The organism is Streptomyces sp. VNUA24 (assembly GCF_029167005.1).
Lineage (GTDB): Bacteria > Actinomycetota > Actinomycetes > Streptomycetales > Streptomycetaceae > Streptomyces > Streptomyces scabiei.
In genome coordinates this window covers 517,973-575,400 of the sequence record NZ_CP119143.1, presented here as the reverse complement: position 1 = coordinate 575,400, position 57,428 = coordinate 517,973, and the positions used below count along the sequence as shown (strand labels likewise).

General features: G+C 72.2%; 48 protein-coding genes (2 of these 48 running past the window's edge). 26 read left to right on the top strand and 22 right to left on the bottom strand.

The features are described from left to right. From PYR72_RS02320 to PYR72_RS02305, 4 genes are all read left to right on the top strand, one after another. Positions 1–324: the 3' end of a phosphoketolase family protein gene (locus PYR72_RS02320; protein WP_275453598.1), read on the top strand. Its footprint begins 2,055 nt before the window's first position; the window shows 324 of its 2,379 coding nt (coding positions 2,056–2,379); its start codon lies beyond the left edge, outside the window; the stop codon is at positions 322–324. Positions 325–513: 189 nt separating this feature from the next. Beyond that, the gene (locus PYR72_RS02315) at positions 514–1,581 is read left to right on the top strand and encodes a zinc-dependent alcohol dehydrogenase family protein (protein WP_275453597.1); all 1,068 of its coding nucleotides are present in this window, start codon (positions 514–516) and stop codon (positions 1,579–1,581) included. Between the two features lie 138 nt (positions 1,582–1,719). Then, a complete protein-coding gene (locus PYR72_RS02310) occupies positions 1,720–2,412 on the top strand; it encodes a response regulator transcription factor (RefSeq protein ID WP_275453596.1) in 693 nt (230 codons plus the stop codon). A 78-nt stretch (positions 2,413–2,490) separates the two neighbouring features. After that, positions 2,491–4,251 carry a GAF domain-containing sensor histidine kinase gene (locus PYR72_RS02305; protein ID WP_275453595.1) on the top strand — a complete coding sequence of 587 codons (1,761 nt, stop codon included), beginning with the start codon at positions 2,491–2,493 and terminating at the stop codon, positions 4,249–4,251. 614 nt (positions 4,252–4,865) lie between these two features. On the opposite strand, the gene PYR72_RS02300 is transcribed toward PYR72_RS02305, so the two are convergent. Further along, positions 4,866–5,138, bottom strand: coding sequence for an SHOCT domain-containing protein (locus tag PYR72_RS02300; protein WP_275453594.1), 273 nt, complete (start codon positions 5,136–5,138; stop codon positions 4,866–4,868). 52 nt (positions 5,139–5,190) lie between these two features. Further along, positions 5,191–5,637 carry a DUF6325 family protein gene (locus tag PYR72_RS02295; protein WP_275453593.1) on the bottom strand — a complete coding sequence of 149 codons (447 nt, stop codon included), beginning with the start codon at positions 5,635–5,637 and terminating at the stop codon, positions 5,191–5,193. Between the two features lie 151 nt (positions 5,638–5,788). Between PYR72_RS02295 and PYR72_RS02290 the strand changes: the two genes are divergently transcribed. Further along, entirely contained in the window at positions 5,789–7,117 is a 1,329-nt protein-coding gene (locus PYR72_RS02290) for a hypothetical protein (RefSeq protein ID WP_275453592.1), read from the top strand. Here PYR72_RS02290 and PYR72_RS02285 read toward each other — a convergent pair. The 3 genes from PYR72_RS02285 to PYR72_RS02275 all read right to left on the bottom strand — a co-directional run bounded on the left by PYR72_RS02285 (position 7,104) and on the right by PYR72_RS02275 (position 10,617). Next, entirely contained in the window at positions 7,104–9,065 is a 1,962-nt protein-coding gene (locus tag PYR72_RS02285) for a PAS domain S-box protein (RefSeq protein WP_275453591.1), read from the bottom strand. The genes PYR72_RS02290 and PYR72_RS02285 overlap by 14 nt on opposite strands. Positions 9,066–9,203: 138 nt before the next feature. Continuing rightward, positions 9,204–9,665 carry a pyridoxamine 5'-phosphate oxidase family protein gene (locus PYR72_RS02280; RefSeq protein ID WP_275453590.1) on the bottom strand — a complete coding sequence of 154 codons (462 nt, stop codon included), beginning with the start codon at positions 9,663–9,665 and terminating at the stop codon, positions 9,204–9,206. A gap of 274 nt (positions 9,666–9,939) precedes the next feature. Continuing rightward, a complete protein-coding gene (locus PYR72_RS02275) occupies positions 9,940–10,617 on the bottom strand; it encodes a DUF4389 domain-containing protein (RefSeq protein WP_275453589.1) in 678 nt (225 codons plus the stop codon). Positions 10,618–10,895: 278 nt separating this feature from the next. Between PYR72_RS02275 and PYR72_RS02270 the strand changes: the two genes are divergently transcribed. Then, positions 10,896–11,633 (top strand): flavodoxin family protein, encoded by a 738-nt coding sequence (locus PYR72_RS02270; protein WP_275453588.1) that lies wholly within the window; start codon positions 10,896–10,898, stop codon positions 11,631–11,633. A 63-nt stretch (positions 11,634–11,696) separates the two neighbouring features. Here PYR72_RS02270 and PYR72_RS02265 read toward each other — a convergent pair whose 3' ends face one another. Then, positions 11,697–13,019, bottom strand: a complete 1,323-nt coding sequence (locus tag PYR72_RS02265) for a hypothetical protein (RefSeq protein WP_275453587.1) — start codon at positions 13,017–13,019, stop codon at positions 11,697–11,699. Positions 13,020–13,135: 116 nt separating this feature from the next. Between PYR72_RS02265 and PYR72_RS02260 the strand changes: the two genes are divergently transcribed. Next, the gene (locus tag PYR72_RS02260; protein WP_275453586.1) at positions 13,136–14,398 is read left to right on the top strand and encodes a molybdopterin-dependent oxidoreductase; all 1,263 of its coding nucleotides are present in this window, start codon (positions 13,136–13,138) and stop codon (positions 14,396–14,398) included. 349 nt (positions 14,399–14,747) lie between these two features. Here PYR72_RS02260 and PYR72_RS02255 read toward each other — a convergent pair whose 3' ends face one another. The 3 genes from PYR72_RS02255 to PYR72_RS02245 are packed head-to-tail and all read right to left on the bottom strand — an operon-like array spanning position 14,748 to position 16,842. Then, positions 14,748–15,518: a methyltransferase domain-containing protein gene (locus PYR72_RS02255; protein WP_275453585.1), complete on the bottom strand. Its 771-nt coding sequence runs from the start codon at positions 15,516–15,518 to the stop codon at positions 14,748–14,750. Further along, entirely contained in the window at positions 15,515–16,132 is a 618-nt protein-coding gene (locus tag PYR72_RS02250) for a DUF2064 domain-containing protein (RefSeq protein WP_275453584.1), read from the bottom strand. The genes PYR72_RS02255 and PYR72_RS02250 overlap by 4 nt, the downstream gene beginning before the upstream one ends. Next, positions 16,129–16,842 carry a glycosyltransferase family 2 protein gene (locus PYR72_RS02245; protein WP_275453583.1) on the bottom strand — a complete coding sequence of 238 codons (714 nt, stop codon included), beginning with the start codon at positions 16,840–16,842 and terminating at the stop codon, positions 16,129–16,131. The genes PYR72_RS02250 and PYR72_RS02245 overlap by 4 nt, the downstream gene beginning before the upstream one ends. 114 nt (positions 16,843–16,956) lie before the next feature. On the opposite strand from PYR72_RS02245, the gene PYR72_RS02240 reads away from it, so the two are divergent. Next, positions 16,957–17,712: a response regulator transcription factor gene (locus tag PYR72_RS02240; protein WP_275453582.1), complete on the top strand. Its 756-nt coding sequence runs from the start codon at positions 16,957–16,959 to the stop codon at positions 17,710–17,712. 3 nt (positions 17,713–17,715) lie between these two features. Next, positions 17,716–18,828 carry a HAMP domain-containing sensor histidine kinase gene (locus PYR72_RS02235; protein ID WP_275453581.1) on the top strand — a complete coding sequence of 371 codons (1,113 nt, stop codon included), beginning with the start codon at positions 17,716–17,718 and terminating at the stop codon, positions 18,826–18,828. Between the two features lie 27 nt (positions 18,829–18,855). Here PYR72_RS02235 and PYR72_RS02230 read toward each other — a convergent pair whose 3' ends face one another. Next, a complete protein-coding gene (locus PYR72_RS02230; RefSeq protein WP_275453580.1) occupies positions 18,856–19,857 on the bottom strand; it encodes an NAD-dependent epimerase/dehydratase family protein in 1,002 nt (333 codons plus the stop codon). A gap of 195 nt (positions 19,858–20,052) precedes the next feature. Between PYR72_RS02230 and PYR72_RS02225 the strand changes: the two genes are divergently transcribed. Then, positions 20,053–20,685: a DM13 domain-containing protein gene (locus PYR72_RS02225; protein WP_275453579.1), complete on the top strand. Its 633-nt coding sequence runs from the start codon at positions 20,053–20,055 to the stop codon at positions 20,683–20,685. Between the two features lie 166 nt (positions 20,686–20,851). Continuing rightward, complete coding sequence (locus tag PYR72_RS02220) at positions 20,852–21,721, top strand: universal stress protein (protein WP_275453578.1); 870 nt, start codon at positions 20,852–20,854, stop codon at positions 21,719–21,721. Positions 21,722–21,800: 79 nt separating this feature from the next. On the opposite strand, the gene PYR72_RS02215 is transcribed toward PYR72_RS02220, so the two are convergent. Beyond that, complete coding sequence (locus PYR72_RS02215) at positions 21,801–22,574, bottom strand: NAD(P)-binding domain-containing protein (protein ID WP_275453577.1); 774 nt, start codon at positions 22,572–22,574, stop codon at positions 21,801–21,803. A gap of 255 nt (positions 22,575–22,829) precedes the next feature. Here PYR72_RS02215 and PYR72_RS02210 point away from each other — a divergent pair, with 255 nt between their 5' ends. After that, positions 22,830–23,462: a TetR/AcrR family transcriptional regulator gene (locus PYR72_RS02210; protein ID WP_275453576.1), complete on the top strand. Its 633-nt coding sequence runs from the start codon at positions 22,830–22,832 to the stop codon at positions 23,460–23,462. A gap of 145 nt (positions 23,463–23,607) precedes the next feature. Here the strand turns inward: PYR72_RS02210 and PYR72_RS02205 are convergent, their stop codons facing one another. Further along, the gene (locus tag PYR72_RS02205) at positions 23,608–24,177 is read right to left on the bottom strand and encodes a dienelactone hydrolase family protein (protein WP_275453575.1); all 570 of its coding nucleotides are present in this window, start codon (positions 24,175–24,177) and stop codon (positions 23,608–23,610) included. Positions 24,178–24,229: 52 nt separating this feature from the next. Here PYR72_RS02205 and PYR72_RS02200 point away from each other — a divergent pair, with 52 nt between their 5' ends. Further along, a complete protein-coding gene (locus tag PYR72_RS02200) occupies positions 24,230–24,856 on the top strand; it encodes a winged helix-turn-helix domain-containing protein (RefSeq protein WP_275453574.1) in 627 nt (208 codons plus the stop codon). A 67-nt stretch (positions 24,857–24,923) separates the two neighbouring features. On the opposite strand, the gene PYR72_RS02195 is transcribed toward PYR72_RS02200, so the two are convergent. After that, on the bottom strand, positions 24,924–26,150 hold the full coding sequence (locus PYR72_RS02195) for an FAD-dependent oxidoreductase (RefSeq protein ID WP_275453573.1): 1,227 nt from the start codon (positions 26,148–26,150) through the stop codon (positions 24,924–24,926). Between the two features lie 157 nt (positions 26,151–26,307). Continuing rightward, complete coding sequence (locus PYR72_RS02190) at positions 26,308–27,252, bottom strand: RNA polymerase sigma-70 factor (protein ID WP_275453572.1); 945 nt, start codon at positions 27,250–27,252, stop codon at positions 26,308–26,310. 65 nt (positions 27,253–27,317) lie between these two features. On the opposite strand from PYR72_RS02190, the gene PYR72_RS02185 reads away from it, so the two are divergent. Both PYR72_RS02185 and PYR72_RS02180 read left to right on the top strand, forming a co-directional pair. Then, positions 27,318–28,430: a DUF5937 family protein gene (locus PYR72_RS02185; protein ID WP_275453571.1), complete on the top strand. Its 1,113-nt coding sequence runs from the start codon at positions 27,318–27,320 to the stop codon at positions 28,428–28,430. 52 nt (positions 28,431–28,482) lie between these two features. Beyond that, complete coding sequence (locus PYR72_RS02180; protein WP_275453570.1) at positions 28,483–29,730, top strand: MFS transporter; 1,248 nt, start codon at positions 28,483–28,485, stop codon at positions 29,728–29,730. 12 nt (positions 29,731–29,742) lie between these two features. Here the strand turns inward: PYR72_RS02180 and PYR72_RS02175 are convergent, their stop codons facing one another. The 3 genes from PYR72_RS02175 to PYR72_RS02165 all read right to left on the bottom strand — a co-directional run bounded on the left by PYR72_RS02175 (position 29,743) and on the right by PYR72_RS02165 (position 35,387). After that, the gene (locus tag PYR72_RS02175) at positions 29,743–31,389 is read right to left on the bottom strand and encodes a ricin-type beta-trefoil lectin domain protein (RefSeq protein ID WP_275453569.1); all 1,647 of its coding nucleotides are present in this window, start codon (positions 31,387–31,389) and stop codon (positions 29,743–29,745) included. Between the two features lie 86 nt (positions 31,390–31,475). Next, entirely contained in the window at positions 31,476–32,888 is a 1,413-nt protein-coding gene (locus PYR72_RS02170; protein WP_275453568.1) for a non-reducing end alpha-L-arabinofuranosidase family hydrolase, read from the bottom strand. 192 nt (positions 32,889–33,080) lie between these two features. Beyond that, entirely contained in the window at positions 33,081–35,387 is a 2,307-nt protein-coding gene (locus PYR72_RS02165; RefSeq protein WP_275453567.1) for a beta-L-arabinofuranosidase domain-containing protein, read from the bottom strand. A gap of 692 nt (positions 35,388–36,079) precedes the next feature. Here PYR72_RS02165 and PYR72_RS02160 point away from each other — a divergent pair. The 3 genes from PYR72_RS02160 to PYR72_RS02150 all read left to right on the top strand — a co-directional run bounded on the left by PYR72_RS02160 (position 36,080) and on the right by PYR72_RS02150 (position 40,684). Beyond that, entirely contained in the window at positions 36,080–38,032 is a 1,953-nt protein-coding gene (locus PYR72_RS02160) for an RICIN domain-containing protein (RefSeq protein WP_275453566.1), read from the top strand. A 149-nt stretch (positions 38,033–38,181) separates the two neighbouring features. Then, positions 38,182–39,261: a homoserine dehydrogenase gene (locus PYR72_RS02155; protein WP_275453565.1), complete on the top strand. Its 1,080-nt coding sequence runs from the start codon at positions 38,182–38,184 to the stop codon at positions 39,259–39,261. After that, on the top strand, positions 39,254–40,684 hold the full coding sequence (locus PYR72_RS02150) for an aldehyde dehydrogenase family protein (RefSeq protein ID WP_275453564.1): 1,431 nt from the start codon (positions 39,254–39,256) through the stop codon (positions 40,682–40,684). The genes PYR72_RS02155 and PYR72_RS02150 overlap by 8 nt, the downstream gene beginning before the upstream one ends. 82 nt (positions 40,685–40,766) lie before the next feature. On the opposite strand, the gene PYR72_RS02145 is transcribed toward PYR72_RS02150, so the two are convergent. Next, on the bottom strand, positions 40,767–41,720 hold the full coding sequence (locus PYR72_RS02145) for a LysR family transcriptional regulator (RefSeq protein ID WP_275453563.1): 954 nt from the start codon (positions 41,718–41,720) through the stop codon (positions 40,767–40,769). Between the two features lie 173 nt (positions 41,721–41,893). Here PYR72_RS02145 and PYR72_RS02140 point away from each other — a divergent pair, with 173 nt between their 5' ends. Together PYR72_RS02140 and PYR72_RS02135 are read left to right on the top strand one after the other, a co-directional pair. Next, entirely contained in the window at positions 41,894–43,012 is a 1,119-nt protein-coding gene (locus PYR72_RS02140; protein ID WP_275453562.1) for a PrpF domain-containing protein, read from the top strand. Positions 43,013–43,118: 106 nt separating this feature from the next. After that, positions 43,119–44,375, top strand: a complete 1,257-nt coding sequence (locus tag PYR72_RS02135; RefSeq protein ID WP_275453561.1) for an SLC13 family permease — start codon at positions 43,119–43,121, stop codon at positions 44,373–44,375. A 50-nt stretch (positions 44,376–44,425) separates the two neighbouring features. Here the strand turns inward: PYR72_RS02135 and PYR72_RS02130 are convergent, their stop codons facing one another. Together PYR72_RS02130 and PYR72_RS02125 are read right to left on the bottom strand one after the other, a co-directional pair. Continuing rightward, positions 44,426–47,425 carry an aminotransferase gene (locus PYR72_RS02130; protein WP_275453560.1) on the bottom strand — a complete coding sequence of 1,000 codons (3,000 nt, stop codon included), beginning with the start codon at positions 47,423–47,425 and terminating at the stop codon, positions 44,426–44,428. 65 nt (positions 47,426–47,490) lie between these two features. Continuing rightward, a complete protein-coding gene (locus tag PYR72_RS02125) occupies positions 47,491–47,931 on the bottom strand; it encodes an Lrp/AsnC family transcriptional regulator (RefSeq protein WP_012998326.1) in 441 nt (146 codons plus the stop codon). A gap of 384 nt (positions 47,932–48,315) precedes the next feature. Between PYR72_RS02125 and PYR72_RS02120 the strand changes: the two genes are divergently transcribed. The 6 genes from PYR72_RS02120 to PYR72_RS02095 all read left to right on the top strand — a co-directional run bounded on the left by PYR72_RS02120 (position 48,316) and on the right by PYR72_RS02095 (position 56,643). Continuing rightward, a complete protein-coding gene (locus PYR72_RS02120; protein ID WP_275453559.1) occupies positions 48,316–48,933 on the top strand; it encodes a TetR/AcrR family transcriptional regulator C-terminal domain-containing protein in 618 nt (205 codons plus the stop codon). Positions 48,934–49,818: 885 nt separating this feature from the next. Next, a complete protein-coding gene (locus PYR72_RS02115; protein ID WP_275453558.1) occupies positions 49,819–51,399 on the top strand; it encodes an ABC transporter substrate-binding protein in 1,581 nt (526 codons plus the stop codon). A 124-nt stretch (positions 51,400–51,523) separates the two neighbouring features. Further along, complete coding sequence (locus PYR72_RS02110; RefSeq protein WP_275453557.1) at positions 51,524–52,951, top strand: amidase; 1,428 nt, start codon at positions 51,524–51,526, stop codon at positions 52,949–52,951. After that, positions 52,948–53,979: an ABC transporter permease gene (locus tag PYR72_RS02105; RefSeq protein ID WP_275453556.1), complete on the top strand. Its 1,032-nt coding sequence runs from the start codon at positions 52,948–52,950 to the stop codon at positions 53,977–53,979. The genes PYR72_RS02110 and PYR72_RS02105 overlap by 4 nt, the downstream gene beginning before the upstream one ends. Then, positions 53,969–55,819 (top strand): dipeptide/oligopeptide/nickel ABC transporter permease/ATP-binding protein, encoded by a 1,851-nt coding sequence (locus tag PYR72_RS02100; RefSeq protein WP_275453555.1) that lies wholly within the window; start codon positions 53,969–53,971, stop codon positions 55,817–55,819. Before PYR72_RS02105 ends, PYR72_RS02100 begins: the two co-directional genes overlap by 11 nt. Continuing rightward, positions 55,819–56,643 carry an ABC transporter ATP-binding protein gene (locus tag PYR72_RS02095; RefSeq protein WP_275453554.1) on the top strand — a complete coding sequence of 275 codons (825 nt, stop codon included), beginning with the start codon at positions 55,819–55,821 and terminating at the stop codon, positions 56,641–56,643. Before PYR72_RS02100 ends, PYR72_RS02095 begins: the two co-directional genes overlap by 1 nt. A 94-nt stretch (positions 56,644–56,737) precedes the next feature. On the opposite strand, the gene PYR72_RS02090 is transcribed toward PYR72_RS02095, so the two are convergent. Then, the gene (locus PYR72_RS02090) at positions 56,738–57,097 is read right to left on the bottom strand and encodes a hypothetical protein (RefSeq protein ID WP_275453553.1); all 360 of its coding nucleotides are present in this window, start codon (positions 57,095–57,097) and stop codon (positions 56,738–56,740) included. Between the two features lie 73 nt (positions 57,098–57,170). Then, positions 57,171–57,428, bottom strand: the final stretch of a protein-coding gene (locus PYR72_RS02085) for a beta-galactosidase (protein WP_275453552.1). Its footprint extends 1,809 nt past the window's final position; the window shows 258 of its 2,067 coding nt (coding positions 1,810–2,067); its start codon lies off the right edge, out of view; its stop codon occupies positions 57,171–57,173.

The following is a 57,428-nucleotide window of genomic DNA, read 5'->3' as shown; positions in this document are numbered from 1 at the left end:
ACCACCGACAAGCCGGTGATCTTCGCTTACCACGGCTACCCGTGGCTCGTCCACCGCCTCGCCTACCGCCGCGCCGGCCACCCGAACCTGCACGTACGCGGCTACAAGGAGTCGGGCACGACGACCACGCCCTTCGACATGGTCGTCCGCAACGACCTCGACCGCTACCGCCTGGTCATGGACGTCGTCGACCGCGTCCCCGGCCTCGCCGTCCGGGCTGCCGCCGTACGCCAGCAGATGGCCGACACCCGCACCCGCCACCACGCCTGGATCCGCGAGCACGGCACCGATCTGCCGGAGGTCGCCGACTGGCACTGGGCCTGACACCGCCGTGCAGCGTCCCTCGGAACGGCGGCCCGCACCCGCCCGGCCCCGTGCGCGGTCCGGCCCGAAGGCACAAGCTGGATCTGTGGGGCGGGAAGGGCACCGCCCCGCGGCCGGACGGACCGGGCCCGCGCGTGGACCAGCCGGACCGCGCGGGACCCCGAGAGACACGGAAAGGCAGGGATCGCCATGAAGGGCTTCGTCTTCCACGGACCCGGACAGTCGTCCTGGCAGGACGTGCCCGACCCGGGCATCAAGGACCCCACCGACGCGATCGTCCGCGTCGACACCGTCACGATCTGCGGGACGGACCTGCACATCCTCAAGGGCGACGTGCCCGACGTCCGCCCCGGCACGGTCCTGGGGCACGAGGCCGTCGGTGAGGTCGTCGAGGTCGGCGGCGACGTACGCACCGTGCGGCCCGGCGACCGCGTGCTCGTCTCCTGCATCACCGCCTGCGGCCGCTGCCGCTTCTGCCGGGAGGGCGCGTACGGCCAGTGCCTGGGCGGCGGAGGCTGGGTCCTCGGGCACCTGATCGACGGCACCCAGGCCGAGTACGTCCGCGTCCCGTACGCGGACCTGTCCGTGCACCCGCTGCCCAGCACGCTGGACGGCGAGGAGGCAGTGCTGCTGGCGGACATCTTCCCCACCTCCTACGAGGTGGGCGTGGTTAACGGGCACGTGGGCCCCGGCGATACCGTCGCCGTCGTCGGCGCCGGCCCCATCGGCCTCGCCGCGATCGCCACCGCCCGCCTGTACTCGCCCGAGCGGATCGTCGCCGTCGACCTGGCCCCGGCCCGGCTGGAGGCCGCCAGACGGCTCGGGGCGGACGCCGTGGCCGACGCCCGGGAGGCGCCGGAGCAGCTCGTCTCCGACCTCACCGACGGGCTCGGCGCGGACGTCGTGATCGAGGCCGTCGGCGTCCCGGAGACCTTCGAACTCTGCACCCGCATGGTGCGCCCCGGCGGACACGTGGCCAACATCGGTGTGCACGGCGAACCGGCGACCCTGCACCTCGAAGACCTGTGGATCAAGAACGTGACCATCACCACGGGCCTGGTGGACACCCGCTCCACGCCCACCCTGCTGCGGATGGCCGCCGCCGGCCGGCTGCCGACCTCCTCCCTGGTCACGCACACCTTCCCGCTGGACGGGATGGAGGAGGCGTACGACGTCTTCTCCCGCGCGAACGACACCGGCGCGCTCAAGGTCGTGCTCGGCGGACCCCGCCACGACGTCCTCGCCGTTCCGGCGTGAGCAGCTCCCGGACCGCGTGCGAAACAGGGCCGACCGGCCCTGGCCGTCCGGCCCCGACAGGACGAGGATCGTCGGGTGGAGGCCGATACTGACCTCGGGGGCAGGACGGCGCGGAGTGCGGAACCGAGGAGTGGATCGATGCCGGTCAGCGAGCAGCCGGGCCCGGACGGCCCGATCCGTGTCTTCCTGCTGGACGACCACGAGGTCGTACGCCGGGGAGTGCGCGATCTGCTGAACGACGAGCCGGACATCTCGGTGACCGGCGAGGCCGCAACCGTGGAGCAGGCCCTCGTCCGCGTCCCGGCCCTGCGCCCGCAGGTGGCGGTGCTCGACGTCCGGCTGCCCGACGGCGACGGGATCACCGTGTGCCGGGAGCTGCGCTCGCGCATGCCGGAGCTGGCGTGCCTGATGCTGACCTCCTTCGACGACGAGGAGGCCCTGCTGGACTCGATCATGGCGGGTGCCTCGGGCTACGTCCTGAAGCAGATCCGTGGCTCGGACCTGGTGTCGGCGGTGCGCACGGTGGCCGCCGGCCAGTCCCTGCTCGACCCCAGCGCCACCGCCCGGCTGATGGCCCGGCTGCGCCAGGGTCCGCAGGAGGAGCGGGAGCCCGAGGCACTGCCGGGACTGACCGGACGGGAGCGGGAGATCCTCGCCCTCGTCGGTGAGGGCCTGACCAACCGCCAGATCGGTGAGAGGCTCTTCCTCGCCGAGAAGACGGTGAAGAACCACATCTCCCGCCTGCTCGCCAAACTCGGTGTGGAGCGCCGCGTCCAGGCCGCCGTCATCGCCACCCAGGCCCAGGACCGGCTGCGCCGGGACGGGCAGTAACAGGCGGCGTCCCCTGACGGACCGTTACCGTGGCTCACGACAACGGCGGAACGGGCGGCTGTCGGCAGCCTGCGGGACATGTGGAGGGGCGCACCGGTGGCGAGCGGCGAGAGGCCCGGGGAGGCTCGTGTACGGCTGCCGCAGCTGCGGCTGGACGAGTTGCTGGAGGAGCTGCAGGCCCGGCTGGACGCGGCGCGGGGGACGCGTGACCGGGTGCACAGCCTGCTGGAGGCGGTGCTGTCGGTCGGCCGGGAACTGGAGCTGGAGCAGGCGCTGCGCAGCATCGTGGAGGCCGCCGCGGTGCTGGTGGACGCGGAGTACGCGGCGCTGGGGGTGATCGGCCCGGACGGCAGGCGGCTGTCGGCCTTCCACACCGTGGGCGTGAGCGAGGAGCAGGTCGCGCGGATCGGCCCGTATCCGGAGGGGCACGGGATCCTGGGGGAGTTGATCAGACACCCGGAGCCGTTGCGGCTCGCGAGGCTGTCCGAGCATCCGGCGTCGTACGGCTTCCCGCCGAACCATCCGCCGATGAGCACGTTCCTGGGGGTGCCGATCCGAGTGCGTGAACAGGTGTTCGGCAACCTCTACCTCACGGAGAAGCGGGGCGGGGCGCAGTTCGACGAGGAGGACGAGTCGGTGCTGTCGACGCTGGCGGTGGCGGCCGGCGTGGCGATCGACAACGCGCGGCTGTACGAGGAGTCGCGGTTGCGGGAGCGGTGGCTGCGGGCCACCGCCGAGATCACGCACAGCCTGATGTCCGGCGACGGACCCGGCGAGGTCCTGCGGCTGATCGCGGAACGGGCCCGGGAGATCATGACCGCGGCGCTGGCCGTCGTCGCGGTGCCGATGGAGGGCACCGAGTCGCTCACGGTCGACCTGGCCATCGGAGAGGGCGCGCGGACGCACCGGGGGCTGGTGCTGTCCCGGACGGACCCGCTGATCGGCCGGGCCTTCACCTCCGCGTCCCCCGTCACCAGCGTGGACGTCTCCCAGGAGGAGCCCGGCACGACGGGCGCGCCGCGCTTCACCGGCCTGGGACCGGCCGTGGCGGTCCCCATCGGGTCGGGTGAGGGCACGCGGGGCATCCTGCTGCTGGCCCGCGCGGCGGGCCGCACCGAGTTCACCGAGCCGGAGATCGAGCGTCTGCAGGGTTTCGCCGCGCAGGCGGCGGTGGTCATGGAGCTGACGGAGCGCCGCCGGGACGCCGAACAGATCGCGCTGCTGGAGGACCGTGACCGGATCGCCCGGGACCTGCACGACCTCGCCATCCAACGCCTGTTCGCCACCGGGATGACGCTGCAGAGCGCCGGCCGCTTCATCGAGCATCCGGAGGCCTCCGAGCGGGTGCTGCGGGCCGTGGACGACCTCGACGAGACCATCAAGATCATCAGATCGACCATCTTCGGTCTGCGGTCACGCGAGGGTGCCGCCGGAGCCGGGCTGCGGGCCCGCGCGGTACGAGCGGTCGGTGAGGCGGCACAGGTCCTGGGGTTCGCTCCCAGTCTGCGGCTGGAGGGCCTGCTGGACACCGAGGTCTCCAAGGAACTGGCCGACCACGTGGTCGCCGTCCTCTCCGAGTCCCTGACGAACGTCGCCCGGCACGCTCACGCCTCCCGGGTCGACGTGGTCCTGGAGGCCGATGCCTCGCACCTGTGCCTCACGGTCTCCGACAACGGGGTGGGCATCCCCGCCGGTGGCCGCCGCAGCGGCCTGCGCAACATGGCCGACCGGGCCCGCGAGGCGGGCGGCGAACTGGAGACGAGCGCGCCGCCCGGCGGCGGGACGACCCTGGTGTGGCGGGTGCCGTCGACACACGGCCGGAAGCGACAGGACCCCTGACGGTCGAGTCGCCCTGGCGGGAGTGTCGGGTCGGGCAGGACTCGGGACGGTCGAGTTGTCCTGGCGGGAGTGTCGGGTCGGGCAGGACCCCTGACGGTCGAGTTGCCCTGGCGGGAGTGCCGGGTCGGGCAGGACTCCTGACGGGCGGTTTGCCCTGGCGGGAGTGCCGGGACGGGCAGGACCCCTGACGGTCGAGTTGCCCTGGCGGGAGTGCCGGGTCGGGCAGGACTCCTGACGGGCGGTTTGCCCTGGCGGGAGTGCCGGGACGGGCAGGACCCCTGACGGTCGAGTCGCCTTGGCGGAACCGCCGGGACGGGCAGGACTCGGGACGAGCGGCCTGCCCTGGCGGGAGGCCGGGTTGGGCAGGACTCGGGACGGTCGAGTTGTCCTGGCGGGAGTGTCGGGTCGGGCAGGACCCCCGACGGTCGAGTCGCCCCGGCGGGAGTGCCGGGACGGGCAGGAGTCCGGACGGGTGGCCCGCCGTGGCCGCCGCGCCGGTCGCGGGCGGACGCCGGCGGCACGCATCCGTCAGCCCGGCGGCGCTGCCGGCTGGTCGCCGCCGGGCAGGTACCGGCGCCGGTGCGCGGCTCTTCGGGAGCCGTGACCGCCGGTGGTCATGTCTCCAGGAGCCTGCGCTTCTGTTCCTCGAACTCGGTCTCGGTGAGCACGCCCTGTGCCTTGAGTTCCCCGAGCTGCTTCAGCTGTTCGATCCGGTCGCCCATGTCGGGGGCCGGCGTCGGCCGGGGCGCGGGCGCGGGCGCGTCGTAGGCGTACTGCTGCTGCGCGGCCCATCGTCCCTGCTGACGGCGAGTCACACGGTTCGACACCGCGGTCGCCGTTCCGGCGACGACGGCGGTGCGGGCGACCCCGCGGATGAGACCTGGCATGACCGTTCTCCTTCTGTCGGTCGACTTCTGTCGGTCGACCGTCCGGCCGCTCTCACCGAGTGGATTCGGTGGCGTCCAGGGCGGCGACGAGCGCGGGCACCGGGATGCGTCCGGACGCGACCAGTTCGGCACCGCCCCGGCGCAGCGCCGCGGCGAACGGCGCGGCCCACCGGTTCTCGTAGACCAGGATCCCGGCGGAACTGCCCGGCTGCAGGGCGACGGCCGCCTCCTCCACGTCGTCCTGACCCAGGAGCCCGGACGACGCGCCCTCGAAGACGGACAGGTCGAGTTCGCCGTCGCCGGTGAAGTCGGCGATCTCCAGGCCGGTCACGGAACCGTCGTCGTTCTTCCGGACGAACACGAGGTCCAGGATCCTGATGAGGCCGCGGTCCACGAGATCGACCAGGATGGGAAGGCCCTCGCCCGTCATCCGGCTGCCGGGGAACTCGACGACCAGGTAGTCGATCGGGCCCACTTCTTCTTCGAGTGCGTCGCTCATGGTGTCATCCCTGGTGCCGACGGCCACCCCCTGAGACGTCCCCCACGGACCCATTGCATCACCGGGCCACGACACGCGCACCCCGGCCGCCGTTCACCCGCTCGGCGCTCCCGGGTGGCGCACAGCCCGCCGCACGAATCTGCTGGTCACCATGAGTGACACAGGTGGTGAGGAGCTCTCCGCCCGGGAGCGCAGCGAACTGGACCAACTCCGGCACCGGGTGAGCGCTCTGGAGGGCACCCGGTCCGGGCGGCATCACCCGTTCCGGTCGTTCGGCGCGTTCCTGCTGATCCTGCTGGCCGCGATCCTCTCCCTGCTGTCCGTCGTCGCCGTGTGGGCGAACAGCATCATGCAGGACACGGACCGCTACGTCGCCACCGTCGGCCCCCTCGCCTCGAATCCCGATGTGCAGCGGGCCGTCACCAACCGGGTCACCGACGCCGTGCTGGACCGCGTCGACGTGGACGCGCTGGTCGCCCAGCTGACGGACGCGGCCTCGCAGCAGGGGGTGCCGCCGAAGGCCGCCGACCTGCTGAAGAATCTGGACGGTCCGATCGAGAGCGGGCTGCGGCAGCTGGTCAGCAGCACGGTGGAGCGGGTGGTGACCAGCAGCGCCTTCGAGAAGGTCTGGGTGCAGGCCAACCGCAGGGCGCACGCGGCCGTGGACGAGGCCCTGACCGGTGAGTCCGGCGGCACTGTCGCGCTGAAGGACAACCAGGTCGTCGTCGACGTCGGCCCCATCGTCCAGCAGGTCAAGGAAAAGCTGGTCGACGCCGGGTTCGCGCCCGCCGCGAAGATCCCGGACGTGAAGACGGACTTCGTGGTCTTCGCCTCGAAGGACATCGGCGAGATCAAGACCTACGTACGGGTGCTGGAGATCCTCGGCGGCTGGCTCCCGGCCATCGCGCTCCTCGTCGCCGCCGCCGGTGTGTACGTGGCCTTCAACCGCCGGCACGCCGTGATCGGCGCGGGCCTCGCGGTCTTCCTCGCCATGCTGGTCCTCGGCATCTCCCTGACCGTCTTCCGCGACATCTACCTCGACCGGCTGCCCCCGGGAACCTCCCAGGCGGCGGCCGGGGCCGTGTACGACGCCGTGGTCAAGTTCCTGCGGGCCGGTACGCGGGCCCTGGGCGCGACGGCCCTGTTCGTCGCCGCCGCGGCCTTCCTCGCCGGACCGTCCCGGCCCGCCGTGCTGGCGCGCACGGGCTGCCGCAGGAGCATCGGCGCGCTGCGCGACGTGGCCGCCTCGGCCGGGTTCCGCACGGGACCGGTCGGCCGGTTCGTCCATCGGTTCAAGCACTGGATCGGCGTCGCCATCCTGCTGATCGCGGCGGTGGTTCTCTTCACCTGGACCTATCCGACCACGGCCGTCGTGGTGTGGACCGCGGTGATCACGCTGGTGGGCTTCGCGATCCGTGAGTTCCTCGACGACTCCTCCGCACCGCAGGCCGGTCCGGAGGGCCCGGCTACGCCAGCTTGACGGTGAACCAGGTGGTCTTTCCGTCGTCCGTGGGGCGTACCCCCCAGCTGTCGGACAGCGCGCGGACCAGGTGCAGCCCACGCCCCGACTCCTCGTCCTCGGCCGCCAGACGGGGCTGGGGGAGCTGCGGACTGCTGTCGCTGACCTCGACCGTCAGGTCCGTGGCGGTACGGCACACCCGCAGGCCGACCGGGCCCTCGGCGTGCTGGACGGCGTTCGTCAGCGTCTCGGAGAGCAGCAGCAGCGCGTGGTCGGCCGGCTCGGCGACCTCCCAGGAGGCGAGCGCCTTGGTGAGGAACGCGCGGCCCTCGGGCACCGAGGAGGGCACGGCGGGCAGATCCGTGGTGACGGACGCGAGCGGAGCGGCCGGCAGCTGTGCGAGGAGCAGCGTGACGTCGTCGTTGTGACTCACGACATCGGGCAGCAGCCGGGCGAGGACATGGTCGGCGGCGGCCTCCAGACACGAGTCGCGGACGAAGAACCCGTCGAGACAGGAGACGAGTTCGCCGATGTGGTCGTCGATGTCGCTGCCGGGCGTCTCGACCAGCCCGTCCGTGTAGAGGACCAGCGTCGCTCCCGGCGGGATCTCCTCGCAGGACTGCTGGTAGAGGATGCCGCCGACCCCGAGGGGCGCGTTGACGGGGGTGGTGAGCCGGCGGACGCGGTCGCCGGGCGAGGCGATCAGCGTCGGCAGATGGCCGGCCGAACAGGCGGTCACGGTGCCCGTGTCCGGGGCGACGACCAGGTAGCAGCAGGTGACGAGCTGGTCGGGGACGTCGAGGTCGGCCACACAGGTGTCGAGGGCCTGCATCAACTGACGCGGCTGCATACCGGTCTTGGCGAGGGCGTGCGCGGCGGACCGTAACTGGCCCATCACGGCGGCCGCCTCCAGACCGCGGCCCATGACGTCACCGATCAGCACGCCGACCCGGCCCGCGCCCAGCGGAACGAGGTCGAACCAGTCGCCGCCGACGCCCGCGCCCTGGGTGGCGGGCCGGTAGCGGCTCGCCGTGGCCAGCCCCGCGATCGCGGGCGGGGTCCCCATCAGGCTGCGCTGCAGGGTGAGCGCGATGTGCCGCTGCTGCTCGTACAGGGCCGTGAGTTCGGCCTCCGCGCGCTTGCGGTCGCTGATGTCCCGCACGATGGCGCAGGCGCCGACGACCGTGCCGTCGGTGTCCCGGGTCGGCCACAGCGTGACGTCGACGTCCAGCAGCGCCCCGGCCCGGGTGACCCGGAGCGTCTCGAAGTGCTCGACCTTCTCACCCCGCCGCAGCCGCTCCATGAGCGCGTTGATCTCGTCCCTGCGGTCCGCCGGGGCGAGGAACGACATGTGGCGGCCGATGGCCTGCTCGGCCGTGTAGCCGTAGAGCCGGTGGGCGGCGGCGTTCCAGTAGGTGATGTGGCCGTCGAGGGTCTTGGCGAGGATCGCGTCCTGGGAGGACTCGACGAGCGCGGCGAGTTCGTTGATGCGCCGCTCGGCGGCCTTGCGGTCACTGACGTCGCGGACGGCGGCGGACACGAGCAGCCCGTCGGCGGTCTCCAGCGGACTGAGACTGATCTCGACCGGGAACTCGGTGCCGTCCTGGCGCAGGCCGTGCAGTTCGAGTCCGGCGCCCATCGGGCGCACCTGGCGGTTGGCGGCGTAGCCGACGCGGTGCCGGGTGTGGTGCTCACGGAACCGGTGCGGGATGAGCAACTCGACCGGCCGGCCCAGCAGTTCCTCGCGCCGATAGCCGAACAGGGCCTCCGTCTGCGCGTTGACCAGTCGGATGGTGCCGGTGTCGTCGACGATGACCATGGCGTCCGGCGCCGCCTCCAGCAGCCCCCGGAACCGCTCCTCGACGACGCTCGGTCCGCCCTCGTGATCCGTTCGCCCACCGCAGTGGCAGCACTCCCGGTCGATGGCCTCGACGCGCCGCGCCTGCGCCACCGGGACGAAGTTGTCCATGCCCGCCCCACCCGCCTTCCCTGACGATCGGGTCATCCCACTGCATCCAGGCGAGGCGGGCCGCTGTTTGTCGGCAACTGTCCTTCTATCGAGTGATTTTGAGAGATTCACACCACGTATGCCCGGTCCGGACTGTCGTCAGCCGCCCCTGTCGACGGTCATGAGGCGGATGCCGGTGACCAGGTCGGGGCGGATGCGGACCGCGTGGTCCATGGTGCCGCTCACCCAGGGCCGCAGCATCGCCCGGTAGCGGGCCAGTTCCTCGGGGTCGGTGACCGGGCGGGCGTAGCCGGTGACGACCACGCTCCAGCCGAGGTGGGTGTCGGGGTCGATGACATCGGCCTCGTACGCCACCACGACGCCCCGGCCGTCCGTCTCCTGGGCGTGGGCGGTCAGGGCCGTGCCCTCGTGGGTGCGGATGACGATCTCGCCCCGGTCCAGCACGTGGTTGACGGGGCGGACGGTCGGCAGCGCGTGCCGGGTGAAGACGATCCGACCGAACGACACGGTGCCGAGCAGCCGCAGGGCCTCGTCGCTGTCGAGGTCGACCGACCGCCGGGGCACGGCGGCTCCTTGGTGGTGGCTGCTGATCGGCATCATGGACTTCCGCGCGGGTGAGAGGGTGCTGTCGCACTGCGGTACGGACGTCCTCCCATGGAACGGCGGCCGGGCGGGCCGCGGTAGGGCCGATCGGCCCCGGTCCTCCGGGAGAACGGCCCCCCCGGGCTGCCACGGGGACCGAGACTGAGCCTCCGACCCACTCTCCACCTCCGGCGGCCACCCTTCCCCCGGCCGGTCGGCCCCGCCCGGGGACCTGCGGACCCACGGACGGGTCCGGGCCGGGCGGCCGCACATCACCGTGCCCGAGTCCGGTTCACGGGCGGGTCTTGGGTTCGCCGCCGCCCTGGTCGAGCCGGAAGGGCGGGTAGACGTCCGTGAGGAGGGCGGCGTACGCGGCCACCCGCAGCACCCACCGGTCGAGTCCGATCACCAGGTCGAAGATGCCGCGCGGGTAGACGCCCGTGAAGAGCAGGGCGACGCCGGCGAAGAACGTCAGGAGCGCGATCAGCCCTCCCGAGCTCCAGGTCACGTGGATGCCGCCCCCGATGATGCCCAGGACCAGGTAGTGGGGGATGGCCAGGAGCCACCACTTCACCAGGACCAGCCCGCGGGACAGCTGCTCGGGGTACGCCACGTCCAGATGGGCCGGGTAGTCCGGCACCTCGGCGAGGGTGAAGGGCGGGTAGCGGTCGGTGCCCAGGGCGCCGTACGAGTAGAAGGCCACCCGCCAGCTCCAGCGCAGGACCCCGGTGGTGAAGTCGAACAGGGGGCGCGGATAGCGGCCGGTGAACAGGATCGCGAAGAACGCCACCACGCCCACCACGGTGAACGCCACCCACAGGAAGGCCAGGACGACGTAGTGGGGGAGCGCGAGCAGCCACTTCACCAGCCACAGCCAGCGCGACAGCTGTGGATCACAGATGGCGGTCAGCCGGACCGGTTGTACCGGCCGTGGCGGGGTCATGTCCGGGGGGACTGTCTGCGAAGCCATGGTTCCAGCTCCCTTCCCGAGGTCGTCGGCCCCCGACAGCCCGGGACCGGGCGTGCACCGGGCCGGTGGGCCCCGCACGGAGGCGGGGCCGGCCCGGCCCGCGGGACCTCCCTCCCTCCAGTACACGCCTGTCACCGGCGGCCCCGCCTGCCGGGGGACAGGACCGCGGACATCGGCCGGTGCGTCGCAGCGGGACAGCGCCCGCACTCCGCGAGAAGCTGCGGTGCGGGCGCGCGGAGTGCCGCCCGCCCCTGCCCGCTCTCCCCCAGGAAGTCGCCATGGCCGAACCGTCCGCACCGTCCACCGGGAACAGCTACCGCTTCGACGACCTGCGCGCCCTGTTCATCAACTGCACGCTCAAGCCCTCGCCCCAGGTCAGCCACACCGAAGGGCTCGTGGCCAGGAGCAGGGCGATCATGGAGGCGCAGGGGGTGACCACGGACTTCGTCCGAGCGGTCGACGAGGACATCGCGCCGGGTGTGTACCCGGACATGACCGAGCACGGCTTCGCCACCGACGCCTGGCCCGCGCTGTACGAGCGGGTGATGGCCGCCGACATCCTGGTGCTGGCCGGGCCCATCTGGCTGGGTGACAACAGCTCCGTCACCAAGCAGGTCATCGAGCGCCTGTACAGCTGCTCCAGCCTGCTCAACCCCCAGGGCCAGTACGCCTACTACGGGCGGGCCGGCGGGTGCCTGATCACCGGAAACGAGGACGGGGTCAAGCACTGCGCCATGAACGTCCTCTACAGCCTGCAGCACCTCGGGTACGCGATCCCACCGCAGGCCGACGCGGGCTGGATCGGCGCGGCGGGACCCGGTCCCTCGTACCTCGATCCGGGGTCGGGCGGTCCGGAGAACGACTTCACCAACCGCAACACCGCCTTCATGACCTGGAACCTCATGCACCTGGCGGCCATGCTCAAGCGCGCCGGAGGCTTCCCCGCCCACGGCAACCAGCGTACGGAGTGGGACGCCGGCTGCCGGCCGGGCGCGGACAACCCCGAGCACCGCTGAACCGGGCCGGGGCCCGGTCGTCGCAGGACGGCCGGGAGCGCGGGACGGACCGACGCCGACCCCTCACCAGCCCGTCAGCAGCAGATGGTTGAGGAGCAGAGCCAGTGCCGCCTGGGAGACCAGCCAGACCCGGGGGCGGTCGAGGAAGGCGCCGGACGCGAGCAGCCACAGCGCGAACGGCAGCCAGATCCGTTCCGTCTCCGCCTTGCTCATCCCCGACAGGTCGGCGACGAGCAGCATGAGCAGGGCCGCGGACAGCAGCAGGCCCGTACGGCGCTCGGGGACGGGCGAGGCGTGCCACCGGCCGAGGAGGGCGCCCGTGCGGCGCAGTCCCGCGACCGTGGCCGGGCCCACGACGAGGACCGTGCAGGCGAGGTTGGCCCACACGAAGTAGGCGTACGGGCGGAAGCCGCCGGCGCCCTGGTGGTAGCGCTCGACCAGCAGGTGGTACGCCTCCCACCAGTCGAAGCCCGCCAGGGTGAACGCGAGCGGGACGACGGCGAGTCCGGCGAGCGCGAAGGGGAGGACCGTCGCCCTCCGGGAGCCGAGGAGCAGGACGGCGGCCGCCATCACGGCGAACAGGGTGAGGCCGTAGGACAGGTACAGGACCAGACCGAAGAGGAGTCCGGAGAGGAACGCGGTGGGCAGCGGCCGGTGTCCCGTCACCGCGAGGGCGAGGAACGCCACGGCCCAGGCGGCGACCGCCGCGAAGTAACCGTCCGCCGAGGTGCCCGTCCACACCGCCGCCGGGGCCAGGACGAGGAACGGGGCGGCCCGGCGGGCCAGTGCCTCGCTCGCCAGTGTCCGCACGGTGACGAGGACCGCGACCGTGCCGGCCGCCCCGACGGTGATGACGAAGGCGCCCGCCCAGCCTCCGCCGGCCAGGCCGATCCGGTCGAGGAGGACGAAGGTGAGCGTGGCCCCCGGAGGATGGCCGGCGACATGCGGGGGCCAGTGGTCGGCGGTCCCGAGCAGAATGTGGTCGGTGAAGCTCCGCAGGGTCGCGGGGATGTCGTCGAACCGGTCGATGACCTGCAGGTACTCGTACCGGGTCGTCAGCCTGCGGGCGATGCCCCGGTGCCACCCGTCGACGAGGGCGAGGGAGAACGTCCACGCCAGGGCGGCGGCCCACACGCTCCACAGGAGCGGGCGCCAGGGCAGCCGGGCGGCCAGCGGGGGGCCGTACGCGACGACGGCGACGGCCACGGCGATCGCGGCGGGGGTGCCGGGGCCGGTGTGGGGCAGCCAGACGGCGTACAGGGGCGGCCAACCGACGTGCAGGACGTCCTCGGAGCGTTTGACGGCGATGCCGACCGCCGCGGCCGTCACGACGAGCAGAGCGGCGGCGGCGACGGCGTACAGGTCGCGGCGGAGATCGCGGTTCACGCTGGGAGACGTTAGGCCGCAGGGGAGCCGGGGCCCGCCCGACAGGCGCGGACGTCAGCGTTTCGTCATGAGTCGCGCACCCTCTCACCGGGTGCCGCGGGCCTAGCGTCGGGGACATGCAACGGTCTCCTTCCTCGCCCGCCTTCTGGCGCAGCCCGCTGCGCGGTCCCTGGTTCACCTCGCTCCTCGGCCTGGTCCTGCTCGCCGGGATCACCGTGCTGTTCGTGACCGGGCTGCTGTCGTACGCCGCCTACAACCCGGATCTGTCCCCGGTGAACGACAAGACCCCGGACAAGGGGCTCCTCGGCCTCTATCTGTTCCCCTGGCCGACGGACCCCCACTGGCTGTACCGGCTGACCCAAGGCGTGCACGTCACGCTCGGGATCGCACTGGTCCCGGTCCTGCTGGCGAAACTCTGGTCGGTGGTGCCGCGGCTGTTCCAGCTGCCTCCGGCGCGGTCCGCCGCCCATGCCCTGGAGCGGATCTCATTGCTCCTGCTGGTCGGCGGTGTGCTGTTCGAGTTCGTCACCGGCGTGCTGAACGTGCAGCTCGACTACGTCTTCCCCGGCTCCTTCTACCCGCTGCACTTCTACGGGGCCTGGGTGTTCGTCGCGGCGTTCGTGGTCCATGTGGTGCTGCGCGGGCCGGCCGCCGTACGCAACCTGCGCCGGATGCGGGCGGGCGGAGCGGCCGAGGCACCGCCCGTGGAGCCCTCGCAGGAACCCTCGCTGGTCTCCCCGGACCCGGCCGAGCCCACGGTGTCGCGGCGTGGGGCCGTGTGGCTGGTCGGGGGCGGCTCGCTGCTGCTGCTCGGGACGACCGTGGGGCAGACCGTGGACGGCCCGCTGCGCCGCACGGCCCTCCTCGCCCCGCACGGCGGCCCCGAACCGGGCGGCGGGCCCAACGGCTTCCAGATCAACAAGACGGCCGCGTCCCGGGGGATCAGCCCGGCCGAGACGAGCGAGGAGGCGTGGCGGCTGGTCGTCACGGGACCTTCGGGCACCGTGCGGCTGAGCCGCGCCGAGCTGCTGGAGCTGCCCCTGCACAGTGCGGCGCTGCCGATCGCCTGTGTGGAGGGCTGGTCCACCTCCGACCAGTGGTGGCGGGGCGTGCGCCTGGCGGACCTCGCCGCGCTCGTCGGACACCCGGCGGGCACGGCCCCCGACGTCCTGGTGGAGTCCCTGCAGCGGCACGGCGCCTTCCGCCGGGCCGCCCTGCGCGCCAACCAGGTCCGTGACCCGCGCTCCCTGCTGGCCCTGGACGTCAACGGCGAGCGGTTGTCCCCCGACCACGGCCATCCGGCGCGGATCATCGTGCCGGCCGCGCCCGGTGTGCTCAACACCAAGTGGGTGGCCCGTATGACGTTCGGAGACCTGTGATGGGAAAGTACCGTCCACCGCTGGGCAGCCCCCTCCCTCTGCTGCTCCTGGCCTGCTCGTTCGCGCTCGCCGGGTACGCGGGCGTGCGGCTGCTCCAGGACGACTGGTTCGCCGTCGCGCTGTGGTTCGTGGGTGCCGCGGTGGTCCACGATCTGCTTCTGCTGCCGCTGTACGTGGCGGCGGACCGGGCGCTCGTCCGCGCGATGTCCGCCACCGCTCACCGGGTGGGGGTGCCGCCCCTGCCCTCGGCGGGCCAGGGCAGGGCCGCGTACGTCCGTGTGCCCGCGGCCCTGTCCGGACTCCTGCTGCTGGTGTGGTTCCCGCTGATCAGCGGGCGGGTGGCGGACCGCTACGAGTCCGCCACCGGGATGCCGGCGAGTGGCTTCCTCGGCCGCTGGCTGCTGATCACGGCCCTGCTCTTCGCGGGCTCGGCGCTGCTGCTGGCGGTGCGGGTGCGCAGGGCGACGAAGGAGCGTCCGCCGGCGGTCCACTGATCGGCGGCGCGCCAGCCGTGCGGGCGGGCGTGCCGCAGCAGTGCCGGCGTGCCGAGGCGGGCCCAGGGGAACGCGGCCTCGCCCTCCGCCTCGCCGACGACACCGCTCACGAGGCGGACCTCGGCCCGCTCGTCCACGTCCATCGGCACGGTCTCGACGATCAACAGCCCTTCCGCGTGCAGGAGTTGTGCCATCCGGTGCAGGAGGGCGGACGGGTCGCCGCCGATGCCGAGGTTGCCGTCGAGGAGCAGGACGGTGTCCCAGCGCCCCTCGCCCGGCAGCGGGTCGAACACCGAGCGGGTGAGGGCCTGGCCGCCGAGCCGCAGGGTGCGGGCGACGGCGGCCGGGCTGATGTCGACACCGAGCACGGGCCGCCCGCGGGCGGCGAGTTCGGCGACCAGCCTGCCCGGCCCGCACCCCACGTCGAGGACGGCACCCTCGCACCGCTCCAGCACCTGGAGGTCCACCGTGTCGGCGCGGGCGCACCACCGCTCCACCTCCAGCGGCAGCAGCCAGCCGTCGCCCCGACGCAGGAACAGCGGGCCCCGTCCGGAGCGCAGGGCGTCGGCGTAGGGGTCCGAGGACCAGTCCGGCCGCGCCACGGTGTCCTGCCCCGGCCCGCTCATCGGCCGCTGACCGCGCGCAGCCGGGACAGCTCCGCCGCGAACCGGCTGTGCGGCGCCACCGTGGCGACGGCTTCGGCGTCGGCGGCCGTGTCGACGTCTCTCAGGACCGGCAGGTCCCGGACCCGCAGGCCGGCGGAGACCAGCCGGGCGCGCTGGACCGCACCCGTGACGGGGGTCGACATGGGCACCCCGCGCAGGAGCGCGGGGTCCGGCCGGGCGAGCCCCAGAGCCCAGAATCCGCCGTCCTCGGCCGCACCGAAGTACGCGTCGCACCCGGCCGGTTCCACGGCCAGCAGCTCCGGCGTCACCTGCGGGGTGTCCATGCCGATGAGGAGGGCCGGGCCGTCGCAGACCGCGAAGGCCGCGGCGAGCCGCTCGTCGAGCCCGCCGTCCCCCTGCGGTACGACGTCGAAGCCGGGCGGCAGCCACGGGCCCGGCTTCCCGGCCAGTACCAGGACGCGCCGGTCCGCGGGGGCCGCCGCCACCGCGCACAGGGTGTCCACGAGGGCGGCCTCGGCCAGCGCCGCCGCCTCCCGCGGGGTGAAGGGCGGGGTGAGCCGGGTCTTCACCCGGCCCGGCCTCGGCTCCTTGGCGATGACGAGGAGCGTGGTCATCGGCGGACCCCCGCCCCTGCCGGCTCGGGCGCCTCGTTGAGGACACGGCTCATGTCCCGTACCGCCTGCCAGGTGCCACGCCAGGTCCCGGTCACCTTCGACGCCCCCTTCCGGGGCAGGTACGGCACGTCGTGCTCGGTGACGCGCCAGCCCGCGTCGGCGGCGCGCACCACCATCTGCAGGGGATAGCCGCTGCGGCGGTCGGTGAGTGCGAGGTCGACCAGCGCTTCCCGGCGCGCGGCCCGCAGCGGGCCCAGGTCGTGCAGACGCAGGCCCGTGCGGCGGCGCAGCATCCGGGCGAGCGCCAGGTTCCCGGCCCGGGCGTGGACCGGCCACACGCCCCGCTCCCGCGGACGCCGCCTGCCGAGCACCAGATCGGCGTGTCCATGGGCGACTTCGGTGACGAAGGGAACGAGGAGCGAGGGATCCAGGGAGGCGTCGCAGTCGCAGAAGCACACGATGTCGGCCGTGGCGGCGACCAGTCCCGCGTGGCAGGCGGCGCCGAAGCCGCGGCGCGGTTCGTGCACCACGGTCGCGCCCAGCTCACGGGCGAGGTCCGCGGAGCCGTCGGCCGAGCCGTTGTCCACGACCAAGGCGCGCCAGCCGGCCGGAATCCTGGACAGCACCCAGGGCAGGGCCTCCGCCTCGTCCAGGCAGGGGAGAACGACGTCGACGCCCGAAGGCGGGGGAGAGGTAGTCACGACTTTCACCCTACGAGGACGAAGTTCGCGTATCGGGCGCGGTGTCCTTACGAAACGCGGACGTCGGGGACCTGGGCACGGTCCGGACGGACTCGCCGCCGGGCGAGGTGCGAGGCTGACCGCATGGAAGAGCAACCGAGCAGACCGACGGCCGTGCGCGTGCTGGTGGTGGACGACGACCCCACGGTCGCGGAGGTCGTCACCGGCTACCTCGACCGGGCCGGATACACGGTGGACCGCGCGGGCGACGGCCCGGCCGCGCTGGCCCGCGCCGCCGCGCACCGGCCCGACCTGGTCGTGCTGGACCTGATGCTGCCGGGCATGGACGGCCTGGAGGTCTGCCGTCGGCTGAGGACGCGCGGCCCGGTCCCGGTCATCATGCTCACCGCCCGAGGCGACGAGGACGACCGCATCCTGGGGCTGGAGGTCGGCGCCGACGACTACGTCACCAAGCCGTTCAGCCCGCGCGAACTGGTCCTGCGCGTCGAGTCCGTACTGCGCCGCGCACGGCCCGCGTCCGACGCCCGCGCATTGACGGCGGCCGGTCTCCGCCTCGACCCGGCCGCCCGGCACGCCACCCGCCACGGCGCGGAACTCGCCCTGACCCTGCGGGAGTTCGACCTCCTCGCCTTCTTCCTGCGCAACCCGGGCCGCGCCCACAGCCGCGAGGACCTGATGCGCGAGGTCTGGGGCTGGGACTTCGGCGACCTGTCCACGGTCACCGTCCATGTCCGCAGGCTGCGCGGCAAGATCGAACACGACCCGGCGCAGCCCCGGCTGATCCGGACCGTCTGGGGCGTCGGTTACCGCTTCGAGCCCGCCGACACCCCGGCCGACGACGACGCGGAGCACGCCCCGACCGAAGACGGGAAGGACTGACCCATGGGCGACACCCTGCTCATCGCGCTGTACGCGTTCCTCGGCGCCGTCGCCGCCGGTCTGCTGGGCGCGCTCGCGCTGTGGCCGCTGCGCCGCCGCTCGCTCACCGCGTCGCTCACCGTCGTGGCCGCGGTCGCGGTGACCGCCATGCTCGCCGGCACCCTCGCCGTCGCCTGGGCCATGTTCCTCTCCCCGCACGACCTGAGCGTCGTCACCACGGTCGTCGCGATGGCCGCCGTCGTCTCCCTGGCCACCGCGCTGCTGCTCGGCCGCTGGGTCGTCGCCCGCAGCCGGGCCCTCCAGACCGCCGCGCGGTCCTTCGGCGACGGCGGCGACTTCACCGCCCCCGACGGACCGGTCACGGCCGAACTCGCCGCACTGGGGGAGGAATTGGCCGCCACGAGCGCCAAACTCGCCGCGTCCAGGGAACGCGAACGCGCCCTGGAGTCCTCCCGGCGTGAACTCGTCGCCTGGATCTCCCACGACCTGCGCACCCCCCTGGCCGGACTGCGCGCGATGGCCGAGGCCCTGGAGGACGGGGTCGCCGCCGACCCCCACCGCTACCTCCGGCAGATCCGTACCGAGGTCGAGAACCTCGACGGCATGGTCGGCGACCTCTTCGAACTCTCCCGCATCCACGCGGGCAGCCTGACCCTCACCCTCTCCCGGATGTCGCTGTACGACCTCGTCGGCGACGCCCTGGCCGGGGCCGACCCGCTCGCCCGCGAACACGGGGTGCGGCTCGTCGGCGCACGCGTCGAACCCGTACCGGTCGAGGTCGACGGCCGGGAGATGAGCCGTGTCCTCGCCAACCTGCTGGTCAACGCGATCCGCCGCACCCCGGCCGACGGCACGGTCGCGGTGGCGGCCGAGCGGTCCCCCCACGGCGTGGTGCTCTCCGTCACCGACGGCTGCGGCGGCATCGCCGAGGAGGACCTGCCCCGTGTCTTCGACACCGGCTGGCGCGGCACGCACGCCCGTACACCCCCGGCCGGCGCGGGCCTCGGCCTCGCCATCGTCCGCGGCATCGTGGAGGCCCACCGAGGGCACACCACCGTGCACAACATTCCCGGCGGCTGCCGCTTCGAGGTGGTGCTGCCCGCGGCCGCTTCCTGAACACGGACGGCACCACCGGCCCAGGGGCTACGACCCCCGCATCCCGGCCCGTGCGAACTCCCGCACCCCTTCCACGAATCCGACCTCGGGCTTCCACCCCAGCTCGGCCCGCAGCCGTGACGAGTCGGCGGTGATGTGCCGGACGTCCCCGAGCCGGTACTCCCCGGTGACCACCGGCTCGGGCCCGCCGCACGCGGCGGCCAGCGCCCTCGCCATCTCCCCGACGGTGTGCGGCTCGCCGCTCCCGGCGTTGTACGCGGTCAGCGCGCCCGGAGCGGCTGCCGCCTCCAGCGCCGCCACATTGGCCGCCGCCACGTCCCGGACATGGACGAAGTCCCGCCGCTGACGGCCGTCCTCGAAGACCCGGGGCGCCTCCCCGCGGGCGAGCGCCGAACGGAAGAAGGAGGCCACCCCGGCGTACGGCGTGTCCCGAGGCATCCGGGGCCCGTACACGTTGTGGTACCGCAGCGAGACCACGGTGCCGTCCGTCGCACGGGCCCAGGCCGCCGCCAGATGCTCCTGGGCGAGCTTCGTCGTCGCGTACACGTTGCGCGGGTCGACCGGCGCGTCCTCCCCGACCAGAGACGGCGACAACGCGTCCCCGCACCTCGGGCACAGCGGCTCGAAACGTCCGGCCTCCAGGTCGGCGACCTCCCGGGGCCCCGGCCGCACCACCCCGTGCCGCACGCACGCGTACCGCCCCTCCCCGTACACCACCATCGACCCCGCCAGCACGAGCCGTCGCACGCACGCCTCCGCCATGGCGGCGAGCAGCACGGCCGTTCCCAGGTCGTTGTGGGAGACGTACGCGGGGGCGTCGGCGAACCCGGTGCCGAGGCCGACCATCGCCGCCTGGTGACACACCGCGTCCACCCCGTCCAGCGCCCGGAGGACGGCGGCCCCGTCCCGCACGTCCGCGCCGGCGTCCACCGCGCTGTCGAACACGAGGGGTTCGTGACCGTGCTCCAGCAGCGCGTCGACGACATGGGACCCGATGAACCCGGCACCGCCGGTGACCAGTACTCGCATACGGGTCACGCTAGAGCCGCCCGCGGGCCGCTCCGCAGGGCCACGCCCGGCACGTCACGGTTCCGTAAGACGGCGACCGGGGCGGGTAGCGGACGTAAGGGTTTCGTCATCGGTGGAGCCGGGACGCGGGGACCGCGCTCCCCGTTGAATGGACGACGGCAGGGACGCGCGAAGCAGAGGTGAGGACGGATCGTCATGGGGCACACGCCGAGGAAGCGACTGATCACCGGTCTCGTGGTGGTGGCGGTCATGGGCGTGACCGCCGGGCTGTACTGGTTCCAGCCGTGGAAACTCTGGCAGGACCGGACGGTGACCGAATCCCTCCCGGGAACGGTCGTCGAGACCTCCCCGCTCCCCGAAGCGACGCCGGAGGCGAACGCGGGAGCGTCGGACCGAGGAGCGTCGGACCGAGGAGCGTCGGACCGAGGAGCGTCGAGCCGAGGAGCGTCACCCTCCCCGTCGGCGCCGAGCGGACCCGTGACCGTGGCGAGCGGCGGGCTGATCAGCCACGAGCACACGACGACGGGCTCGGCGCAACTCGTACGACTCGCCGACGGCACCCACGTGGTCCGCCTGGAGCACCTCGACACCAGCAACGGCCCCGACCTGCGGGTGTGGCTGACCGACGCCCCCGTCAAGGAGGGCCGGGCGGGCTGGCACGTCTTCGACGACGGCGCGTACGTCAGTCTCGGCAGGCTCAAGGGCAACAAGGGAAGCCAGAACTACCCGCTGCCCGACGACGTCGACCCCTCCTCCTACACCAGCGTCACCATCTGGTGCGACCGCTTCGACGTCTCCTTCGGCGCCGCCGAACTCACCGCCACCTGATCCGGAGCGGCTCCACATGCGAGGCCGCCGGGATTGCGGTAGTTGTCGAAGGAGGGGACACAGCACCCGCTCGGCATGTCGGCGAGGTCCGGGCCGGAGGGGCGGACGGACTCGTCGCCGTCGGCCACCGGCGTACCCGGCCTCGTCCGAGAAGGAGGCCGCCGCCATGGAACCAGTCGTCACCGTGGGCCTGGACGGTTCACCGGAGAGTCTCGCCGCCGCCCGCTGGGCCGCCGAGGAGGCCGAGAAACGCAGGCTCACCCTGCGCCTGATGCACGCGTGGCCGCTGCTGGCCCCGGAACCGGCCGGCGCTCCTGCCGAGGTCGACCAGAACTACTGGGCCAAGCGCCTGGTCCACACCGCGCAGGCGGAGTTGAGCACACGCCATCCCGGGCTGTCCGTCGTCGGCAGCCTGGTCGCCGACGACGCGCGGGAGGCGTTGCTGCGAGCCGCATCCGAGTCCGAGATGCTGGTGCTGGGCTCGCGGGGGCTGGGGTCGGCCGAGAGTTATCTCATGGGTGACGTGAGCCTGCCCGTCGTGGCGCGCGCGGGACGCCCTGTGATCCTGGTCCGCGCGGAGCCGGACGGCAATCAGCCCGCCCCCACCGCCGGCGACAAGGTCGTCGTGGCGATGGAGGCCCACGGGTCCCGGGACGAACTGCTCGACTTCGCCTTCCACAGCGCCGCGGCCCGGGACATCCCCCTCCTCGCCGTCCAGGGGCACAGCGTGCCGCTCCACGCGCGGATGCCCTGGGGTGCCGACCACGGCGTCACCGAGGAGCTGACCCGGAAGGCCCGGGAGGATCTGAGCAGGGCGCTGAAGCCCTGGCGCGAGAAGTATCCGCAGGTGGAGGCGGAGGACAGCATCCGCCTCACCAGCCACGCCAAGGCCGTCGTGCACGCCGCCGAGGGCGCCGCGCTGCTGGTCGTCGGACGGCGCATGCATCAGCACGGTGCCACGCACCATCTGGACCACGTGGCGCACGCGGCCATCCACCACGCACGCTGCCCCGTCGCGGTCGTCGCCCACGACTGAGGGACTGCCCGGCCGACGAGGACAGCCGCCCCGGGCGCGGCACGCCCCTGCTGCCCCTACGGCCGGCCGCCCGCGGAGGTCAGGCCACCGCGCGGTCGGCGGTGAGCTTGCGGGGCGTCCCGGCGAGCAGGGTGCGCAGCCGCGCTGCGGGCAGCGGAGCCCCCGTGTCGGAGGGCAGCGGCTGGGGCGCCCTGCCGGCGCGGATGTCCTCGCCGACCTGGATCATGTAGGTCCGCAGTGTGTCGGGATCGGCGAAGTACGGCGCCGCATAGGGGTCGGTCTCCGGCTCGAAGCGCCAGCTCTCGGTCAGGGGGCCGGCGTCGACGGTGTCGAAGCCGAGCCGGCCGATCAGGTCCGCGGCGCTCGCCTTGGCCTGCGGGTCGTCGCCGGCGATGGGCAGGGCGGTGCGGTCGGCCGCGCCCGCGGGGCGGGCGAGCGTGGTGATGTGGACGTCGCCGATGTTGTTGAACGCCTTGACGAGCTTCGCACCGGCCAGGTGTTCCTGGACGAGTTCGCTGGTGGTGACCCTGCCCGAGTCGAGCGCCTCGAAGTGCCCGTCGCGCATCGGGTAGTAGTTGATGGTGTCGAGCACGACCTTCCCCGCAAGCGCGGGGGCCGGCAGCGACCGGTAGGGGGCCAGAGGGATGCTCACCACCACCAGGTCGCCCGCGCGGGCCGCCTCTTCCGGGGTCGCGGCGCGGGCCCGGTCGCCGAGGTCCGCCACCGTGGCGGCCAGGGTCTCGGGGCCGCGGGAGTTGGACAGGACGACGTCGATGCCGGCCGCGATCGCGAGCCGGGCGAGGCTCGTGCCGATGCTGCCGCTGCCGATGAAGCCGAGTGTCGGTGTCGTCATGGGTTCTCTCCTCGTCGTCGCGCGGACCGTGTCGTCCGGCGGGGGTGCGGTAGGGAGCCGTGCTCGGTCGGTGGCCGTGGCCGTGGACCTGGCTCCGGCCGTGGTCGGACGTCGGCTCGTGCTCGGGCGTGAGCTGCCGGACACACACAGGCCGGAGCTCTCGCCGAAAAGGAAACGGAGCAGGTGCTCCTCTTGAACGTAGCACAAGCGGAGCGGGTGCTCCGAAAGGCGGGGAGTCCCTGTACCCTGAATGCCGTGACCACCGCCGACCAGCCCGCCCCCGTCTCCGCGCGGCCCGCCCCTCGCGGCCGCCGTGCCGACGCCGAGCGCAACCGCGCCGCGATCCTGGAGGCGGCCGGCGCCGTCTTCGCCGAGCTCGGCGGCACCGTCGACGTCCGTGAGATCGCCCGGCGCAGCGGCGTGGGCATGGGAACGCTCTACCGCCACTTCCCGACCAAGGACGACCTGCTCGTCACCGTCCTGGAGCAGCAGTTCACCTCCTGGCTCACGGAGGCCCACGAGCAGGCCACCGCCACCGAGGACCCCTGGCAGGCGCTGAGCGGATTCTTCGAACAGATGCTGACCACCCAGGCCCACAACCGCGCCGTCGTCGAGAGCTACGCCGCCAGAGGCGGCCCCACCAGCTCATGCGCCCAGCGCTGCTACTCCTTCGTCGACGAGCTGCGCACCCGGTGCATGAACGCCGGACTGCTGCGACCCGACGTCACCACCGATGACCTGGTCCTGCTCAGCGGCTCCCTGAGCCAGGCCGTCCTGACGGCAGGCGAGAGCCACCCGGGCCAGTGGCGGCGCCTGCTGCGTATCTCCCTCGACGGCCTCAGCAGCCGCAACACCGAACCCCTGCCCGAGCCGACGGTGTCCTCGTAGGTCGACCACCCGCTCGGACGCGGTCGGCGTCGGCGGCGACGTCCGCGGAGGCGCTCCACGAGGCGAGGAGCGCACAGCCCTTCGCCTCCGGCTTCGGGCCCCGCCACGCCGGACGGCCTTCACGCGTCCAGGACCCGCCCATGACCTACCGCGAGCCGAGGAACTCGATCGCCCGTCGGGTCAGGAGCTTGGCGGCGTCCGGGTCGTAGGACGGCAGCGAGTCGTCCGCGAACAGGTGCTGGTCGCCGGGATATAGGAACATCTCCGCGCCGGCGCACTCGGAGACGAGGGCGCGGGCGGCGTCGATGTCCTCGGCGAAGAACGGATCGGCTTCCATGGCGTGCACCTGAACCGGCACATCGGCGGGCCATACCGCACCGAACTCCGACACAGGGATGCAGGCGTGGAACAGGAGCGCGCCCCGCGCACCCGTCCGCGTCTGCGCCAGCTTCTGGGCCGGAACCACACCGAGTGAGAAGCCGACGTAGAAGGCGTCCCGCGGCAGCAGGTCGGCCGCGCGGACGCCGCGCTCGGTGATCTCCCCGAAGCCGACCTCCTTCACGTAGCCCATGCCCTCCTCGACGGAGCCGAACGTCCGCCCTTCGAAGAGATCGGGCGTGTGGACCGTGTGGCCGGCCGCGCGGAGTTCGTCGGCGAAAGCGGCGACTCCCGAGGTCAGCCCCTGCGAGTGATGGAACAGTACGACCTCTGTCATGCCCGAACCCCTTTGGGTAGCGAATGATCCGGAACTCTAGAATAATCGAGAGGTGTCGAACAATACCGGCCTCCCCGACTACGACCTTGCCGACGTCATGGAGGTGACCGCCCCCGCCCAGCTCCGCGCGCTGGCCAACCCGCTGCGCAACGCCATCCTCGAACTGCTCCTCGAACGCGCCGCGACGGTGAGCGAATTGGCTGCCGCACTCGGCCGCCCGAAGAGCACGGTCGCGCACCACGTGAGTGCCCTGGCGGACGCGCAGCTGCTGAAGGTCGTACGGACCCGCCGGGTGCGAGCCATCGAAGAGCGCTCCTACGGCCGCACCGCGCGCATCTTCCGCGTCGGCACGATCAGTCCGGCCGACGGGGACGCCACGCCGCACTGCACCAACGACCTCGCCACGGCCGCCGCCGAGTCGGCCCCCGCACACCGGGCGGATCAACTCTCCTCGATCGTGCGGCACGTACGGATCCCGCGGGAGCAGGCCCGTGAGTTCTGGCTGCGGGTCCTGGACCTGGCCAACGACTACACGCAACTCCCGCGCGGAGGCGATGTGGTGTACGGCTTCGCGGCCGGGCTCTATCCGACCGACCACCCGGCGCTGCCGGAGGCGGAGCCCCAGGACCAACCCGCGACGCCCCCGGACCACCCTGCGACGCCCCTGGGCTCGACATGACGACGGCCCTGCTCGGAGGCGGCCCGGACGACCCGGAGTACCGGGGGTCCGGGCCGTCGCGGCGGGGTCAGGCCGCGGCCTTCGCCGCCGACTCCGCCTGCCCCTCGGGGGCGTACACACCGGCCTGGTCCGCCGACCGTACCGTTCGCCGGCGGCGGACCGGCATGCCCACGGTCGGGTGGGCGACGCCCCAGGCCGCGCCCTTGCAGATGATCTCCTTGTAGAGGGCGGCGAGCCGGCCGGTGAGAGCCTTGGGGAGCGTGCGGTCGTCCGCGGTGACGAACTGGATCAGCCCTTCCTTGCGGCCGAGCGAGATGCACTGCTGGAAGTAGCGGATCGAGATCTTCGGCGGCTTCGCGCCGGTGAGGCGGGCCGCGACGGTGTCGGCGGCCAGCCATGCGCTGGGCACGCCCGAGGCGCACGACATCCGCAGCGGCTTGTCTCCGGGGCCCTGGACGAGGGCCGCGTCACCGATGGCGTACACCTCGGGGTGCGAGACCGAGCGCAGGTCCGCGTCGACCACGATCTGGCCCGTGCCGGAGACCTCCAGGGTGCTCGCCCCGGCGATCGGGTGGACGGCGAAGCCGGTGGCCCACACGGTGACGGCGGCCGGGAGCGACGTGCCGTCGGCCAGGACGTGGTCGGCCTCGACGGCGGTGACGGCGGTGTGCTCGTGCACGGTGATGCCGAGTCCGGCGAAGACCTTCCGCAGATGGGCTCGGCCCTTGTCGGAGAGCCAGTCGCCGAAGCCGCCGCGCGCCACCAGTGCCACGTCCAGGTCCGGGCGGGACTCGGCGATCTCGGTCGCGGCCTCCAGGCCGGTGAGTCCGCCGCCGACGATCACCACGGGCTGTCCCGCGTCCAGCCGGGCCAGCCGCTCACGCAGCCGCAGCGCTCCGGGGCGGCTGGAGATCTCATGGGCGTGCTCGGCGGTACCGGGGACGCCCTGGGGGTTCCAGCCGCTGCCGAGGGCGTAGACGAGGGTGTCGTACTCCAGTTCCCGCGGCTCGGCGCCGTGCGCGTCGGTCACGGTGACGGTCCTGCGGTCGGCGTCGACGCCGACGACCTCGGCGACCCTCACCTCGACACCGGTGCCCGCGAACATCTCCGCGAAGGGGCGGGACTTGAGCTCCTGACCGGCCGCGAGCTGGTGCATCCGCACGCGTTCGACGAAGTCGGGCTCGGAGTTGACGAGGGTGATGGCGACGTCGGCCCGGTGCAGCCGCTTGGCGAGGCGCCCGGCGGCGGAGGCTCCGGTGTAGCCGGCTCCGAGGACGATGATGCGGTGCTGCATGGTCTGCTCCTGTCTGCGCGGGTCTGGCGCTTGCCCTGCTCGGTTACGCCCCTTGAACCGGGCAGCCCGCGATTTCCTGACAGGATCGGGATGTGAAGCAGGTCACACTCCCCGACGGGGAGTGCGACCCGGTGCGCAGAACGGTGCCGTACGCGGCTCAGAAGGCGTGGAACAGGGGTTCTCCGTGCTCGCCGGCCGCCCACACCTCGGTCGCGCGTTCCAGCTTGTCGGGGTTGACCTGACTGCGAAGGGCGAGGATGCCGTCCGCGCCGATCTCCAGACAGGTGATCCCGACGACCCGGCCGTCGACGACCGCCAGGATCGCGGGACCGCCGTTGACCGTCGAGACGTGGATCTCGGGCGAGCCGCCGACCAGGGCCCGCTTGGCCGGAGCCGGTTTGAACAGGCCCCGCATGAACTTCGCGACCGCGATGGCACCCTCGACCGCCCGTGCGCGGGCGGGGACCTTGCCGCCGCCGTCGCCGACCGCGATGGCGTCCGCGGTCAGCAGCTTGACCAGCGGCTCGGTCTTCCCGCTGGTGGCCGCCGCGAGGAACTCCTCGACGATCAGCCGGGCGGCCGCCTCGTCGATCTCCGTACGGGCCTTGCCCGCCGCCACGTGCTTCTTCGCACGGTGGAAGATCTGCTGACTGGCGGCCTCGCTGATGTCGAGGATCTCCGCGACCTCCCGGTGCGGGTAGTCGAATGCCTCCTTCAGCACGTACACCGCCCGCTCGTTGGGGCTGAGGCGCTCCAGCAGGGTGAGGACCGCGTACGAGACGGACTCGCGCTGTTCGGCGGTGTCGGCGGGGCCCAGCATCGGGTCACCGGCGAGCAGCGGCTCGGGCAGCCACTGGCCCACGTACGTCTCCCGGCGTGCGCGGGCCGAGGTGAGCTGGTTGAGGCACAGGTTGGTGAGCACCTTCGTCAGCCACGCCTCGGGGATCTCGACGCGGGCGGTGTCGGCCGCCTGCCAGCGCAGGAACGTCTCCTGCACGGCGTCCTCCGCCTCGACCGCCGACCCCAGGAGGCGGTACGCGATCGCCTCCAGACGGGGTCGCGTCGCCTCGAACCGGTCCACGTCGTGCGTCGTCAGCGCCATGGTGCGGATCTTAGTACCGGGGCGGTCCAGGGCCGTCGCCCCCGTCGCACCGGGATGATGTCGCCGTGACCATCACCTTCCGGATCCCGGCGTCCGGCGCCGAACTCGTGGGGTTCTCGTACTCGCCGTCGATGGAGGCGGTACTGAGCCTGCACGTGCTCGTGGAACCCAAGCACCATCCCGTCCAGCATGCCTGGGTGCGGGCCATGCGCCGGCTGTCGCCCACGCTGAAACGCGAGATCGACGTGCTCTCCTTCGCGTTCCGGTCCTACTTCCCGGAGTTCTTCTTCCCCTCGCCCACGGGCGAACTGCTCGGGTTCGAGGACGAGGTGCGACGACTGCGCTCGCTCGACCCGGAGCTGGTGCGGCTGGAGTTCGCCGTCGCGCTGGGCGGTGAGCCCTTCGGGGGCGGGTCCGGCAGAAACCCCGCCGTACTCGACGAACCCGCGGTCCGCCGTCGACTGGACGAGCGAGCGGCGGCCGCAGGCGACCCAGGGCTGGCCGGCCTGCTGCTGGACGATCCCGCCGCACTGCTGGAACGGTTTCTGAGGATGCTGGAGCGCTACTGGGAGGAAGCGTTCTCGCACGAGTGGCGGCGCATCGAGCCGGATCTCGCCGAGGGCGTCGCCGAGGCCGGCCGTCGGATCGCCGAGCACGGGCTGTACGCCCTGTTCCGCGGCCTGTGGCCGGAAGTGCGCAGCGACCCCGGGGCCGGACGGGTCTGGCTGGAGCGACCGCACGACCACGACGTCGAGATCACGCCGGACCATCCGCTCGTCCTGGCGCCCAGCGCCTACGCCTGGCCGCACGTGCGCGTCAACTGTGACGGCCCCTGGCCGCTCGGGCTGGTGTTCCCCGTGTCCTCCATCGTCCGTGAGGCCCGCCCGCGGATTCCCCCGGCGCGGCTGACGGGCATCCTCCGGGCGCTGGCCGACGACACCCGCCTGCGGACCCTGCGGCTGATCAGCGAGCAGCCGCGCAGCACGCAGGAACTCGCCCCGCTCGTCGGGATCACCGAGGCCGGTCTCTCCAAACAGCTGCGGGTGCTGAGCGAGGCGGGTCTGGTCGAGCGCCGCCGCGAGGGCTACTACGTGCTGTACCGGACGGTCCCGGAGCAGGTGGCGGCCCTCGCCCCCAGTCTGGAGGCGTTCCTGCACGCGAGCGACCCGACTGATTAACGTCATTCTCAATCAGTTGATCGGATGCTTCGCTCGTTCCGACAGTGGGGGCATGACACTCCTGAAGGACCGGAACTTCCTGCTCCTGTTCGCCGGGCAGGGCATCTCGCGTTTCGGCGACGGCATGTTCACCGCCACCACCGCCTGGCTCGCCTGGTCGCTCACCCACGATCCGGCGGCGGTGGCGCTGGTCACCGTGGCCGCGTACGCTCCGGCCTTTCTGACGACCTTCGTCGCCGCTTCCTACGCCGACCGCTACGACCGGCGACGTCTGATGATCCTCACCGACGTGCTCCGGGCGGCGCTGGTGGCGGTCGCCGTGGGAATCTTCGCGTCCGGGGCGATGAACCTGACCGTGCTGGTGACGGCGACGGCCCTGCTGGCCCTGGTCGGTGCCCCGTTCGCCCCGGCCCGCAACGCCATCGTGCCGCAGATCGTGCCGCCCGCCCTTCTGCAGCAGGCCAACGGACTGCTCCAAGTGGCCTTCCGCGCTGCCTTCTTCGTGGGGCCGCTGGTGCTCGCGCCCGTGCTGGCCTTCGCCTCCCTGACCGTCGCCGTGGCGCTCAACGGCGTGACCTTTCTGCTCTCGGCGGCCGCGGTCGCCGCCCTCCGGGTCCGCGCTCCCGACCGCCGCGACCGGCCGACCGGGCTCCGCTCCGACCTGGTGGCGGGCCTCAGAGCGGTCCGGTCCGAGCCCGACGTCCTGCTGGTGATCCTGACCTTCGTCGTCGCCCTCACGCTCACCAGCGGTTTCCTGACGGTCGGCCTGGTGGCTCTGGTGGGGCAGGGCGGTCAGTACGGTCTGCTGCTGGGCATCGCCGGGCTGGCGGAGGTCGCCGGAGCCCTCCTCCTCGCCCGGATCCCGATCCGCAGGCTCGCCCTGGTCGCCCTCCTCGCCTGGGCCCTGCTGGGCGTCTTCCGGCTTCCGCTGGGCCTGGCCACCTCTCCCGTCGTGGCGGCCGCCCTGCTCGCGCTGACCGGGCTCGCCTCGGCGCTGACCGACATCCCGCTGATCGCCCTGGTGCAACGACGCATCCCGGACAGCCACCTCGCCAAGGCCCTCGGCCTGTGGGAGGCCGGTATCGCCGGCGCCCTCGCCGTCTCCCCCTTCATCGCGTCGACGGTCATCTCCCTGGTCGGAGTGCGGGCCGCCTTCGTGCTGTCGGGTGCCGCGCTGGTGACCCTCGCCCTGGTGGCCTCCACGATCCTCGCCGCGACCACCGGAAAACTCCCCCGACCGGCCCGGAGGGGGTACTCCGGGGCCGGAGGGGACGTCAAGGCGGCGGAGCCTCTCGGATGAGGCAGGGGTGGGTCACCGGAGCGTGGTCCACCTCTGGTTGTTCTGGCCGTTGCAGGTCCACAGGACGGCCGGGGTCCCGTTGGCGGTCGCCCCCTGCTGGGCGTCCAGGCACAGACCGGCGTGGACGTTGCGGATCGACCCGTCGGCCTGCGGGGTCCACTTCTGGTTGTTCTGGCCGTTGCACGGCCAGATGATGACCCGGGTGCCGTTCGCGGTGCCCTGGTTGTACGCGTCCAGGCACTTGTCGCCGTAGACACGGATCTCGCCGCCCGCCCAGGTCGTCCACTGCTGGTCGGCGCTGGTCCGGCAGTCCCAGATCACCGCCGCCGACCCGGCCGCGGTGGAGGACCGGTCCACGGCCAGGCAGCGGCCGGATCCGGTACCGCGCAGGCGGGCGGTGGTGGAGGCCACCGGGCTGCCGCCGGTCACCCTGAACACGGCGACACCGTGCGCCGGTACGCTCGCGGAGATCTGGCCGGAGGTGCTCGACGTGCCGCCGGTCCACAGATCGGTGAGGGTGAACGGCCCCCCGCTGAGGCCGACCTGCGCGGCCGTGGCGGTGACGGTCGTGGCGCTCCCTCCCCGGTTGAGCAGCCCCACGGCGACCGAACCGTCGGACAGGGGCTTGGCGAAGACCTCGGTGTCCCCGTCGTCGCGCACCCTGCGTCCGCCCGCGCCGAGGGAGTCCTGGTTCACCGCGAGCAGACGGGGGTTGCGCAGGATCGCGCTCACGTCGGCGGACATGGTGCGGATGTCGTTGCCGGCCATGAGGGGGGCCGAGAGCAGCGACCACAGGGCGAAGTGGGAGCGGGACTCGGTCAGCGACAGCCCGGGACGGCCGACGACCAGCATGTCGGGGTCGTTCCAGTGGCCCGGGCCCGACTGGGCGGCCAACGGCGCGGTGATGTCCAGGACGTTGCCGACGCCCATCGGATAACTGTTGGTGTTCCCGTTCTGCCAGATGTCGAGCAGGTCCTCGGTCGTCCGCCACAGGTCGGCGACCTGGCCCCAGTCGTAGGTGTGGCCGGTCGGGGCGTGGAAGCTGTTGGGATTGATGCTGTAGACGATCGGCCGCCCGGTGGCGCGCAGCGCGTCGCGCATGACGGTGAACTGCGCGATCTGCTGATCGAGGGTGCCGCTGCCGGAGCACCAGTCGTACTTGAGGTAGTCGACGCCCCAGGAGGCGAAGGTCGCGGCGTCCTGGGCCTCGTGGCCCTTGCTGCCGGTGGAGCCGGGGTAGGTGCCCACGCCTTGGGCGCACGTCTTCTCGTTGGGCGCCTGGTAGATGCCGAACTTCAGGCCCTTGCCGTGGATGTAGTCCCCGAGCGCCTTCATCCCGCCGGGGAACTTGGTCGGGTTGGCCCGGAGGTTGCCGGCCGCGTCGCGCTGCGGATCGAACCAGCAGTCGTCGACCACCACGTACCGGTAGCCGGCTTCCCGCATCCCCGAGGACACCATCGCGTCGGCGGCCTGGCGGACCTGGGCCTCGGTGATCCCGCACCCGAAGCTGTTCCAGCTGTTCCAGCCCAGCGGCGGGGTGAGGGCGGGGCTGCCCGGCGCGGCCTCGGCGGTCGTGCCGGCGGAGGCGGTGACGCAGGCGGCGAATGTCAGTGCGGTGGCCGTGAAGAGACGCAGCAGTCGCTTGTGCAGGGGAACCATGGAGGATCCTTCCTGGCCCGCACGGCGGAAGCCGTCCGTGCGGGCCTCGGGGGCACGGTCACGAGCTGGTGATCAGGTGCGTACGGTCAGCGCTGCAGGGTGAGCAGGCCCGGCCTGTACGGCAGTTGCTGGTACGGGGTGTTCGACGGTGTGCCGGGGGACAGGCCCTGGTAGAGGAGCCGCAGGTTGCAGGGGTCGACGGTCATGGTCTGGTCGGGGTTGTCGCGGACCAGGTCACCGTGGCTGATGTCGTTGGTCCAGGTGGCGCCGCTGTTGGCCTTCCCGGCGAAGGGGTTGCTCTCGGTGGCGGCCTGCGGGGTCCACGTGCCGTTCAGACCGGAGGCCGTGAACGAGCGGAAGAACCGCTGCTCGCTCGCGCCCCGAGCCTCGACGATCATCAGGTACTGGTTCTGGCCCTGCACCTTGTAGACCTGCGGCGCCTCGAACAGGTTTTTCACGGTGTCGCTCATGATCGTCGTGTACGACGAGCCGAAGCTCGCCGGGAAGTTCCCGATCGGCATGGCCGACCGGTAGATCTGGCCGTTGTCACCGGCGAAGAACATGTACATGTTCTGGCCGTCGGCGATCAGGGTCGGGTCGATCGCGGTGCCGTTGGGGACGCTGCCCGTGAACAGCGGCTGCCCCGCGGACCAGCCGCCCGGGTTGGTGGGGTCGCTCGACGTGCGGTAGACGAAGGGCCATTGGGTCCCCCACCCGTTCGAGGTCAGCACCCAGATGTTCTTGGGCGCGAAGTAGAACAGCGTGGGAGCCACCGCGCCCTGGTTCATCTGGGTCTGGGGGGCCGAGGCCATGTCGGACCAGTTCGTGAACGGGCTGAACATCATCGAGTGCCAACCCGACCCCGAGGCGTTCGTCGCGTAGACCAGGTGCTTGCCGTTGTACGTCACGGTGGTGAAGTCCTTCAGCGAGTACCACCCGTTCGACGGCTGCGCCAACGGCCCTGTCGAGCTCCACCGGTACGTCGACGGGAGCGTGCACGCGCTGCCCGACCCGGACAGGCCGGTCCACTTCTGGCTGCCGGAGCCGTTGCAGGTCGCGAGCTGCACCGCCGTGCCGTTGGCCGTGGCGCCGCCCGCCACGTCCAGGCACAGCCCGGACTCCACGCCGACGACCGTGCCGTCGGCGTTCACCCGCCACTCCTGGTTCGTGCCGCCGTTGCAGGCCCAGATCACCGGTCGCGTCCCGGGTGTGGTGGCGTGACCCGGGACGTCCAGGCACTTGGTGCCGTACACGGTCAGCCGGTTGTCGTCCGTCAGCGTCCACTGCTGGTTGGTCCCGTTCCAGCAGTCCCAGATCTGCACGTTCGTGCCGTCGGTCTGGTTGGCGCCCGGGACATCGAGACACCGGCCGGAACCGGTGCCCCGAAGGGCGCCGGTGGTGGCCGCCTGGGCGGGGTCGGCGACGAGGGTGGCCGCCGAGGCGACCAAGGCCGCGAGCAGCACGGAAAGGTGTCTACGGCGGAAGGTACGGCGGAGCACGGGGACCTCATCTCTTCGGGGGAGCGGTGTTCCGATCGGTCCGGCACGGAAGGGCCCGGACCGAGGGCTGCGAGCGGATGCCGATGTTCGGTCATTCGAACGGCGATCGGGTGATCGGGCAGTCCTGAGGCGTGGTTGTGGGGCGGCTGCGGGTCGGCTGCGGGTCGGCTGTGGGGTGGTCGTGGGGTGGTGTCAGTTCTTCACGATGCGCCAGCGGTTGTCGGCGGTGCCGTCGTCCGGGGCCTGGACCGCAAACGCGCCGACAGCGGTGGAATTGCTCGCGATGGCGAGGAGCTTGCCGCTGTGCGCGTTGCGGATCTTGTAGGTTCCGTCTCCCTGGTCGAGCAGCGTCCACCGGTGGTCGGCGGTGCCGGTGTCCGACCACTGCAGGACCGTCGCGTTGTCGGCCGTGGACATGTCCTGGACGCCGAGCACCTTGCCGCTGTGGGCGTTGCGGAGCCGGACCGCGCTTCCGTCGGTGATCATCTGCCAGTCGTGGTCGGCGGTGCCCGAGTCGTTCCACTGCAGGGCCCGGCCACCGTCGGCCGTGGACATGTTCTGGATGCCCAGCACGAGCCCGCTGCCGACGTTGGTCAGACGGACGGTGTCGCCGGTGTTCCAGTAGACCGTGTAGTTGTGGCCGTGGGCGTCGTGGAACGGGCCCAGCCTGACGGTGGAGCCGTTGGCGGTGGCGGTGAAGGCGAGCGGACCGGTGCCGGTCCGGGTGATCGACGACGTCGTCAGCGACGGCGGGGAGCTGAGCGCCGAGTCGCCGTAGTCGCCGGACAGGACGACCGGGCCGTAGGTGATCGCGGCGATGTTCGCGTTGTCGTTGGCCGCCCGCATGACGATCCGCATGGGCAGCCGGACGGTGACGGTGTCGCCGGAGGTCCAGGAGCGGGTGAGGGTGGCGTAACTGCCGGGGGTGGTGGCGATGTTCTGCGGTGTGCCGTTGACACTGATCGTGGCCCCGGAGGTCCAGCCCGGGATGCGCAGGCGCATCGCCCAGGTTCCCCCGACGCTGCCGGTGACCCGCAGGGTCGTGGTGTCGCCGGCCGGAAAGTCCGTGGTCTGGGTGACCGTGATGCCGCGCTCCGACCAGGTGAGCACCGAGGGCACGAACAGGTTCACGATCAGGGTGGTGTCACTGCGGTAGTACACGGAGTCCATCAGCCTGGTGTGCATCTCCAGGCCCGTTCCCTGGCAGCACCAGAAGGTGCCGTAGTCGGTGCTCCAGGTGCCGCCGCCCCACGCCGGGCCCACACCGCGCCGCCCGCCCGGCTTGAGCGGGGTGAAGTAGGTGACGTGCCCGTGGTCGTCGGCCGGGTTCTGCTGGCCGATCATCTGGTTGAGCCAGGCCCGCTCGTAGTAGTCGAACAGCGCGGCCCGGTTCGGGTCCAGCGCGAACAGTTCCCGGGTGAGGACGAGCATGTTGAAGGTGTTGCAGCTTTCGCAGGTGTCCTGGTTCAGGTAGCCGGCGATGGCGTTCGGGGCGCGGAAGTGCTCCGCCTGGCTGTTGCCGCCGATGGCATAGGTGTGCGCGTCGACGCAGATGTTCCAGGCGTTGGTGGCGATGTCCCGGTACCGGGTGGTGCCGGTGGCCTTGTACTCCCGGGCGGCCCCGATCCACTTGGGTACCTGGGTGTTGGCGTGCAGCCCGCTCAGCCGGTCCTGGTTGGACGCCAGCGGGTCGAACACCGCGGCGTGGTCGAACCGCCGGGCGGCGGTGAGCCACCGCACGTCGCCGGTCTGCTGGTGGAGATCGGTGAGCACGGCGTTCATGCCGCCGAACTCGGTCTGCAGCATGGCCTGCATCTGCTGGCCGCTCAGCCGCCCGGTACGCCAGTCGACCCAGCCCGCCAGAGCCAGGAGCACGTCACGGGCCTGGGTGCTGCCGATGTGGCGCCAGACGTCGAGCAGCCCCACGAGGGTCTTGTGGATGGTGTAGTACGGCACGTTGCCGTTGCTCAGGGTCCGTTGCTCCAGAGCGGTGAAGTCGGACTCCGGATAACCGGAGAGGTACCCGGCGTTGAAACCGGCGGCGCCGTTGTTGGCCTGGCACTTGGCCAGTTCCGCGACCATGCGGGTCGCCTTGTCCCGGCAGGTGGTGTCCCCGGTCACCGCGTAGAGCTGGGCCCACGCCGTGAGGAAGTGCCCCTGGACGTGGGTGCGGAAGGGGAACGTCGGCGCGTCCCAGCCGCCGGTGGCGGCGGCGCCGGCGGTCGACAGCCGGTGATTGGCACGGAAGTTGTACAGCAGCCGGTCGACATCGACGAACCGCAGGTAGTTCCGCGTACGGTCCTGGTTGTCCAGCCACCGGCCGGCGGTGAGCCGGACCTGGTCGAGTCCGAAGGGGTGCGCGAGGACCCCGATGTCGGCGCGTACGGGCGGGACGGCCGCGGAAGCGGCGGACGAGCCGATGAGGGATCCGGCGGCAGAGGTGGCCGCGGCGGCCCCGGCGGCCTGCAGGAGGCGCCGTCTGCTGACGGGGGAGGCCATCTGGGACCTTTCGGTGAGGGGAGAGCGACAGCCCGGTCGGCTGTGGCGGTGACTCACGGATCCGGCAGTCGGGTGCGGCACGAACACGGGCATCGGCATCGCGGCGGGGGCATGGGCATCGCGGCGGGGGCCTCGGCGGCGGCCGTCGTCCCGAGCGCCGGACCCGAGCCCTCGGAGGGCCCTGCCCGTCGTGTCCGTTCCATTGATACATGGGATGGATTAAGGGACAAGAACGTGTCCGTGTCTAGTCATGCGACAGGAAATGCTCCCCCGTTTCGGGGAGATGTGTCCGACCGGCGTTCCGGGGGCGATCCAGACATTGGATGTGCGGAGGGAGAGTGCGGCAAGCGCAAGAGCCGAATGTGGTCATCGTGCTCCGTCGACCGCGTCCCGCTTCCCGCTTCCCGACCGCCTCCCCGGGCGCCCCGGAGAGTGGCCGACGCTCCCTCCAGACATGGCATGTCTGGGGTGAGATGGCAGGGCGCACACTCAGATGAACCTGGTCAATTCGCATTCTTCGAAGGCACTTTCATCCGCTTAACCGTTGACACGGGGCAGTCGCGTCATCGAACTTCATGCCGTAACACCCGGCGCTGTGGAACCGGCCACCACTCCCGGCTCGCCGGCCGGCCGCCTGTCCCACCCCACACCCTGCCCACCCATTCGAGTCACCCTCATCAGGGAGTACGCCCATGTCTTCAGGAAGACTGTCCCGTCGGGCACTGCTGGGTGCCGCGGGCGCCGCCGCGGCCGCGACCGCGCTGCCCGTGGTCCCCGCGCTCTCGCCCCTGCTCGCGAAGGCGGCCGCAGCGGACCCCCAGACCAACCTGGAGAAGCTGGCCGATATGCGGTTCGGCATGTTCAACCACTTCAGCCTGGGCACGTTCACCAACCAGGAGTGGGCCGAGCCGAACCAGAACCCGGCCCTGTTCGCCCCCACGGCCGTGGACTGCGCGCAGTGGGCGGACGCCGCCGCTGCGGCGAAGATGAGCTACGGCATCCTGACCACCAAGCACCACGACGGCTTCGCCCTGTGGCCGAGCGCCTACGGAACCCAGAACGTCGCCAACAGCTCCTACAAGCATGACGTGGTGAAGGCGTACTGCGACGCCTTCCGGGCCAAGGGGCTCAGGGTCGCGTTCTACTACTCGATATGGGACCGCACGTTCGGCGTCGAGGCGTGGGAGAGCCGGCACAAGGTGTCCGGCCTGGAGATCACGGACGCCGTCCAGCCCGCCGACATGACCTTCATCCTCGGCCAGATCACCGAACTGCTCACCCACTACGGCACCATCGACATGTTCATCACCGACGGCTACGCATGGCAGATGGGCCAGCAGGCCGTCTCCTACCAGCGCATCCGCGAGCACGTGAAGTCGCTCCAGCCGGACATCGTCATGATCGACCACGGTGCGCTGTCGGTGCCGTGGCTCGGCGACGCCATCTACTTCGAGGAGCCGCTGGGCGTCACCGCACCCGCCGGAAACACCTACGCCGCCACGCAGGGGCAGACGATCAGCAACGGCTGGTTCTGGCATCCGTCCACGCCGACCGAGGGCCTGATGAGCAAGGACGCGATCCTGTCCCACCTGGCGGACCTGGAGCCGAAGTACACCTCCTTCATCCTCAACTGCCCGCCCAACCGCAACGGCAGGCTGGACACCAACATCGTCAACCGGCTCGCCGAGGTCGGCGCGGCCTGGAGCCCCGACACCTCCCGCCCGCCCCTGCCGACACAGCCCCTGCGCGCCGAGCACCCCGTGACACCCGTCAACGCCTACGCGACCGCGTTCCGCACGGGTGAGGGGCCGCTCCGCGTCATCGACGGGCTGAGCGACAGGGGCTACGAGACCTGCTGGTCGACCTGGGGCCTGTCCCCGGCCCTACCCCACTCGGTCACGATCGACCTGGGCGGGGTGTGGAGTGACGTCTCCACCCTGGAGTACCTGCCCAAGCAGTGGGGCCGCACCAACACCACCGACGGCGACATCACCTCGTACACCATCTCCACCAGCACCGACGGCACGAACTTCACCCAGGTCGCCACCGGCACCTGGGCCGGCAACCGTGCCCCCAAGGTGGTCGAGTGGCCCGCCCGGAACGTGGGCTTCGTGCGGATCCAGGCCACCGCGGCCACCGGCGGCTACGCCAACATGGGCGGCGTCCACATCGGCGGCCGGACGGCCGAGCCGGCCCTGGTGTCGAGGGTCCTGCCGGGCGACGGCACGGTCTACCGCATCGTCAACCGCAAGAGCGGCAAGGTCGTCGACGTGTTCAACTTCGGCACCGCCAACGGCAGCAACATCCAGCAGTGGCCGTGGCTGAACAACACCGCCCAGAAGTGGACCTTCGCCTCCACCGGCGACGGCTACTACGAGATCAAGAACGTCAACAGCGGCAAGCTGATGGAAGTGGCCGGACTCTCCCGGGAAGAGGGCGGAAACGTCGCCATCTACGCGGACGACAACGTGCCCCAACAGCACTGGGCGGTCACGCCCACCGGCGACGGCCACTACTACTTCACCAACCGGTACAGCGGACTGGCGCTCAACGTCGACGCAGGCTCGACCGCCGACGGCGCCAACATCTGCCAACTCACCTACCGCCGTGGCCCCGAGCAGCAGTGGCAGATCATCGCCCTGTGACGGCACGGCCCGGGGACGGGCGGATCGCCGCCGGACAGGGCAGATCGGCATGCGCCGTGGCCGTTGTGACAGGGGGCGGGTGACAGGCGCACGAGCGAGGCTCTGAGCAGCCGCACCGTCAAGGCGGCGGACTGCGAAGGAGCGATCTCATGGGCCGATACGATCTCGCCCTCATCGGCTTCGGCGGCGTCAACCGCGCGCTCGCCGAACTCATAGCCCACAGCGGAGAACGCCTGGCGAAGGAACTGGGCTTCGCCCTGCGGGTGGTGGCGATCACCGACCTGAGGGCCGGTTCCCTGGTGGACACCGACGGCATCGATCTGGTGCCGCTGCTGGCCGCCGAGCCCGGAGAGCTGAGCTTCGCGGACCTCGCCGGCGGCAGCGCCGAGCCGCGCAACGAGTGGGTGATCCGCGAGGTCCCGGCCGACATCGTCGTGGAGGCGACCTTCACCAATCCCACCGACGGCGAGCCCGCGCTGTCCCACGTGCGCTGGGCGCTGGAATCGGGCAAACACGTGACCACCACCAACAAGGGGCCCGTCGCGCTCGCCGGCCGCACGCTGAAGGGCCTCGCCGCCGAACGCGGCCTCAGCTTCGAGTACGAGGGCTCGGTGCTCAGCGGCACCCCCGTCCTGCGCACCGCCGAGCGCATGTTCGGCGGCCTGCGGATCACCGGCGTCGAGGGCATCATGAACGGCACCTCGAACTACATCCTCGGCCGCCTCGAAGAAGGCGTCGACCTGGCGGCGGCCATCACCGAGGCCCAGGCGCACGGATACGCCGAAGCCGACCCCACCGCCGACGTCGAGGGCCACGACGTCCAGCTCAAAGTCATGATCCTCGCCAACGAGGTCCTCGGCGCGAACCTGCGCCGGGAGGACGTCTTCTGTGAGGGCATCCGCGCCATCACCCCCGACGAGGTGCGCGACGCCGCCTCGAAGGGGCTGCGCTGGAAGCTGGTCGGCTCCGCCACCCGCCACGAGGACGGCAGCGTCGACGCCCGCGTCGCCCCGGTCGCCCTGCCCGCCCACCACCCGCTCGCCGGGATCTCCGGCCCGGCCAACGCGGTCGCCTTCCACACCGACCTCCTCGGCACCGTCACGGTCTCCGGGCCCGGCGCCGGCCGCGTGGAGACCGCCTACGCCCTGCTGTCGGACATCATCGCCATCCACCAGCGCCACGCCGACGACGACGCGCGCCCCGCTCTCCAGGAGACCCACCGTGTCTGACACCGCCGCGCCCGCCGCCATCGAACTCGACACCGACACCACGCCCGTGCACAACCCCTACACCGGCGAGGTCATCGCCTCGGTGCCCACCGTCGACGAGGGCGCCGTCGGCGGCATCCTCCAGCAGGCCAGGTGCGGACGCCGCACGGCCGCCGCGCTGTCCCGGGCCTCCCGGGCCGCGATCCTGGAACGCGCCGCCCACCTGATCGAGCGGCGTACCGAGTCCTTCGCCCGACTGATCGTCAGCGAGGCCGGCAAGACCATCACCCAGGCCCGCAAGGAAGTCGCCCGCGCGGTCAACACGCTGTCCCTGTCCGCCGCCGAGGCCCGGCGCAACGCCGGAGAGGTCATCCCCTTCGACTCCTTCGAGGGCTCGGAGAAACGACAGGGCTGGTTCACCCGCGAACCGCTGGGCATCATCGCCGCCATCACCCCGTTCAACGACCCCCTCAACCTGGTCGCCCACAAGCTCGGCCCGGCCGTCGCCGGAGGCAACGCGGTCATCCTGAAACCGTCCGCGCTGACGCCGCTGTCCGCGCTGCGCCTGGTCGACACCCTCATCGAGGCCGGCCTGCCCGAGGAGATCGTCACCGTCGTCAACGGCGACGCCGCGACCGGCGCCGCGATCGTGGCCGCCCCCGACGTGCGCATGGTGTCCTTCACCGGCGGATTCGCCACCGGCGAGGCCATCTCCCGCACCGCCGGCCTCAAGAAGCTCGCCATGGACCTGGGCGGCAACGCACCGGTCATCGTCATGGACGACGCGGACCTGGACGAGGCCGTGGCCTCCTGCGTCTCCGGCGCGTTCTGGGCGGCGGGCCAGAACTGCATCGGCACCCAGCGCATCCTGATCGCCGCCGAGGTCTACGAACGCTTCCGCGACGCCTTCGTGGCCCGCACCGGACTGCTGCGCACCGGCGACCCGCTCGACGAGCGCACCGACGTCGGCCCCATGATCACCCCTCGGGCGGCGGCCGCCACCCGGGCCAAGGTCGACGCGGCGGTGGCCGAGGGCGCGGTGCTGCTGTGCGGCAACGAGGTCATCGGCGCCCTGTACACGCCGACCGTCCTGGAGGACGTCCCGGCGGCCTGCTCGATCTGGCAGGAGGAGGTGTTCGCCCCGGTCGTCGTACTGCAGCCGTTCACCTCCTTCGAGGACGCCGTCGAGCAGGCCAACGCCATCGACTACAGCCTCCACGCGGGCATCTTCACCTCGCGCCTGGACCACGCCCTGAACGCGGCCCGGCTGCTGCAGGCCGGCGGAGTCATGATCAACGACTCGTCCGACTACCGCTTCGACGCGATGCCGTTCGGCGGGTTCAAGTACGGCAGCATGGGCCGCGAGGGAGTGCGTTTCGCCTTCGAGGAGATGACCCAGCCCAAGGTTGTCTGCGTCAACCACATCGGCGAGGCGGCGCGATGACAGCCGTCCGTACCCGACTCGCGTAAGGGAGCGCCTGGCCCGTGGGCAGCCACCGATGTGTGCGGTGGCTGCCCACGGGCCGTCAGCCCCGCCGGACCGCGCCGAGCTGGGTCCGGTGCAGATCCGCGGCGGTGAAGCGCTGCGCCACCGTGCGCAGGACACGGGCCATGGCCTGGGCGGGCGGAGTGGCCGGGCGGGCCGCGGCGCGCGCCAGGAGGATGCGGCGGGTGGGGGCCGGGACGTCCGAGGCGAACGGCAGCAGACGTACGTCACTGCGTCGGCTGGTGAGAGCCAGGCGGGGGGCCAGCGCGATGCCCAGACCGGCGGCGACCATGGCCTGCGCCTCCTGGTAGTCGTGCGACGAGTAGGCGATACGCGGCTCGAAGCCCGCCTGGCGGCAGCTTCGGCGCAGCACGTCGGCGACGGGATGGTTGTCGGCGCGGATGATCCACTCCTGGTCGGCGAGGTCGCCGAGACGCACGGCGGGGTGCGTGCGCAGGGGCGAGTCGGCGGGGACGACCAGCACGGTGGGGTCGTCCAGCAGATGGGTGAGGGCGAGCGCCGGGTCGTCGAGGCGGTTCCACTCGTAGTCCCAGAGCAGTCCCTGCTCCACCTCACCGGTGTGCAGCATCTCCCTCAGCTCCGCGAGGACTCCGGCGCGCACCTCGATGCGGATGCCCGCGTGCCGACGCCGGAACCGGGTGAGCGCCAGCGGCAGCAGGGACGCGCTCGCGGTGGGGAAGGAACCGAGCCGCAAGGTGCCCTGGTCGAGGGCGGTGAAGGAGTCCAGGTCGGCCTGGGCGGCATGCAGTTCCCGGCGGATGGTCCGCCCGCGCTCCGCCAGCGCGGCGCCCGCCGGGGTGGGACGGATACCGCGGGGCAGCCGCTCGATGAGCGGCTGCCCCGCCTCCTGTTCCAGCAGGGACATCTGCTGGGAGGCGGCGGAGGTCGTCATGGAGAGGGCTTCCGCCGCGGCGGTGAGCGAGCCGCGTTCGGTGGCCTCGGTGAGCAGCAGCAGACGGCGCACGTTGAGCATGCCGACGACTTTAGCTGAGCTTAACCCTGGTGAAGCGAACTGCCATTGTTCCCAAGTCGTGGCTCTGCGAAGGTCTCCGCAGCCACCGAGCGGTTCACCGGCCCGCAACGCGTCCGTAACCGTTCGTCGGCTCCTCCCCTCTCCCCTCCGCTGCCCGAGAAAGAGCCTCAGACGTGCACATTCCCGCGACCCTGGTACGAGGCGGCACGAGCAAGTGCTGGCTGTTCAACCAGGTCGACGTCCCCGCCGACCGCGGCCACCTCGAAAGGCTGCTGGTCGCCGCGTACGGCGCCACCGATCCCGTGGAACTGGACGGGGTGGGCGGGGCGACCCCCACCACCTCCAAGGCGGCCGTGGTCAGCGCCTCCTCCCGGCCCGACACCGACGTCGACTACCTGTTCGCGCAGGTCGGCATAGGGACGGGCTCGGTGGAGTGGACGAGCAACTGCGGCAACTGCGCCACCGGCGTCGCCCTGTACGCGGTGAGCAAGGGGCTGGTGCCGGTCACCGGCGACCTCACCCGTGTGGTGATGCGCAACCTCAACACCGGAGCCGTCCTCGAAGGAACCGTGGACACCCGCGGCGGAGTGGTGCACCACTTCGGCCGCCAGACGGTACCGGGCACCCGTGCTGGCGGGGTCGCGGTCGGCCTCACCTTCCGCGACCCCGCCGGCAGCGCCGCCTTACTGCTGCCCACCGGCCTGCCCGCCCAGGACCTGCGGGTCGGCGACGCGGAGCCGGTACGCGTGAGCATGGTGACGGCCGGGGCGCCGGTCGTCCTCGTCGAAGCCGCCGGTGCCGGACGTACGGGCGCCGAGTCGCTGGAACGGATCGGCGCGGACGTCCCCTGGCTGCGCACCGTCCGCCATACCGCCGCGCCGCTGATGGGGCTCGTCCGGCCGGGAGAGGAACCGGGTGACGCGGTGCCCAAGGTCGGCTTCGTCGGCCCCCCGGTCCCGTACGTCACCACCCTGGACGAACCCGTCGCCGCCGAGGACTACGACGTGTCGGTGCGCATGCTCAGCATGAACGCCCCGCACCCCGCGATCGGCCTGACCTCCGCCGTGGCCGTCGCCGCGGCCGGACTGGTGCGGGGCTCGGTCGTCTCCCGGATCACGGGCGGCCCGACCGACGAATGGCTGCGACTGGGCACGCCCGCCGGTGTCGTCGCGGTCCGTGCCACCGATGTGCGCGACGGCCTGCCGCACCGGGTCACCGTGCAGCGCGCGGCCCGGCTGCTCGCCGACGCCCGTATCTACGTACCGGAATCCGGCCACACCCAGGCCGCCTGATCCGCGACGAACATCACCTCGGCCGGGCGGGTTCTGTGCCGTCCGCACCGGGATAACCTCGCGCCCTCGGGGCGCGCCACCCGTCCCCACCGCACCAAGGACAAAGATGTCTGCTGAAGTGATCTCCATAGGCGCCCTGCTGGTGATGTTCGTGGTCGGCACCGTACTGCCGATCAATCTGGGCATCCTGGCCTTCGTCGCCACCTTCGCCGTCGGCACCGCCTCGCTCGGCCTCACCGAGGAGGAGATCTTCGAAGGGTTCCCGGCCAAACTCTTCGTCACCATCGTCGGTGTCACCTATCTGTTCTCCGTCGCCCGCCGCAACGGCACCATCGACTGGCTCGTGGCGGCCGGGGTGAGACTCGTCCGCGGCAGGGTCGAACTCATCCCGTGGGTGCTGTTCCTGGTGGCCGCGCTGCTGACGGCCTTCGGCACGTTCACCCCCGCCGCCGTCGCGATCCTCGCGCCGATCGGCATGAACTTCGCCTACCGCTACAAGCTCAACCCGCTGGTCGTCGGCATGATGGTGATCAGCGGCGGGCACGCGGGGGCGTTCTCCCCGCTGGCCGTCTCCGGCGCCCTGGTGCTCGGCCTCGTCGACAAGACCGATCTGCACGTCTCCGCCGTGGCGCTGTTCAGCGCCAGCTTCGTGATCAACCTGGTCCTCTCGATCCTCACCTACGCCCTGCTCGCCAAGCGTCCTGCCCCGCTGGCCGAGGAAGGTTCCGTGGAGACGACCGACGACGAGGACCTCACCGTCTCCGGCAGGCCCGACTGGCGGCAGTGGCTCACCCTCGGCTGTCTGGTCGCGCTGGTCGTCGGCGCGCTCGGCTTCCACCTGGAGATCGGCTTCCTCGCCCTGGCGGCCGGCGCGCTGCTGGCCCTGGTCGACATGAAGCGGCAGGAGAAGGCCGTGGACGGCGTCAGCTGGTCCACCCTGCTCCTGGTCGCGGGCATGATGACGTACATCGCGATGCTGGAGAAGGCCGGCATCATCGAGGAGATCTCCGAACACGCCGCCAACCTGGGCGCCCCGCTCGTCGTCGCCCTGCTGCTGTGCTTCACCGTGGCCATCACCTCGGCCTTCGCCTCCTCCACCGCGATCCTCACGGCGATCATCCCCATCGCCGTACCGCTGCTGCTCTCCAGCCACCTCAGCGCCGCCGGACTGATCGCCGCACTCGCCGTCTCCACGACGATCGTCGACACCTCTCCCTTCTCGACCAACGGGGCACTCGTCCTCAGCAACGCCCGAGGGGTGGACGGCCGCCGCTTCTACCGCCAGGTCATCGGCTACACCGGCGGAATCGTCGCCCTCGGCCCCATCGTCGCCTGGGGCGCTCTGGTCCTGCCCTGGTCGTAGCGGAAGGGGGCGGCGGGCCCGCGCCGATGCGCGGGCCCGCCGCCTCGCTGTCAGTGGGAGTGGCCGAGTTGGGTGAGGGCCAGGTCGAGCATGTCGGCGAAGAAGTCGGCCGCGGCGGTGTCGAGGCACAGCGGCGGCTTGATCTTCAGGATGTTGAGGTGGTCCCCGGTGGGCTGGACGATCACGCCGAGGTCGAGCATGCGGTCGCACAGCTCGGCGGTTTCCTCCGTGGCGGGTTCCAGGGAGGCGCGGTCCCGGACCAGTTCGAGGCCGAGGTAGAGGCCCGAGCCGTGCACGGCGCCGATGATGCCGTGCCGGCCGGCCAGTGCCTGGAGCCTGCCCTTCAGATGGCCGCCGACCCGCGCCGCGTTGCCCTGGAGGTCCTCGTCGCGCAGGGTGTCCAGCACGGTGAGGCCCACGACGCTGGAGACGGGGCTGCCGCCGGTGGACGAGAAGAAGTAGCCCTGGTCGCGGTACCGGTCCGCGACCTCCCGGGACGTGATGACGGCGCCGAGGGGATGTCCGTTGCCCATGGCCTTGGCGACGCAGACGATGTCGGGGACGACCCGCTGCTGCTCGAAGCCCCAGAACCAGTGTCCCAGGCGGCCGTATCCGACCTGGACCTCGTCGGCGACGGCCAGGCCGCCGTGGCGTCGTACGGCCGCGTACACCTGGGCGAGATAGCCGTCGGGCAGGGCGACTCCGCCGGCGTTGCCGTAGAAGGTCTCGCCGATGAACGCGCCCGGCGGGCGGCCGGTGGCGGCCAGTTCGTCGATCACCCGGGCGGCCTCGGGCGCGTACCGCACGGCGTCCGCCCCGCGGTGGCGGCCGCGGTACGCGTTGGGCGAGTCCACCGTGTGCACCCAACTGGGTCGGGTGGCAAGGGCGTTGGGGTTGTCCTGAAGGGAGGTGGAGATCGCGTCGGAGGCGTACGTCCAGCCGTGGTACGCCTCGCGCAGCGCGACGACGTCGTGCCGGCCGGAGGCGCCCATGGCCAGGCGCAGGCCCAGATCGACCGCCTCCGAACCGGAGTTGACGAGGAACACCGTGTCCAGGGGGTCGGGGAGCAGGGCGGCGAGGCGCTCGGTGAACTCCACCACGGCGGCGTAGTGGAAGCGCGAGTTGGTGTTGAGCCGTCGCAACTGCCGGGTGACCGCCTCCTCGACGCGAGGGTGGGCGTGGCCCAGGGGGGTGACGTTGTTGACGATGTCGAGGTACGACCGGCCGTCGGTGGAGAGCAGATGGTGGCGCCAACCCCGTTCGATGCGCGGGGGGTCGGCGTAGTAGTGCCCCTGCACGGTGGCGAACGCGGCGTCACGCCGGTCGAGCAGGCCCTCCTCGTCCGTACGGTCGCGGGTGGTGGCCGGGAGGCCGAGGAGCGGGGCGGGGTCGGCGGTGAGCGCGAGCCAGCCGGCCGCGTACTCGGGGCGGACCAGATGGGGCACGGCGGGGCCGTCGGTGTCGCGCAGCGCGAGGTGGACGCGGGCGCCGGAGCCGAGACGGGCGATGTCGTCGCCGGCCTGCACCGTCGTACCGGTGGTGACCAGCGGCTGGACCGCGTCGGGGAGGGCCACGGACAAGGTCCGTCTGCCGTAGGCGAGTTCCACGTGACCCGGTGCCGCCGTGAGGACCCTCCCCGGGGCGGGCGCCTGGACCACGGCGTCCCGGCCGAGCCGGACGTCGACTCCGGTGGGCACCGTGGCGGGGGAGACCGGCGACAGCGTCGATGTCCGGGTCAGCCGCGGGTCGGCGTACCGGGTGGCCACGGCGGCGGCTCCGGCGGCGAGGGCGGAGGCCGCGAGCCGGTCCTCGGTGCCGGGGTCCGTCCAGGCTCCGCGGTCCAGGGAACCGGCGTCGGTGGACAGGTCGAGAAGGGCGATGTCTTCGGGTGCCAGGTCCCGCAGGAGGGGGCGCACCGAGGTGTTCGCTTCGGTGGCAGTGGCGGTGGCGGTGGCGGTGGCGGTCCGGACCGGAGCGTCGGTCGTGCCGGTCGCGTCCCGGATGAGGCCGGTCATCACGGTCAGGGGCAGTGAGGTGGCCTGCTCGAAGATGCGCCATTCGTGGTCGAGCGCGCCCGTGGCGTAGGCGTTGTCCTCGTCGACGGCGGCTTGATGGTGGCCGCTCGCCACCAGGACGGCGGCACGCAGGACCACGATCGGCCACACCGCCTCCGCCTCCTCGGCGGAGAGCGGCCGGACGGCGTGGAAGGCGCGGACGGCCGGCAGCACGTGGTGCGGCTCCGCACCGTCGTGGTGGAGTACCGAGGACACCGACACGGCGAGTTCGCAGACCGCCCAACTCGTGGTCACGTCACCGAAGTCGATGATTCCGTCCGGCAGGGGCGTGGGGCTGCCGGGACGGCGGACCAGATTGTCGTCGGTGAGGTCCAGGTGCACGGCCTGCGACGGCAGCGAGGGGGCGAGCCGTTGGACATGAGCCCAGGCCTCGGCGGTCGCCGTCCGGACGGCGGTGCGCCGCTCGGGTTCGCCGATGTGCTCGGCGAGCCTGGCGACGACGCGTTCGGCGTGCCGCGGGTCCCACTGGAGGACGCGGTCGAGCCCCGGGTGCCGGAAGTCGCGCAGGGCGGAGCTGACCTTTCCGGCGATCGTGCCCATGCCCGCCACGGTGCCGGGGGACAGGTGCCGGGGTCCCGAGAGCGTGCCGCCGGGCAGGTGGCGCAGCAGACGGGCGACGGCCGGACCGTTCTCGGTGTCCACCGTCGTGCGCCGCGGGGAACCGTCCGGATCGCGCAGGACCGTGGCGATCCGCAGGTCCGGGCAGGCCCGGGCGATCAGGTCGGCCGCGGCGTCCTGTGCCTCGATCTCCACCGTGCCGAAAGCGGGGTTGGCGATCTTCAGTACCGCTGCGGGCGTCCCGTCGGTGGCGTGCAGCAGGAAGTTGGCGTCCTGCTGGCTGCCCAGTTCCTGGGCGCGAGCGGTGGTGCCGAGGTGCTCGGCGGCGATGAGTTCGGCCTGGGCCGCCGTGGTGCGGGGCGCGGGCAGGGCGCCCTCGGTGAAGAAGTCGATCGTGCGGTACTCGTCGGGCAGCATGCGGGTTCCTCGGCTGGTGTGGGCGAGCAGGGCTCGGACGCTCGTGGCTCGGACGCTCGTACGCCTCAGTCGACGTGCCACAGGAAGCGGTGCGTGTGGATCGCGAAGTAGGGGAAGTTCTCCACGGACGTGACACCCTCGACGGGCCGGACGACGTCGTTGACGAAGTCCAGGAGATCCCGGGGGCGAGCGCACACCACCTCCACGAACAGGTCGAAGCCGCCCGCCGTCAGGACCGTGTACACGACCTCGTCGTGCCGGGACAGTTCGTCGGCGACCCCCCGGGCGTCGCCGTCGACGCGCAGACCCAGCAGTGCCATCGCCTGCTGGCCCATGGTCATCGGGTCGGTCACGCCGACGACCTGGACCGCGTGGCTGTCGATCAGCCGCTGCAGCCGGTGCCGCGCGGCCGAGGGCGACAGCCCGACCTTCGGCCCCAGATCGGCGTACGGGATCCGGCCGTCGACCTGCAGCTCCCGCAGGATGGCGCGGTCGATGTCATCCATGGGAGACCCTTTCGTCCTGCGCGTGACCTTGAGGGCTTGGCGCTTGTTTCAAGCACCATGGCGGAATTTCGCGCTCGATTCAAGTGTGCGAACGATGGAATCGAGCGGACGTGGTCGTCGGCTTCCGCGTCCGCCGGCGCCTTGCCCGGCCGGCGACCGGGGAAACGGTCGGGGGCCGTGGCCGTCCCGGTGACCGGGCCCTGGGCGTTCCGTTCCCCAGCGGTCGCTTAGGCTGGCTTCTCGTCGCCGGTGAGGAGACGCGGGTTCACAGGTTGCGGCGGCGTGCGCGCCCGCCGTCCGTCCGAGGGAGACGTTCGCGTGGCAGGTGCTGGGGGGCGGTCGTCGAAGCGGCTTCAGCGAGGGACCCTTTCCCAGGGACTCATCGTGGCCACCGCGCTGCGGATCCTCGACGAGGACGGGCCGGACGCGCTCACCTTCCAGCGGCTGGGCAAGGAGCTGTCCTCCTCCGCGACCGCGGTCTACCGGTACTTCGCCAGCCGCGACCACATCATGGTCGGGGTCGCGGACGAGCTGGACCGGATCTCCCTGGAGGGGTACGAGCCGCAGGAGTCGTGGACCGAGTCGCTGCGGGACCTGGCGACCCGGGCCTGGGACACCGCGCTGGACCACCCGGCGGCCGCCGCGCTCTGCATGGGCAGGGTGACGCGGGGCGTCCATGAACTGCGTGCCGTCGACGCGCTCCTGGAGGCGTTCCACCGCGGTGGCTGGCGCGGCCGGGCGGCCGTCCTGCACTACCAGGCGTTCTCGAACTTCCTGCTCTCCGTCGCCAGCAACAACGCCTGGCGGCTCGTCAACCAGCGGTTCGGCACCGAGGTGAACTGGGTGCAGGAGTACCAGCCGGCGGATCCGGACGCGTACCCCTACGCCGAGGCGGCGAAGGACCATCTGCGCAGCATCGACATGACCGACGTCTTCCACCGGCAGACGGACCTCGTCCTCGCCGCCCTGGTGGCGGAGTCGGCGACCCTCCCACGCGACTGACCTGCGGCGGCCCTTGGCCCGGCTCGGGCCGCTCCCGGACGGCTGCCGCTGCTCGCCCCCCGATGAGGTGCGCGGTGTTCCCGTGTGGCGGCTGCGGTCCCTGCGGTGTGTCGGTTGCGGTCCCTGCGGTGTGACGGTTGCGCGATGGTTTCCGGAGACCGGCCCGGGCTGCTGCCGTGCGAGCACCTGCGTGGCGGACGCGCGACCTGCCCATAGGGCCGGCCTTTGCCGCTCCTGCGTGACCGGGCGCGGTGTTCGCGTGTGTCGCGTGTGGTTCCCTTACGGCCGGCTCGGCGCGCTCCCGCGGGGCGCGCGCGGCGCTGTCGTGCGGTGGATGCGGTCCCTGCCGGGCGGGAGACTCGCTGCGTTCCCTCGCCCGGTGTGGGTCGCTCCCGGGTGCCGGGCGCGCGGCGTCCTCGCGGGACGGCTGCCGCCGCTGCCGGGCGGTTGACGCGCGGCGTGCTCTTCGGGGCGGCTGCGGTTTCCGCCCGCGTGGGCGACGCGCCACGCTCCCTGGCGGCCGACGCCGCGGATCGTGACGCTCCCCGGCGGTCGGCGCAGGTCGCTCCCGCGTGTGAATCGCGGGCCGTGCCCACCCGTGCCCGCCCCCGCGTGTGCTGACACGCGTCACTCCTCGGCGCATGGAATCGGCAGCCCTCGTGGCGTCCGAACCGCTGGCCGGACCGGCGCGCGGAAAGATAGTTAACGGTATTGACTACGCCGTTAACTTGGCTGCATCCTCTCCACACCGAGTGCTCCACGACTCGCTTCCGAGCGGCGTCCACCGAGCGCCGCGCGCACCGCCTCCACCCCGAACTGCTCGCGCTCGTCCCGCCCGATCCCGTGCGACCTGCGCAGAGCGCGACTCCCTCTCCAGGAGCACCCATGCGCCAGACCCGTACCCGCGCGGTCCCCGTGACCGCCGCCGTGGCCATGACGGCCGTACTCGCCGGCTGTACCACCACGGGATCGACGTCCGGAGACGCGAGCGGCGGCGACGCCGCCACGACGACGAAGATCCGGACGACGATCGACGTGCCGGCCGGCTTCGACCCCGCCAAGGCACTGTCGCTCCCGGACTACCTGCTCGCCCGGAACAGCTACGACACCCTCGTGCGCAAGGACGACGGTGGGCTGGTGGGCGGGCTCGCCACCAAATGGACGAGCACCCCCTCCGCCGCCACGTTCACCCTGCGCGCCGACGCGACCTGCGCCGACGGCACGCCGATCACGCCGAAGGTCGTCAAGGCGTCCCTCGACCGCTTCGCCGACCCGAAGACGGCCGCGCCCGACCTCCCCACGATCTTCGGCCCCGGCAACACGGTGAAGGTGACCGCCGACGACGCGGCGCGCACCGTGAAGGTCACGCTCGCCAGGCCGTGGGGCGACATGGTCACCGGTCTGTCGGTCGCGAGCACGGGCATCGTGTGCCCGGCGGGGCTCAAGGACCTGAAGGCGCTCGCCGCAGGCAAGGCCAAGGGCTCCCAGTCCGGACCGTACGTCCTCGCCAAGTCCCAGTCCGGCGTCTCGTACACCTACACACTGCGTCCCGAGTACAAGGCATGGCCGGCCTGGCGCACGAAGATCCCCGGCAAGGCCGCCGCCACGACGGAGTACCTGGTCTCGCCCGACCCGACCGCGACGGGCAACCTCGTCACGAGCGGCCAGCTCGACATCGGCAAGATCGACGCCTCCGGCATCCCGCGCTTCGACGGCGTGGACGGCCGCAGCGTGAGCGTCAGCCGGTTCTCCGACTTCTACCTGCTCTTCAACGAACGGCCCGGCACGGTCTTCGCGGACGTCGACACCCGCCGGGCCGTCGCCCAGGCGGTCGACCGCGCCGCCTTCACCAAGGTCGTCTCCAAGGACACGGGCGAGCCGTCGACGATGTTCGTGCAGAAGGGCATCCCCTGCAACGACCCCGGCACCTCCTTCCTCGTACCGAAGGACAAGGCCGCGGCGGCCGACGTGCTCAAGGGCAAGAAGATCCGCCTCGTCGGCCCCCAGGTCGTCGGCCCGGCCGGCGCCGGCAACCAGTACATCCAGGAGGCGCTGCGGGCCGCGGGCGCGGACGTCACCCTCGCCAACGTCGACGTCGGCGCCTGGGTCGGAACCGTGTTCGGCAAGCCCGACGCCTGGGACCTCACCGTCTTCGCCGACCTCAACTTCCTCGGCAGCCTCGCCAACCCGCTCGCCCACTTCGTCGGCCCGACCGTGCCCGAGGGCGGCGGCAACCTCGGCGCGGTGAAGAACCCCGCCCTCGACAAGGCGTTCACCGAGGGCACCGAGGCCAAGACCGCCAAGGCCCGCTGCGCCGCCTACCAGAAGGCCGCCAAGGCCGTGATCTCGCAGGTGGACGCCGTGCCGCTGGTCAACGACCCGTTCATCTACGCACTGCGCAAGGGATTCAGCGCACGGATGCTCGGCGGCTCGCTCGACGACCCCATCCTGCGCATCACCGGCTGACGGACGCCGCGCCCGCACGGCGCGCGGACCCGTGCCGGACCCCAAGGCGTCCGGCACGCACGGTCCCGCGCCGTCGCGCAGCCCCGCACCGTGACCCTCGCACTCATCCGACAGGAGCCCTCTGGTGATCGACCCGTTCAGCACCGCCCAGCAGATCGCCGACCTCATACGCACCAAAGAGGTCAGCCCCGTGGAGGTCGCCGAGACCTACCTCGACCGCATCGAGCGGATCAACCCCGCCGTCAACGCCGTCGTCTGGCTCGACAGCGACGCCGTGCGCGCGGCGGCCGTCCGGGCCGAGCGCGCGGTGCTGCGCGGCGACCGGCTCGGCCCGCTGCACGGCGTCCCCATCCCGATCAAGGACCTCAGCTCCTGCGCGGGGCAGCCCAACACGATGTCCTCGCTGGCGATCCGGGACACCCCGCAGACGGTCACGGACCCCGACGTCCAACTCCTCCTCGACGCCGGCGCGATCCCCCTCGGCCGGACCAACTCCCCGGAGTTCGGCGCCCTGACGGTCTCCGAGAACGCCCGGCACGGCAAGACGCGCAACCCGTGGAACCCGGCGCACACCTCCGGCGGGTCCAGCGGCGGCGCGTCCGCGGCCGTCGCGGCCGGGCTCGCCCCGGTGGCGCACGCAGGCGACGGCGGCGGCTCGATCCGCGTCCCCGCGTCCGTCACCGGCCTCGTCGGCCTCAAGCCGAGCCGAGGACGCGTCCCCGCGCTCGTCCGGGGCTGGGAGCACTCGACCACCGAAGGCGCGATCACCCGCACCGTGCGCGACGCGGCCCTCATGCTCGACGTCATGGGCCGCTCCGACCGGCTCGCCTGGTACAGCGCGCCCGACCCGGGCCGCCCGTACATCGAGGAGATCGGAGCCGACCCCGGGCGGCTGCGGATCGGCCTGCTCCTCGACGCACCGACCGGACTGCCCGTCGACGAGGAGTGCCGCACGGCGGCGCTCACGGCCGCGCAGGCCCTGCGCGACCTGGGGCACGACGTCGTCGAGGCCCGCCCGAGGATGTTCTCGTACGAGGCGATCATGGGCTTCACCTGGACCATCATCAGCGCCTCCACCTACGCCATCGAGGTCGACGACCCGGACGCGGTGGACCCCTACATCCGGCGCCGCCGCGAGACCGCCCTGGAGGTCAGCGCGGGCGACTACGCCCGGACGGCGGCACGCCTGCAGGCCGAGTCCCGCGACGTCGTCGCCCAGTGGGGCACGGACTTCGACGTGCTCCTCACCCCGACCACCGCGGTGGTGGCGCCCCCGGTCGGCCCCGTGTACGACGAGGCGAACTCCGACCCGGACGGCCCGCGGGCCACCGAGACCCGGATGGTCTCCTTCACCGCGTTCGTCAACATCGCCGGACTGCCCGCCGTCTCGCTGCCCGTCCACACCACCGCGGACGGACTGCCGGTCGGCGCCCAGCTCATCGGCGCGCCCTACGACGAGGCGACGCTGCTGCGCCTGTCGGCCCAGCTCGAACCCCGGTTCCGCTGGCACGAGCGGCGCCCGGACGACGCCGCACTCGCGGCGGCGCTGTGAGCGCCGGGTCCGCGGCCCCGGCAGGGCCGCTGCCGGCCGCCCCCGTCCGGAGTGCTCCCCGGCTGCGACTGCGCGGCGGCTGGGCCGGGTTCGCCGTCCGCCGGGCGGGCGGGCTGCTGATGTCCATGCTGCTGCTCGTCGTCGTGACGTTCCTCATCGTGCCCCTGCTGCCCGGGGACCCGGCCCGCGCGATCGCCGGTACCAGCTCGTCCCCGGCCACGCTCGCGGCGATACGCGACCGGCTGGGCCTCGACGAGCCGTTGACGACACGGTTCGTCCACTACCTCGGCGACATCGCCTCCGGACGGCTCGGCACCTCCTTCCGGTTCGACACCCCGGTCGCGGACATCATCGCGACCCGGCTGCCGTACACCGTCCAGCTCGTCATCCCGGCCGTCCTGCTCTCCCTGTTCATCGCCGTCCCGCTGGGCATGACCGTCGGTGTCCTCACCCGCGACGGACGCCGCCGCCGGCTCGGCGTCGGATTCGGCACGCTCGCCGGGCTCCTCGCGTCGGCGCCGGTCTACGTCGTCGCGACCCTGCTCATCGTCCTGTTCTCGATCAGCCTCGGGCTGCTGCCGTCCGGCGGTGCCACCACACCGAGCGCGCTCGTCCTGCCGATCGCCGCGCTCTGCATCGGCCCGGCCTTCGCCATCGCCCGGGTCGTCCGGCAGGAGACGGCCTCGGTGCTCGCCCAGGACTACATGCGGACCGCCCGCGGCCACCGCCTGGGATCCGTACGCCTCCACCTGCGCCACGCGCTGCCCAACCTGGTGACGAGCGTCCTCACCCTGAGCGGCCTCGTCCTCACGTCCCTGCTCGGCGGGACGATCATCCTGGAGAACGTCTTCACCTATCCGGGGCTCGGCACCGAGGTCGTCCAGGCGATCATCTACAAGGACTATCCGGTGATCCAGGGCATCATCCTCGTCGTCGGCATGCTGGCCCTGCTCGTCAACCTCCTCGTCGACGTCGTCCTCGGGATCGTCGACCCCCGCACCCTCGACGGAGGTCGTCGTGGCCACTGACACGACCGTGCGCCGCCGGCGCCGCAACCCGTCGCTGACGTCCGGCGCGGTGATCCTCGGACTGCTCGTCCTCGTCGCCCTCGTGGCCCCGCTGCTGCTGCGCGGCCCTGCCGAGACGCTCACCGGCGACACCCGGCTCGGACCCGGCGCCGGGCATCTCCTCGGCACCGACGCGTTCGGCCGCGACGTCCTCGCCCGGGCGCTCGTCGCGACCCGGCTCACCCTGCTCATGGCCGCCGCGGCCACCGCCGTCTCGTTCGTCGTCGGCGTCGCGATCGGCGCGCTGGTGCACCTCGCCCCCGGGTGGCTGCGCGAGACCAGTCTGCGGCTCATCGACTCGGCGGTGGCCTTCCCCTCGCTCGTCCTCGCCCTCGTCATCGCGGCGGTGCTCGGACCGGGCACGATGTCCGCGATCGTCGCGATCGCCGTCGCCGGCGTCCCCGGGTTCGCCCGCCTGACGGCGAATCTCGCCGCGACCGTCGCGGACAAGGACTACGTCCTCACCGCGCGCCTGCTCGGCGTCCCCGGTCTGCGCATCCTGGTCCGGCACGTCCTGCCCAACATCAGCGGCCCGCTGCTGGTGCTCCTCAGTTCGAGTTTCACCCTGTCCCTGCTCGACATCAGCAGCCTGTCTTTCGTCGGTCTCGGTGTGCAGAACCCGCAGTACGACTGGGGCCGCCTGCTCAACGAGGCACTGCCGTCGATCTTCGCCCAGCCGTCGCTCGTGCTCGCCCCGTCGATCATGCTCATCGTCACCGGCGTGGGCGCCATGCTCCTCGGCGACGGCGTGGCCTCCCTCGTCGACCCGCGCACCCGCCCCACGGCGCCCGCACCGGCCAAGGCGGCGGACACCGCCGGACAGGCCGTCCCGGCACCGAAGGGCCGGACAACGGCGCCGACCGCGGACGGCGCGGCGGCAGCGGCCGGCCCGGACCCGGACGGTCTGCTGACCGTCGCCGGGCTGACCGTGCGGGCCGGCGACCGGACCCTCGTCGACGACGTGTCGTTCACCATCGGGACCGGCCAGATCGTCGGCCTGGTGGGGGAGTCGGGCTCCGGCAAGTCCACGATCGCCATGGCGGTCGCCGGCCTGCTTCCCGAGGGTGTGCGGGCGGACGCCGCCCGCCTCGCCCTCGACGACCTCGACCTGCTCGCCGCCCCGCCGGAGCGACGGCTCGCCACCGAGATCGGCATCGTCTACCAGGACCCGATCGGCACGTTCAACCCCGCACTGAGACTCGGCACCCAGCTCACCGAGGTGACCCGGGTCCATCTGGGGACCCCCAGGCGCCAGGCGGCACAGGACATGGTCCAAGCCCTGGCCGACATCCGCGTCACCGAACCGGAACGTCGGCTGCGCCAGCACCCGCACGAACTGAGCGGCGGCATGCTGCAACGCGCCTCGATCGCCTCCGCGACGACGACGAACCCGCGGCTGCTCATCGCCGACGAGCCGACGACGGCCCTCGACGTCACCGTGCAGGCGGAGGTGCTGCGCCAGTTCCGGCGCATCAACCGCGAGCACGGTACGGCGATGCTGTTCATCTCGCACGACATCGGCGTGGTCGGCGTGCTCTGCGACACCGTTCTGGTGCTCCACGGCGGCCGGGTCGTCGACCGGACGACGGGCGCCGACCTGCGCCGGGGGACCGTCACCCATCCGTACACCCGTGCACTGCTCGCGGCGACCCCCGCCGCGGTCGAGGCCGGCGGCACCCTCAGCGCGGTCCGGTGGACGGCCGACGCCCACGCGGCACCGCCGGGCGGGGCTCCGACGGACGACTGCGACCTTTCCGACCCAGCCGCGGACCGCTCCCCGGCCGCCGAAGGGAGCCACTGATGTCCGCCACCGCCAATCCGCCCGAGCTGGACGCGGCCGCACCGCTGCTGCGCGTCGAGGACCTCACCGTCGAGCTGGGCCACGGCGTCGCGGCCCGCAGGGTGCTCAAGTCGGTCTCCTTCGACATCGCCCGCGGCAGCACCCTCGCCCTCGTCGGGGAGTCCGGGTCGGGCAAGACGACGCTCGCGCGGACCCTCGTCGGCGTGCACAGACCGTCCGGTGGCCGCATCCTCGTGGACGGCTCCCCGCTGCGCTCCGCGCGCGGACGGGCGGGCGCCGCGACGGTCCAGATGATTCCGCAGGATCCGTACTCCTCCTTCGACCCGCGGCGTACCGTCGCGCAGTCGCTCGCGGAGGCACTCGATCCCGTCCGGGCCAGGGTCGGACCGGCCCGGGCCCGGATCGCCGAGCTGCTCGGCCAGGTGAGCCTGGACCCCGACGGCATGGACCGCTACCCGCACGAGTTCTCCGGCGGTCAGCGGCAGCGGCTGGCGATCGCACGGGCCCTCGCGCCGGGGCCCCGGTTCGTCATCGCCGACGAGATCACCTCGGCCCTCGACCTGACGACCCAGGCCGAGATCCTGAACCTGCTCGCCGACCTGCGCCGTCGGCTCTCGCTGACGATGCTGTTCATCTCGCACGACCTGGCCGTGGTCCGGCACGTGAGCGACTCGGTCGCGGTCCTGCTGCACGGAGATCTCGTCGAACTCGGCCCGACCGGGGCCACCTTCGCCGCGCCGAGCCACCCGTACACGGCGCAACTCCTCGCCTCCGTACCGGGAGATCCGAGGTTCCGCCTCGACGAGGAGCCGGCCACGGTGTGAACCACCCGACGCGGCACGCCTGTTCGGCCCGCGGACCGGCTCGGGCCGGCCGGCGGGCCGCGCCGCGCGACCCGCGGTGGCGAGGCGTGTGGGGTCACAGCAGGAGCATGCGGGTCCCGTTCACGGCCAGGATCGTGCAGGCGAGTGTGAAGAGGCTCTGGACGACACAGGTGATCGGCATACGGAGCAGCCCGTGCGTGACCGCGCTTGCCGCCCCCACGGCCGGGACGCCCCAGATGACGAGCCACGTCAGCACCGGGACGTCGCCGGAGTGCACGGCCGAGGCCATGATGCCGTAGCCGAGCACCATGAGCAGGTACCCGGCGGTCATCACGATCACGGTGTCCATGATCAGGAACAGGAGGGCGACCGCGAGGTCGAGCAGCCAGGAGCGGCGTTCGCGGCCCCGAGGGGCCACCGGGGCGTCCTGGTCGTCCACGAGTGGTGAGGCCATGTGCCGACTGCACCACGGAATGGTCCGTTCGACTCCTCGCCGGCGCGGACAGCGATCCGACCGTGACCCTCGGTCAGCCGGCCCCGCGACCGTACGCGCGAGCCGTCGTCCGAGCGTCGGAGGCGGACCGCGGCTCGCGGACCACCGCGACGCCTCCCGCGGGCACCGTGACCTTCCCGGACACCGTTGTACCGGTGAGAAGTTCGACGCCTTCGGCGGGCACCTCGGCCCCCTCTCCGGCGTGGTCGATGAGGAAGAGGTAGTCGGCGTCCGTGCCGTATCGTCGCACCACCTCGACACCCGCAGGGGCATCGGCCTCCGGGTGCACCCC

Coding starts and splice junctions, on each gene's coding strand:
- PYR72_RS02180 (WP_275453570.1), top strand. CDS start 28,483: ATGACACTCCTGAAGGACCGGAACTTCCTGCTCCTGTTCGCCGGGCAG.
- PYR72_RS02095 (WP_275453554.1), top strand. CDS start 55,819: ATGTCCGCCACCGCCAATCCGCCCGAGCTGGACGCGGCCGCACCGCTG.
- PYR72_RS02115 (WP_275453558.1), top strand. CDS start 49,819: ATGCGCCAGACCCGTACCCGCGCGGTCCCCGTGACCGCCGCCGTGGCC.
- PYR72_RS02315 (WP_275453597.1), top strand. CDS start 514: ATGAAGGGCTTCGTCTTCCACGGACCCGGACAGTCGTCCTGGCAGGAC.
- PYR72_RS02260 (WP_275453586.1), top strand. CDS start 13,136: ATGCAACGGTCTCCTTCCTCGCCCGCCTTCTGGCGCAGCCCGCTGCGC.
- PYR72_RS02130 (WP_275453560.1), bottom strand. CDS start 47,425: ATGCTGCCCGACGAGTACCGCACGATCGACTTCTTCACCGAGGGCGCC.
- PYR72_RS02090 (WP_275453553.1), bottom strand. CDS start 57,097: ATGGCCTCACCACTCGTGGACGACCAGGACGCCCCGGTGGCCCCTCGG.
- PYR72_RS02240 (WP_275453582.1), top strand. CDS start 16,957: ATGGAAGAGCAACCGAGCAGACCGACGGCCGTGCGCGTGCTGGTGGTG.
- PYR72_RS02310 (WP_275453596.1), top strand. CDS start 1,720: ATGCCGGTCAGCGAGCAGCCGGGCCCGGACGGCCCGATCCGTGTCTTC.
- PYR72_RS02255 (WP_275453585.1), bottom strand. CDS start 15,518: ATGAGCGGGCCGGGGCAGGACACCGTGGCGCGGCCGGACTGGTCCTCG.
- PYR72_RS02135 (WP_275453561.1), top strand. CDS start 43,119: ATGTCTGCTGAAGTGATCTCCATAGGCGCCCTGCTGGTGATGTTCGTG.
- PYR72_RS02190 (WP_275453572.1), bottom strand. CDS start 27,252: ATGGCGCTGACGACGCACGACGTGGACCGGTTCGAGGCGACGCGACCC.
- PYR72_RS02160 (WP_275453566.1), top strand. CDS start 36,080: ATGTCTTCAGGAAGACTGTCCCGTCGGGCACTGCTGGGTGCCGCGGGC.
- PYR72_RS02250 (WP_275453584.1), bottom strand. CDS start 16,132: ATGACCACGCTCCTCGTCATCGCCAAGGAGCCGAGGCCGGGCCGGGTG.
- PYR72_RS02165 (WP_275453567.1), bottom strand. CDS start 35,387: ATGGCCTCCCCCGTCAGCAGACGGCGCCTCCTGCAGGCCGCCGGGGCC.
- PYR72_RS02290 (WP_275453592.1), top strand. CDS start 5,789: ATGAGTGACACAGGTGGTGAGGAGCTCTCCGCCCGGGAGCGCAGCGAA.
- PYR72_RS02220 (WP_275453578.1), top strand. CDS start 20,852: ATGGAACCAGTCGTCACCGTGGGCCTGGACGGTTCACCGGAGAGTCTC.
- PYR72_RS02205 (WP_275453575.1), bottom strand. CDS start 24,177: ATGACAGAGGTCGTACTGTTCCATCACTCGCAGGGGCTGACCTCGGGA.
- PYR72_RS02280 (WP_275453590.1), bottom strand. CDS start 9,665: ATGATGCCGATCAGCAGCCACCACCAAGGAGCCGCCGTGCCCCGGCGG.
- PYR72_RS02230 (WP_275453580.1), bottom strand. CDS start 19,857: ATGCGAGTACTGGTCACCGGCGGTGCCGGGTTCATCGGGTCCCATGTC.
- PYR72_RS02295 (WP_275453593.1), bottom strand. CDS start 5,637: ATGAGCGACGCACTCGAAGAAGAAGTGGGCCCGATCGACTACCTGGTC.
- PYR72_RS02175 (WP_275453569.1), bottom strand. CDS start 31,389: ATGGTTCCCCTGCACAAGCGACTGCTGCGTCTCTTCACGGCCACCGCA.
- PYR72_RS02125 (WP_012998326.1), bottom strand. CDS start 47,931: ATGGATGACATCGACCGCGCCATCCTGCGGGAGCTGCAGGTCGACGGC.
- PYR72_RS02215 (WP_275453577.1), bottom strand. CDS start 22,574: ATGACGACACCGACACTCGGCTTCATCGGCAGCGGCAGCATCGGCACG.
- PYR72_RS02300 (WP_275453594.1), bottom strand. CDS start 5,138: ATGCCAGGTCTCATCCGCGGGGTCGCCCGCACCGCCGTCGTCGCCGGA.
- PYR72_RS02305 (WP_275453595.1), top strand. CDS start 2,491: ATGTGGAGGGGCGCACCGGTGGCGAGCGGCGAGAGGCCCGGGGAGGCT.
- PYR72_RS02155 (WP_275453565.1), top strand. CDS start 38,182: ATGGGCCGATACGATCTCGCCCTCATCGGCTTCGGCGGCGTCAACCGC.
- PYR72_RS02225 (WP_275453579.1), top strand. CDS start 20,053: ATGGGGCACACGCCGAGGAAGCGACTGATCACCGGTCTCGTGGTGGTG.
- PYR72_RS02195 (WP_275453573.1), bottom strand. CDS start 26,150: ATGCAGCACCGCATCATCGTCCTCGGAGCCGGCTACACCGGAGCCTCC.
- PYR72_RS02145 (WP_275453563.1), bottom strand. CDS start 41,720: ATGCTCAACGTGCGCCGTCTGCTGCTGCTCACCGAGGCCACCGAACGC.
- PYR72_RS02285 (WP_275453591.1), bottom strand. CDS start 9,065: ATGGACAACTTCGTCCCGGTGGCGCAGGCGCGGCGCGTCGAGGCCATC.
- PYR72_RS02270 (WP_275453588.1), top strand. CDS start 10,896: ATGGCCGAACCGTCCGCACCGTCCACCGGGAACAGCTACCGCTTCGAC.
- PYR72_RS02235 (WP_275453581.1), top strand. CDS start 17,716: ATGGGCGACACCCTGCTCATCGCGCTGTACGCGTTCCTCGGCGCCGTC.
- PYR72_RS02275 (WP_275453589.1), bottom strand. CDS start 10,617: ATGGCTTCGCAGACAGTCCCCCCGGACATGACCCCGCCACGGCCGGTA.